Origin of the sequence: Rhizobium bangladeshense, from assembly GCF_001662075.1 — a bacterium.
GTDB lineage: Bacteria > Pseudomonadota > Alphaproteobacteria > Rhizobiales > Rhizobiaceae > Rhizobium > Rhizobium bangladeshense_B.
Genome location: NZ_LYPL01000001.1, coordinates 56,412 through 113,256 on the forward strand (window position 1 = coordinate 56,412; position 56,845 = coordinate 113,256).

The 56,845-nt window shown below is 62.0% G+C and carries 50 protein-coding genes and 1 tRNA gene (2 of these 51 only partly in view); 16 read left to right on the plus strand and 35 right to left on the minus strand.

Annotation, left to right across the window (positions count from 1 at the left end; all coding sequences use genetic code 11):
* The 3 genes in view from A7X77_RS00280 to rfbA are tightly spaced (at most 24 nt apart) and all read right to left on the minus strand, a layout consistent with a single transcriptional unit that may run on beyond the window.
* A protein-coding gene (locus tag A7X77_RS00280; RefSeq protein ID WP_064681059.1) for a DegT/DnrJ/EryC1/StrS family aminotransferase crosses the window boundary here: on the minus strand, positions 1-794 show its 5' portion. 313 nt of this gene lie to the left of the window's left edge; 794 of the gene's 1,107 nt are visible here — the first part of the coding sequence; it begins with the start codon at positions 792-794; its stop codon lies off the left edge, out of view.
* Position 795: 1 nt separating this feature from the next.
* Positions 796-1,170, minus strand: coding sequence for a sugar 3,4-ketoisomerase (locus tag A7X77_RS00285; protein WP_064681060.1), 375 nt, complete (start codon positions 1,168-1,170; stop codon positions 796-798).
* A gap of 24 nt (positions 1,171-1,194) precedes the next feature.
* A complete protein-coding gene (gene rfbA / locus A7X77_RS00290) occupies positions 1,195-2,106 on the minus strand; it encodes a glucose-1-phosphate thymidylyltransferase RfbA (protein WP_064681061.1) in 912 nt (303 codons plus the stop codon).
* 249 nt (positions 2,107-2,355) lie between these two features.
* Between rfbA and A7X77_RS00295 the strand changes: the two genes are divergently transcribed.
* Positions 2,356-3,144: a glycosyltransferase family 2 protein gene (locus A7X77_RS00295; RefSeq protein ID WP_064681062.1), complete on the plus strand. Its 789-nt coding sequence runs from the start codon at positions 2,356-2,358 to the stop codon at positions 3,142-3,144.
* 41 nt (positions 3,145-3,185) lie between these two features.
* Here A7X77_RS00295 and A7X77_RS00300 read toward each other — a convergent pair whose 3' ends face one another.
* From A7X77_RS00300 to A7X77_RS00310, 3 genes are read right to left on the minus strand one after another with little or no spacing between them, the layout of a single operon-like run.
* A complete protein-coding gene (locus A7X77_RS00300; RefSeq protein WP_064681063.1) occupies positions 3,186-3,986 on the minus strand; it encodes an anti-sigma factor family protein in 801 nt (266 codons plus the stop codon).
* Positions 3,983-4,588: an RNA polymerase sigma factor gene (locus tag A7X77_RS00305; protein ID WP_064681064.1), complete on the minus strand. Its 606-nt coding sequence runs from the start codon at positions 4,586-4,588 to the stop codon at positions 3,983-3,985. Before A7X77_RS00305 ends, A7X77_RS00300 begins: the two co-directional genes overlap by 4 nt.
* Before the next feature lie 44 nt (positions 4,589-4,632).
* Positions 4,633-5,169: a tetratricopeptide repeat protein gene (locus A7X77_RS00310; protein WP_064681659.1), complete on the minus strand. Its 537-nt coding sequence runs from the start codon at positions 5,167-5,169 to the stop codon at positions 4,633-4,635.
* A gap of 167 nt (positions 5,170-5,336) precedes the next feature.
* Here A7X77_RS00310 and A7X77_RS00315 point away from each other — a divergent pair, with 167 nt between their 5' ends.
* From A7X77_RS00315 to A7X77_RS00325, 3 genes are all read left to right on the plus strand, one after another.
* Positions 5,337-6,389 carry a type III polyketide synthase gene (locus A7X77_RS00315; RefSeq protein WP_064681065.1) on the plus strand — a complete coding sequence of 351 codons (1,053 nt, stop codon included), beginning with the start codon at positions 5,337-5,339 and terminating at the stop codon, positions 6,387-6,389.
* Positions 6,386-6,889, plus strand: a complete 504-nt coding sequence (locus tag A7X77_RS00320) for an isoprenylcysteine carboxyl methyltransferase family protein (RefSeq protein WP_064681066.1) — start codon at positions 6,386-6,388, stop codon at positions 6,887-6,889. The genes A7X77_RS00315 and A7X77_RS00320 overlap by 4 nt, the downstream gene beginning before the upstream one ends.
* A 72-nt stretch (positions 6,890-6,961) precedes the next feature.
* Positions 6,962-8,209 (plus strand): NAD(P)/FAD-dependent oxidoreductase, encoded by a 1,248-nt coding sequence (locus A7X77_RS00325; RefSeq protein WP_064681067.1) that lies wholly within the window; start codon positions 6,962-6,964, stop codon positions 8,207-8,209.
* On the opposite strand, the gene A7X77_RS00330 is transcribed toward A7X77_RS00325, so the two are convergent.
* From A7X77_RS00330 to A7X77_RS00375, 10 genes are all read right to left on the minus strand, one after another.
* Positions 8,199-8,738: a gluconokinase gene (locus A7X77_RS00330; RefSeq protein WP_064681068.1), complete on the minus strand. Its 540-nt coding sequence runs from the start codon at positions 8,736-8,738 to the stop codon at positions 8,199-8,201. The two genes, A7X77_RS00325 and A7X77_RS00330, sit on opposite strands and share 11 nt — an antisense overlap.
* Before the next feature lie 27 nt (positions 8,739-8,765).
* Entirely contained in the window at positions 8,766-9,719 is a 954-nt protein-coding gene (locus A7X77_RS00335) for a peptide ABC transporter ATP-binding protein (RefSeq protein ID WP_009996846.1), read from the minus strand.
* Entirely contained in the window at positions 9,716-10,732 is a 1,017-nt protein-coding gene (locus A7X77_RS00340) for an ABC transporter ATP-binding protein (protein ID WP_064681069.1), read from the minus strand. The genes A7X77_RS00335 and A7X77_RS00340 overlap by 4 nt, the downstream gene beginning before the upstream one ends.
* A complete protein-coding gene (locus A7X77_RS00345; RefSeq protein WP_064681070.1) occupies positions 10,732-11,622 on the minus strand; it encodes an ABC transporter permease subunit in 891 nt (296 codons plus the stop codon). Before A7X77_RS00345 ends, A7X77_RS00340 begins: the two co-directional genes overlap by 1 nt.
* Positions 11,623-11,631: 9 nt before the next feature.
* On the minus strand, positions 11,632-12,636 hold the full coding sequence (locus tag A7X77_RS00350; protein WP_064681071.1) for an ABC transporter permease subunit: 1,005 nt from the start codon (positions 12,634-12,636) through the stop codon (positions 11,632-11,634).
* Positions 12,637-12,723: 87 nt separating this feature from the next.
* A complete protein-coding gene (locus A7X77_RS00355) occupies positions 12,724-14,319 on the minus strand; it encodes an ABC transporter substrate-binding protein (protein WP_064681072.1) in 1,596 nt (531 codons plus the stop codon).
* Positions 14,320-14,654: 335 nt separating this feature from the next.
* On the minus strand, positions 14,655-15,137 hold the full coding sequence (gene rirA / locus A7X77_RS00360; protein ID WP_064681073.1) for an iron-responsive transcriptional regulator RirA: 483 nt from the start codon (positions 15,135-15,137) through the stop codon (positions 14,655-14,657).
* Positions 15,138-15,246: 109 nt separating this feature from the next.
* Entirely contained in the window at positions 15,247-16,296 is a 1,050-nt protein-coding gene (locus A7X77_RS00365; RefSeq protein ID WP_064681074.1) for a M48 family metallopeptidase, read from the minus strand.
* A complete protein-coding gene (locus A7X77_RS00370; RefSeq protein WP_064681075.1) occupies positions 16,286-17,368 on the minus strand; it encodes a YjgN family protein in 1,083 nt (360 codons plus the stop codon). Before A7X77_RS00370 ends, A7X77_RS00365 begins: the two co-directional genes overlap by 11 nt.
* A gap of 156 nt (positions 17,369-17,524) precedes the next feature.
* Entirely contained in the window at positions 17,525-19,021 is a 1,497-nt protein-coding gene (locus A7X77_RS00375) for a CoA-acylating methylmalonate-semialdehyde dehydrogenase (protein ID WP_064681076.1), read from the minus strand.
* Between the two features lie 174 nt (positions 19,022-19,195).
* Between A7X77_RS00375 and A7X77_RS00380 the strand changes: the two genes are divergently transcribed.
* Positions 19,196-19,510, plus strand: coding sequence for a putative quinol monooxygenase (locus tag A7X77_RS00380; protein ID WP_064681077.1), 315 nt, complete (start codon positions 19,196-19,198; stop codon positions 19,508-19,510).
* Entirely contained in the window at positions 19,507-20,388 is an 882-nt protein-coding gene (locus A7X77_RS00385) for a LysR family transcriptional regulator (RefSeq protein WP_064681078.1), read from the plus strand. The genes A7X77_RS00380 and A7X77_RS00385 overlap by 4 nt, the downstream gene beginning before the upstream one ends.
* On the opposite strand, the gene A7X77_RS33345 is transcribed toward A7X77_RS00385, so the two are convergent.
* From A7X77_RS33345 to A7X77_RS00400, 4 genes are all read right to left on the minus strand, one after another.
* Complete coding sequence (locus A7X77_RS33345; protein WP_197486769.1) at positions 20,385-20,552, minus strand: hypothetical protein; 168 nt, start codon at positions 20,550-20,552, stop codon at positions 20,385-20,387. The genes A7X77_RS00385 and A7X77_RS33345 overlap by 4 nt on opposite strands.
* 35 nt (positions 20,553-20,587) lie before the next feature.
* On the minus strand, positions 20,588-21,025 hold the full coding sequence (locus tag A7X77_RS00390) for a DUF4174 domain-containing protein (protein WP_064681079.1): 438 nt from the start codon (positions 21,023-21,025) through the stop codon (positions 20,588-20,590).
* A gap of 91 nt (positions 21,026-21,116) precedes the next feature.
* A tRNA-His gene (locus tag A7X77_RS00395) sits at positions 21,117-21,193 on the minus strand.
* Between the two features lie 131 nt (positions 21,194-21,324).
* A complete protein-coding gene (locus A7X77_RS00400; RefSeq protein WP_064681660.1) occupies positions 21,325-21,774 on the minus strand; it encodes a phasin in 450 nt (149 codons plus the stop codon).
* 211 nt (positions 21,775-21,985) lie between these two features.
* Here A7X77_RS00400 and A7X77_RS00405 point away from each other — a divergent pair, with 211 nt between their 5' ends.
* On the plus strand, positions 21,986-25,783 hold the full coding sequence (locus tag A7X77_RS00405; RefSeq protein ID WP_064681080.1) for an ATP-binding protein: 3,798 nt from the start codon (positions 21,986-21,988) through the stop codon (positions 25,781-25,783).
* Between the two features lie 229 nt (positions 25,784-26,012).
* On the opposite strand, the gene A7X77_RS00410 is transcribed toward A7X77_RS00405, so the two are convergent.
* Positions 26,013-27,965: an acetoacetate--CoA ligase gene (locus tag A7X77_RS00410; RefSeq protein ID WP_064681081.1), complete on the minus strand. Its 1,953-nt coding sequence runs from the start codon at positions 27,963-27,965 to the stop codon at positions 26,013-26,015.
* A gap of 232 nt (positions 27,966-28,197) precedes the next feature.
* Here A7X77_RS00410 and A7X77_RS00415 point away from each other — a divergent pair, with 232 nt between their 5' ends.
* Positions 28,198-30,090 carry an AsmA family protein gene (locus A7X77_RS00415; protein WP_064681082.1) on the plus strand — a complete coding sequence of 631 codons (1,893 nt, stop codon included), beginning with the start codon at positions 28,198-28,200 and terminating at the stop codon, positions 30,088-30,090.
* A gap of 1 nt (position 30,091) precedes the next feature.
* On the opposite strand, the gene A7X77_RS00420 is transcribed toward A7X77_RS00415, so the two are convergent.
* The 5 genes from A7X77_RS00420 to A7X77_RS00440 all read right to left on the minus strand — a co-directional run bounded on the left by A7X77_RS00420 (position 30,092) and on the right by A7X77_RS00440 (position 35,806).
* Positions 30,092-30,910 (minus strand): ABC transporter permease, encoded by an 819-nt coding sequence (locus tag A7X77_RS00420; RefSeq protein ID WP_064681083.1) that lies wholly within the window; start codon positions 30,908-30,910, stop codon positions 30,092-30,094.
* Positions 30,911-30,913: 3 nt separating this feature from the next.
* On the minus strand, positions 30,914-31,825 hold the full coding sequence (locus tag A7X77_RS00425) for an ABC transporter permease subunit (RefSeq protein WP_064681084.1): 912 nt from the start codon (positions 31,823-31,825) through the stop codon (positions 30,914-30,916).
* A 4-nt stretch (positions 31,826-31,829) separates the two neighbouring features.
* Entirely contained in the window at positions 31,830-32,972 is a 1,143-nt protein-coding gene (locus A7X77_RS00430) for an ABC transporter ATP-binding protein (RefSeq protein WP_064681085.1), read from the minus strand.
* A 205-nt stretch (positions 32,973-33,177) separates the two neighbouring features.
* On the minus strand, positions 33,178-34,272 hold the full coding sequence (locus A7X77_RS00435; protein WP_064681086.1) for a polyamine ABC transporter substrate-binding protein: 1,095 nt from the start codon (positions 34,270-34,272) through the stop codon (positions 33,178-33,180).
* A 124-nt stretch (positions 34,273-34,396) separates the two neighbouring features.
* Positions 34,397-35,806: a helix-turn-helix domain-containing protein gene (locus tag A7X77_RS00440; protein WP_064681087.1), complete on the minus strand. Its 1,410-nt coding sequence runs from the start codon at positions 35,804-35,806 to the stop codon at positions 34,397-34,399.
* A 191-nt stretch (positions 35,807-35,997) separates the two neighbouring features.
* Here A7X77_RS00440 and aceA point away from each other — a divergent pair, with 191 nt between their 5' ends.
* Both aceA and A7X77_RS00450 read left to right on the plus strand, forming a co-directional pair.
* Positions 35,998-37,287, plus strand: a complete 1,290-nt coding sequence (gene aceA, locus A7X77_RS00445) for an isocitrate lyase (RefSeq protein WP_064681088.1) — start codon at positions 35,998-36,000, stop codon at positions 37,285-37,287.
* Between the two features lie 21 nt (positions 37,288-37,308).
* The gene (locus tag A7X77_RS00450; protein WP_039617955.1) at positions 37,309-37,545 is read left to right on the plus strand and encodes an SMc00767 family acetate metabolism repressor; all 237 of its coding nucleotides are present in this window, start codon (positions 37,309-37,311) and stop codon (positions 37,543-37,545) included.
* Between the two features lie 68 nt (positions 37,546-37,613).
* On the opposite strand, the gene A7X77_RS00455 is transcribed toward A7X77_RS00450, so the two are convergent.
* Entirely contained in the window at positions 37,614-38,483 is an 870-nt protein-coding gene (locus tag A7X77_RS00455) for a LysR family transcriptional regulator (protein WP_064681089.1), read from the minus strand.
* A gap of 86 nt (positions 38,484-38,569) precedes the next feature.
* On the opposite strand from A7X77_RS00455, the gene A7X77_RS00460 reads away from it, so the two are divergent.
* Positions 38,570-38,824, plus strand: coding sequence for a hypothetical protein (locus tag A7X77_RS00460; RefSeq protein WP_064681090.1), 255 nt, complete (start codon positions 38,570-38,572; stop codon positions 38,822-38,824).
* Here A7X77_RS00460 and A7X77_RS00465 read toward each other — a convergent pair.
* The 4 genes from A7X77_RS00465 to A7X77_RS00475 all read right to left on the minus strand — a co-directional run bounded on the left by A7X77_RS00465 (position 38,797) and on the right by A7X77_RS00475 (position 45,239).
* Positions 38,797-40,644 (minus strand): methyl-accepting chemotaxis protein, encoded by a 1,848-nt coding sequence (locus A7X77_RS00465; protein ID WP_064681091.1) that lies wholly within the window; start codon positions 40,642-40,644, stop codon positions 38,797-38,799. The genes A7X77_RS00460 and A7X77_RS00465 overlap by 28 nt on opposite strands.
* A gap of 204 nt (positions 40,645-40,848) precedes the next feature.
* The gene (locus A7X77_RS00470; RefSeq protein WP_064681092.1) at positions 40,849-43,380 is read right to left on the minus strand and encodes a methyl-accepting chemotaxis protein; all 2,532 of its coding nucleotides are present in this window, start codon (positions 43,378-43,380) and stop codon (positions 40,849-40,851) included.
* Between the two features lie 312 nt (positions 43,381-43,692).
* Positions 43,693-43,836 (minus strand): hypothetical protein, encoded by a 144-nt coding sequence (locus A7X77_RS33350; RefSeq protein WP_167482299.1) that lies wholly within the window; start codon positions 43,834-43,836, stop codon positions 43,693-43,695.
* Positions 43,837-44,018: 182 nt separating this feature from the next.
* Complete coding sequence (locus tag A7X77_RS00475) at positions 44,019-45,239, minus strand: NAD(P)/FAD-dependent oxidoreductase (RefSeq protein WP_064681093.1); 1,221 nt, start codon at positions 45,237-45,239, stop codon at positions 44,019-44,021.
* 87 nt (positions 45,240-45,326) lie between these two features.
* On the opposite strand from A7X77_RS00475, the gene A7X77_RS00480 reads away from it, so the two are divergent.
* The 5 genes from A7X77_RS00480 (at position 45,327) to edd (ending at position 52,276) form a co-directional block, all read left to right on the plus strand.
* On the plus strand, positions 45,327-46,763 hold the full coding sequence (locus A7X77_RS00480; RefSeq protein WP_064681094.1) for a glutamine synthetase family protein: 1,437 nt from the start codon (positions 45,327-45,329) through the stop codon (positions 46,761-46,763).
* Positions 46,764-46,773: 10 nt separating this feature from the next.
* Positions 46,774-48,069, plus strand: coding sequence for an NAD(P)/FAD-dependent oxidoreductase (locus A7X77_RS00485; protein ID WP_064681095.1), 1,296 nt, complete (start codon positions 46,774-46,776; stop codon positions 48,067-48,069).
* Between the two features lie 134 nt (positions 48,070-48,203).
* Positions 48,204-49,679 (plus strand): glucose-6-phosphate dehydrogenase, encoded by a 1,476-nt coding sequence (gene zwf, locus A7X77_RS00490; protein WP_064681096.1) that lies wholly within the window; start codon positions 48,204-48,206, stop codon positions 49,677-49,679.
* A 10-nt stretch (positions 49,680-49,689) separates the two neighbouring features.
* Positions 49,690-50,388 carry a 6-phosphogluconolactonase gene (gene pgl, locus A7X77_RS00495; protein WP_064681097.1) on the plus strand — a complete coding sequence of 233 codons (699 nt, stop codon included), beginning with the start codon at positions 49,690-49,692 and terminating at the stop codon, positions 50,386-50,388.
* A gap of 67 nt (positions 50,389-50,455) precedes the next feature.
* On the plus strand, positions 50,456-52,276 hold the full coding sequence (gene edd / locus A7X77_RS00500; RefSeq protein WP_064681098.1) for a phosphogluconate dehydratase: 1,821 nt from the start codon (positions 50,456-50,458) through the stop codon (positions 52,274-52,276).
* 438 nt (positions 52,277-52,714) lie between these two features.
* Here edd and A7X77_RS00505 read toward each other — a convergent pair whose 3' ends face one another.
* From A7X77_RS00505 to A7X77_RS00520, 4 genes are all read right to left on the minus strand, one after another.
* Positions 52,715-53,068: a hypothetical protein gene (locus tag A7X77_RS00505; RefSeq protein ID WP_020920408.1), complete on the minus strand. Its 354-nt coding sequence runs from the start codon at positions 53,066-53,068 to the stop codon at positions 52,715-52,717.
* 176 nt (positions 53,069-53,244) lie between these two features.
* The gene (locus tag A7X77_RS00510; RefSeq protein ID WP_064681099.1) at positions 53,245-54,333 is read right to left on the minus strand and encodes an ABC transporter ATP-binding protein; all 1,089 of its coding nucleotides are present in this window, start codon (positions 54,331-54,333) and stop codon (positions 53,245-53,247) included.
* Positions 54,334-54,354: 21 nt separating this feature from the next.
* Positions 54,355-56,007: an alpha-glucosidase gene (locus A7X77_RS00515; protein WP_064681100.1), complete on the minus strand. Its 1,653-nt coding sequence runs from the start codon at positions 56,005-56,007 to the stop codon at positions 54,355-54,357.
* A gap of 34 nt (positions 56,008-56,041) precedes the next feature.
* On the minus strand, positions 56,042-56,845 hold the 3' portion of the coding sequence (locus A7X77_RS00520; RefSeq protein ID WP_064681101.1) for a carbohydrate ABC transporter permease. The gene runs 360 nt beyond the window's last position; the window shows 804 of its 1,164 coding nt (coding positions 361-1,164); its start codon lies off the right edge, out of view; the stop codon is at positions 56,042-56,044.

A 56,845-nucleotide genomic window follows, 5' to 3' on the forward strand; every position in this document is an offset into this window, starting at 1 on the left:
TTCGGCAGGTTGGCAAAATAGATATCGGCCAATGCCCGCTTATGTGCAGTTACCTGCTCGAGGTGCCGCAGTTTGACCCGCAGGAATGCCGCCTGCATTTCATCAAGCCTGGAATTCACGCCGACATAGACGTTTTCGTACTTTTTCTTCGAACCATAATTGCGCATATGCCTGAGGCGATCGGCGAACGCATCATCGTCCGTGACGATCGCGCCGGCATCTCCCAGAGCACCAAGGTTCTTGGTCGGATAGAAACTGAAGCAGCCGGCAATTCCAAAGGTCCCCGTCAGCTTGCCGTCATAGCGTGCGCCGTGAGACTGGGCGCAATCCTCGATCACCTGCAAGCCATGCTCGCGCGCAAATGCTGTAATCTCCGTCATCCGGCAGGCCTTGCCGAAAAGATGCGTCACACATATTGCCCGCGTGTTGCGTGTCAGCGCCGCGGGAAGGCGCTCCGGATCAATGTCGAACGTTTCGCGTTCCGGCTCTACCAGAACGGGTTTGTGGCCGGCGCGAAGAATTGCCAGTATGGTGGCTATATAGGTGTTGGAGGCAACCATTATTTCGCTGCCCTTCGCCAGGTCGAGCGCTTCGATCGACAGGATCAGCGCATCCAGGCCATTGGCCACGCTGATGCAATGTTTGCTTTCGGCAAAGGCAGCGAATTCAGCTTCGAATGAGGAGACCTCATTCCCAAGTATGTACCAACCGGAGCGAATGACGCGGGATGCAACCGCCTCCAACTCTTCCATCAGCGCGCGGTTGGCCTGCGCAAGGCTTTCATACTCAATCATCTCAGGGCCGTTCATAGGGGGTGTCGATGTAGTCGTCCTTATCGTACCCGTGAGAGGCAAAAACGAGCAGGATCGAACCGGGACCGAAGGTCATTTCGTGCCAGTCCCTTGGCTCTACCAGCAGGCACTGGTCCGGTGACGACAAGGTGATCTCTTCCCTGGCTTTTCCATCGTCCATCAAAACCATCACGCTTCCCGAAATCGCCACCAACGCCTGCCGGGTCCGGTGATGACGATGGCCGCCGCGTGTATATCCGTCGGCACCATAGATCCAGAAGCTCCGGACGACCGGAAATGGCAATATTCCGTCCATGACGGTCAGCACGCCTCGTGCGTCGGACATCGTCTTTAACGTAAGCAGGGTAAAAGCAGACAATATTGGTTTTCCAGTTTTGCGGGTTCAGCCGGGCGGGAAATGCGGAGCTGGTTCCCTCACCAGGCTGATGAGGTATCGACCGTAAGAGCTCTTTTCAAGTGGAGCGGCCAGCCTTAGCAACTGCTCGGCATCGATGTATTCCAAATGAAAGGCGATTTCTTCGGGGCAGGCAATCTTCAGTCCCTGGCGCCGCTCTATGGTGGCAATGAACTGGCTGGCTTCAAGGAGTGAATCGTGCGTCCCCGTATCAAGCCAGGCGTGCCCTCTTCCGAGGACGGCAACGTTCAGCCTGCCGGCCGACAAATAATGCCGATTGATATCGGTAATTTCGGTTTCACCGCGCGGCGATGGCTTCAAACCGGCAGCAATGTCAACCACGTCATTGTCGTAGAAATATAAACCCGTCACCGCATATGAAGAGCGGGGCCTGGATGGCTTTTCCTCCAGGCTGAGGACTTTGCCCTGACCGTCAAATTCCACCACCCCATACCGTTCGGGATCGTGGACTTTATATGCGAAGATCGTCGCTTCGTCCGATCTCGCGCAGGCCGCGGATAAATCGTGGGTCAGGAGGTTTCCGTAAAAGATATTGTCTCCCAGCACGAGGGCGGTTGCCTCTCGCCCGATGAATTCGCTGCCGATCGAGAATGCCTGGGGAATTCCGTCTGGCGCGGCCTGCACGGCATATTGAAGATTCAATCCCCATTGGGCGCCATCACCCAGCAGCTGTTCAAACCGTGGGGTGTCCTGAGGCGTCGAGATAATCAGGATATCCCGGATACCTGCAAGCATCAGCGTTGACAGCGGATAGTAGATCATCGGCTTGTCAAAAACCGGAAGGAGTTGCTTCGAAATGGCGAGGGTCGCGGGATGGAGCCGAGTGCCTGAGCCACCGGCGAGCAATATACCTTTGCGCAGCTTATTCTTCGAAGACAAGAGACCTCCTGCAACTGGTAAATCGCGCGCACCCACGAGCCATCGTGATGGTGATCGCTGTTTGACACTGCTCACTACAGATAGATCGATCGGCATGCAATGCACTTACCGAGACGGGAAACAGCCTAATCGCGCATCAATCCAGCATTGGTCGAAGATAATCTGCAGTACTGGATTGCGACGCCGCCATTCCGTCTGCTACGGGTTGGCGATTTCGCCCCTTAGAATGTGAGCAAGACACCCGTCAAAATGGCTGCAGACACTGCCGATCCACGCCCTCCCCGGATAAGCCTCATCACTGTTTGCTGGAACGCCGAGCGGACCATTGCCGATACGTTGCGATCCATCGACGCTCAGAGCTACCGCAATTTCGAGCACATCATCATCGACGGTGGCTCGAGCGATTCCACACTCGCGATCATCGCTTCGGCGCCGGCGGAGAACCGCCGCGTACTTTCGGGACGAGACGGTGGCATCTATGAGGCCATGAACAAGGGGATTGGTCTTGCGAGCGGCGACATTATCGGCTTCTTGAATGCGGATGACACCTTCGAGAGCAGCGTCTCTCTCGATACCGTGGCCGCCGCGCTGGAAGACGAGGCATATGACGGCTGCTACGGCGATCTCATCTATGTTTCCAACCAGAATACCGATCGCAAAGTCCGCTATTGGAAATCCTGTGCGTTCGAACCCGGTTCCTTTGGACGCGGTTGGTGCCCGCCGCATCCGACATTCTACGTCCGGCGTCGCATCTATGACCGGTTTGGGACGTTTGATCTGCGCTATCGATTGGCAGCCGACGTCGAGCTTATGATGCGATTCTTGGAAGTCGCGCGCATCAGAACCATTTATATCCCCCACGTGTTGGTCAGGATGCGCTTGGGGGGCGCCACAAACAAAAACGTCCAGAACATATCGCGTCAGAACAAGGAAGTGTTGCGCGCGCTTGCCGACCACGGCTTCAGGGTCTCAACCCCTCTATTCTGGGCATCGAAGCTTGTGAACCGCCTCGGCCAGTTCCTCACCCGAAATCGATAGCAGGCGCATCAAGTCAGGTTTGACGCAGGGCCAATCGCTGGTCAGGCAGCCACCCTGCCGCGCAGCCCATCAGCAATCGCTGCCATCCTGTCGGCCGCCGCATGGCCGATCAGCATGAAGGCGTGCCTCCCGTTCGACCAGTAGACGACGTTCATGCCTTTGCGGCTTTCGAGGTCCGGCGCTTTGGGGCCGGCATCGGACCGGACGATGCAAAGCGCCATGGGCCCGGTTTCAGGGTCGAGATAGCCGATCTGGGCGAGCGGTTTGCCGTCATATTGCAGCAGCAGAGCGCGTTTGAAATCGACGCCCGGAAGCGAAACGGCTTCGGGAGAGAGCGATAGGCCGAGTTTGTCGTCGAGGGGGGCGAGCTGGGCAGCCTGAGACTCCCTGGCCGGCGTCGGGCCGGCCAGCGTTTCCGCGGTATAGAGCGAGATATACTCGGCGACCACGGCGCGCCACTCGCTGCTTTCGTCCTTTGTCGAAAAGCCTCTGCCAAGACCGAGGACGGCGCGATCGATGGCGATGCCGGCGACGAGCGAAGCGGCGAGCGCGGCGAGGAAGCGGCGGCGGCTGGCAGCGGGCGCCGAGGCGGCTTTTGCATCCTCCCGCGCAGGGATGGCTTCGAGCATTCTTTCCAGTTTTTCGCGCGGCGCTTCCTGCAGCAGCGACGCAAAGGCCTGCTCGAACGGCAGGCTGGCGCGCGCCAGCAACTCCAGTCGTTCGGCAACGCGCTCGTCTTCCTTCACAATGGCCTCGATGCGGACGGCATCTTCGGCCGTCAGTTCGCCATCGATGAAGGCGGTCAGTTCCTCGTCGGAGGGAGTGGTGTATTTCGTATTCATTGCCGTCCCCCTTCCCGCTCTTCGCCGGAGAGCTTGGCGCGGGCTGCCGCCAGCCGGCTCATCACGGTGCCGATCGGGATATCCAGTATGCCTGCAACCTCGCGATAGGAAAGTCCTTCGACATAGGCGAGGAAAACCACCGTTCTCTGCGCCTCGGGCAGGGCATTCACCCGTTTCAGCACCTGCCCCGCCATCACATGCGTCTCGGTATCATGCGCGCCGTCGAAGATCAGCGCGTTCCCCGCATCGACGAAGCCCTGGCCCTGGCGCACCCGGCGCGAGCGGATTTCGTTCAGCCAGATCGAATGCAGGATCGAAAACAGCCAGCGGTCGAGCCGGGTGCCGGGGACGAATTGATCGGCGCGCTCCAGCGCGCGAAGGCAGGTTGCCTGCACCAGGTCGTCGGCGACATCGCGCTGATGCGAGAGAACAAGACCATAACGCCAGAGCCTTGCCAGATTTTCCGTCAGGCCGCTCCTGATATCCGCTGCGCTGGCGATGGCCGCCTCCGACGATCCTGTATTTTTCGGGACCGCCGGATGAACCGGCGATTCCGTTCTTGCGCGACTATAGGCAGGAAATGAGGCGCGCGCGACCGACATTCTCACATGCCTTTCTGGTTCCGTCTTCCCGCCCATGCCGGCAATCAGATCTTCGACGGATCGAGGATGGCCGCGTTCAGATCCTGATACTCCTCGCAGGCCGTGCCGCAGATCGCCTTGATGGCCCTCAACTGCTCCTTGGCGAGATCGAGCCGGCCCTTGATGACATAGGCTTCGCCGAGATATTCGCGCACCTTGGCATATTGCGGGTCCATCTTCACCGATTGAAGGTAATAGGAGATGCCTTCGTCGGTGCGGCCGAGCCTACGGGTGGCATAACCGCGATAATTCAGCACTTCGGCGCTGTTCTGGTCCTTGACCGTATCGAGCATGGCAAGCGCCTCCTCATAACGGCCGGCCTTGGCCAGCGAATAGGCATAATCGGTGCGGTTCTCATCCGAGACATTGGCGCCCTGCTGCTTGACGCATTTCCTGGTCTTCTGGTCGTAGATCTCGCCCTTCTTGCAGGTCGGCATCGTGCTGTTGTCATCGCCGACCGCAAAGACAGGGCCGGAGAAAAGGGAAGCGGCAAGGCAGCCGCTGAGAAGGATGGAAGCAAAACGGGCTGTCATGATCGTCATCGGAAACTCCTCGAAAGTGACGTTGCGAGGAGAAAACACCGCTGCCCCGGACTTTATTCGCCGGCCTCCTATTTTCTCCATAACGGCTTCGTGAAGCCACCGACGCCGAATAAATCACCGGGACCGGGTGTTCTCAGCGTTGCGCCGGGAACGACAAGGAGAATTCCGTGACCGATACTGTAAAACTCGTCAGCCTCGCCGTCGCCGCACCCGAACATGTCATTCTCCAGAAGCAAGCGCTCGAAGCCTCCGCCCGGCTGTTTGCCGACCGTTTCGAGGACTTTCGCCATCTTGCCCGTGTCTTCGACAGTGCTGGCATCCAAAAGCGCCATGCCGCGCGCCCGCTTGCCTGGTTCGACGAAGCCCATGGCTGGCAGGACCGGATGCAGGCCTATGCGGAGGTGGCAGGCGGGCTCTTCGTCGAGACCGCGAGCTCAGCCCTTCAGCAGGCCGGGCTTGAGGCCGGCGATGTCGATTGTGTGGTGACGGTCTCCTCGACCGGTTTTACGACCCCGAGCATCGATGCGCAGATGGCCCGCCGGATGGGTTTCAGGGCCGATATCGAGCGGGTGCCGGTCTTCGGGCTCGGCTGTGCGGCCGGCGTGTCGGGTTTTGCCATCGCCGCGCATCTGGCGCGGAGCCGGCCGGGCGCCGTCGTGCTGTTCGTCTCGATCGAGCTTTGCACGCTGGCCTTCCGCCTCGATGAGCTGACGCGGCCGAACATCATCGCGACGGCGCTGTTCGGCGACGGCGCCGCCGCCTGCGTGTTGCGATCGGGCGACGGCGGGCTGGCGGAAGTGGAATCGACCGGCGAGCATCTCTTTTCCGACACGCTCGATATCATGGGCTGGAAGATCGACGACGGCGGCTTCGGCATCGTGCTGGCGCAAGCCCTGCCGCCTTTTGCCGAGCAGGAGCTCGGCCCGGCGGTGACGGCCATTCTCGCGCGAAACGGGCTGGCACTAGACGATATCGACCGCTTCATCTGCCATCCCGGCGGCACGAAAGTGCTGGCGGCGATGGAAAGCGCGCTTTCGTTGACACCGGGTACGCTTGATCACGAGCGCGGCGTGCTTGCCGACTACGGCAATATGTCGTCGCCGACCGTTCTCTTCGTGCTGGAGCGGGCGATCCGCGCCGGATTGCCGGAGCGCGCCGCGATGATCGCCATGGGACCGGGCTTTTCGGCGAGCTGCGTGACGCTCAAGAGAACGGCATGATGTGGCCGTCGATCGCGCTGCTTGCCTTCGTAACGCTGCAGCGGCTGGGAGAGCTCGTCATCGCCCGGCGCAACACCGCCGCCCTTCTCGCCCGAGGCGGCCGGGAAGTTGCCCCGGAGCACTATCCCGTCATGGTGGCAATACATGCCGCCTGGATCATCGGCCTCTGGCTCCTGGCACCGGGCAGGCCCGTCCAGCTCTTCTGGTTCCTGGTTTTCATGGGACTGCAGGCGTTACGGCTCTGGGTGCTGGCGACGCTGAAGGACCGCTGGACGACACGCATCGTCATCCTGCGGGGAGCGCCGCTCGTCAGCTCCGGCCCCTATCGTTTCCTGCGGCATCCGAACTATGCGATCGTCATCGGCGAGATCGCCACCCTTCCCCTCGCCTTCGGTCTGCCGGTCTACGCGGTCGTCTTTTCGCTTTTCAACGCCGCAATCCTGCATGTGCGCATCAAGGCCGAAAATGCCGCACTGGAAAGCGCAATGATTTTGAAATGAATGCGATTTTTCGTTTGCGCCGTGGGATCGGCGGGGGCATTTTCAACCGATGACAAAGCGGAATGCAGGGGAATGACCAAGAACGCAATCGTGCTCGGCGCCGGTATCGTCGGGGTGTCAACGGCTATTCATCTTCAGCGGCGCGGCCGGCAGGTGACGCTGATCGATCGGAAGGATCCGGGCAGCGAAACCTCCTTCGGCAATGCCGGCCTGATCCAGCGCGAAGGCGTCGCGCCCTACGGCTTTCCCCAGCAACTCGGCCTGTTGCTGCGTTATGCACTCAACAACGAAATCGATGCCCATTATCATCTCAGTGCCTTGCCAAGCCAGCTCGCCTTTCTTGCCCGTTACTGGTGGAACTCGAATGCCCGGCGCCACGCGGTCATCACACGGGCCTATGCGCCGCTGATCGAAAACTCTGTTGCCGAGCACAAGGACCTGATCGAGGCCTCGCAGGCGCAGGCGCTGATCCGCAAGGACGGCTGGATTAAGATCTTCCGGACCGAGGCGACGCGCGACGAGGCGCTCGCCGAGGCCGCCCTTTGGCAGAGCGAATTCGGCGTGACCTATGACAGCCTCACGTCCGCCGATATCGCCCGCATCGAACCCGATATTACCGTCCGTTTCGCCGGCGGTATCCGCTGGCGCGATCCCTGGTCGGTGCTCGATCCGCATGCGCTGACAGCGGCCTATCGCCGCTATTTCGAGAGCCTCGGCGGCCGCTTCGTCACCGGTGACGCCGCCTCGCTCGGCCAGTTCGGCGCCGGCTGGAAGATCATGACCGGGGAAGGCCCGCTCGAAGCGGACGATGCAGTCCTCGCGCTCGGGCCGTGGGCGGCTGTCGCAACGCGCCGGCTCGGCTATTTCTTCCCACTCGGCGTCAAGCGCGGCTATCACATGCATTATGCCGCTAAAGGCAATGCCGTGCTTAACAACTGGATGCTCGATGCCGAACGCGGCTATCTCCTGGCGCCGATGCGCCGCGGTATCCGGCTGACGACGGGAGCGGAGTTCGCAACGCTCGACGCGCCGAAGACACCGGTCCAGCTCGACCGGGCCGAAGCCGTGGCCCGCACGATCTTCCCGCTCGGCGACAGGCTCGATCCCGAACCGTGGATGGGCGCGCGGCCGTGTACGCCCGACATGATGCCTGTCATCGGCAAGGCGCCGCGCCATCAGGGCCTGTGGTTCGCCTTCGGCCATGCCCATCACGGGCTGACGCTCGGGCCGGTGACCGGCCGCGTGCTGGCCGAGCTCATCACCGGCGAAAAACCGTTCATCGATATTGCGGCCTATTCGCCGCAGCGTTTCAACCCGTGACGCCGAGAGCGGCAAGCCCTTTCAGGGCCGTCGCCGCGATGCCTTCCACCGTGTCGTCAATATCGACGGTGACGACGCCCGCCTCGCCTGTCGGCACTTCCAGCGTCGCCAGCTGGCTTTCGAGCAGCGAGACCGGCATGAAATGACCCTTGCGCTCACCCATCCGTTTGGTCAGCAAGGCCTTGGAGCCTTCGAGGTAAACGAAGAACAGGTTGCCGCCGGCCGCAGCCCGCAGCCTGTCGCGATAGATGCGCTTCAGCGCCGAGCAGGAGACGATGATGCCCTCGCCTTTCTCCAACGAGGCCTTGATGTCTTCGCCGATGCGGTCGAGCCAGGGCATCCTGTCCTCATCGGTCAGCGGAATACCTTTCGACATCTTCTCGACATTGGCGGTCGGATGCAGCGCATCGCCTTCGACGAAGGCGAGGTGCAGGGCTTCCGCGAGCGTTTCGCCGACGGAGGATTTGCCACAGCCGCTGACCCCCATGACGATAATTGCATGGGGCTCGTTCAACCGCTCTTCCGGCATGATCCCTCCGAGACTCCGGCTTCCCGCTCAATCGAGTGGGAAGTGACAGGCATATTTTTGCGCACCTTCTCCACTTAGTTCGGGAGAAACCTGACGGCAATAGTCCTGCGCCTTCCAGCAGCGCGGATTGAAGTGACAGCCGGACGGGGGCTTCAGCGGCGACGGCAGCTCGCCTTGCAGCCGGATGCGGTTCTTGGCGCGCTCGGGGTCGGCGATCGGTGTCGCCGACAGCAAGGCTGCCGTATAGGGATGGCGCGGCCGGGCGAAGACCTCGGCGGCGGGACCGGTTTCGACGGGACGGCCGAGATACATCACCATCACCTCGTCGGCGATGTGGTGGACGACGGAGAGGCCGTGCGAGATGAAGAGATAGGCAAGGCCCATCTCCTTCTGCAGGTCCATCAACAGGTTCAGCACCTGCGCCTGGATCGACAGGTCGAGAGCCGAAACCGGTTCGTCGAGCACCAGCACCTTCGGCCGCAGCATCAGGGCGCGGGCGATGGCGATGCGCTGGCGCTGGCCGCCGGAAAACATATGGGGATAACGGCCATGGTGTTCCGGACGCAGGCCGACACGGGCCATCATCTCCTCCACCTTGCGGCGGCGGGCGGCGGCGTTGAGATCGGTGTTGATCTTCAGCGGCTCTTCGAGGATCGCGCCGACCTTCTGGCGCGGGTTGAGCGAGCCGTAAGGGTTCTGGAAAACGATCTGCACCTGGCTGCGCAGGCTGCGGTCACCGATGCGCGCAGGCTTGCCGTCGATCAGCAGTTCCCCGGCCGTCGGGTCCTCGATCATGGTGACGAGGCGGGCGAGTGTCGACTTGCCACAGCCGGATTCGCCGACGACGGCGAGCGTCTTGCCGGAATGGAGGCTGAAGCTGACGCCGTTCAGCGCCTTGACGGTGGCGTCGGCTTTGAAGAGACCGCGGTTGACGGTGTAGAAGCGGGCGAGATCCCTGCCCTCGAGAACAGCGCCGGTCATACCAGGTCTCCTGCAGTTTCATTGACCATGACGCCGGGATGCCCGAGCGGCTTGCCGTCTTTCAATGGATAGTTGCACAGCGCCAGCCCGAGCTCCGGCCCCTGGCGCACAACACCGCGATCGCATTCGACCGTGGCATAGCCGCAGCGCGGCGCGAACAGACAGCCTGCCGGGCGGCCATGCTGGCCGGGAACGACACCCGCGATCGAGGGAAGACGCTGGCCGACTTTGGCGCGCTCCGGAAGCGCGGCGAGCAGGGCAGCGGTATAGGGATGGTGCGGATCGCGGAACAGCGCCTTCACCGGCTGCTCCTCGACCTTCTGGCCGGCATATTGCACCTGCACGCGTTCGGCGGTTTCGGCAACGACACCCATATCGTGGGTGATCAGCACCAGCGCCATGCCGTGCTCCTTCTGCAGACGCACAAGCAGATCGAGGATTTGCGCCTGGATCGTCACGTCGAGCGCGGTCGTCGGCTCGTCGGCGATCAAGAGCTTCGGATTGCAGGCGAGCGCCATGGCGATCATCACGCGCTGGCTCATGCCGCCCGACATCTGGTGCGGGAAGTTCGACAGCCGATCCTCCGGTGCCGGAATTCCGACCAGGTTCAAGAGCTCGATCGAGCGTTGGCGACGCTCCTTCCTATTGAGGCCCATGTGGAAGCGCAGGGTCTCGCCCAGCTGGAAGCCGACCGTGAAGCACGGGTTAAGGCTCGACATCGGCTCCTGGAAGATCATCGCCATGTCCTTGCCGACGATCCTGCGACGCTGGCGGCCGGAAATGCCGCGCAGATCCTGGCCATCGAACTGCATACGGTCGGCGGTGATCTTCGCCGTCCAGGGCAAAAGCCCCATCAGGGCCAGCATGGCAACGGATTTGCCCGAGCCGGATTCGCCAACGACGGAGAGGATTTCACCCTTGTCGCAGGCGAGCGAGACGCGGTCGACGGCGCGGAAGAGACCGGAAGAGGTCTGGAATTCGACAGTCAGGTTTTCGATTTCGAGAAGTGGCATCACGACCTCTTCAGCTTGGGGTCAAGCGCATCGCGCAGGCCGTCACCCATCAGGTTGATGGCAAGAACGGTGATGAGGATTGCAAGACCCGGGAATGTTACGACCCACCAGGCGCGCGAGATGAACTCACGGGATTCGGCGAGCATGGTTCCCCATTCGGGTGTCGGCGGCTGGGCGCCCATGCCGAGAAAGCCGAGGGCGGCGGCATCAAGGATCGCCGCCGAGAAGGCGAGCGTCGCCTGGACAATCAGCGGCCCAAGACAGTTCGGCAGGATCGTCTTGAACATCAGGCGCAGGGTGCCGGCACCGGCGACACGCGAGGCAATGACATATTCCTTCTCGCGCTCTGAAATAACAGAGGCGCGCGTCAACCGCACGAAATGCGGCTGGTTGACCAACGAAATCGCAATCATCGCGTTGGTCAGGCCCGGCCCCAGCACGGCCACCAGCACGAGAGCAAGCAGCAACGACGGGAAGGCCAAGATGATATCCATCAGGCGCATGATCGCCGTATCGATCTTGCCGCGGAAATAGCCGGCCACCAGGCCGATCAGAACGCCGCAGATGACCGAAAGCGTAACGACGACGACGCCGATGAAGAGCGAGAAGCGTGCGCCGTAGATCAGGCGCGACAGGATATCGCGGCCGACAGCGTCGGTTCCGAGCGGGAAGGAGATGGTGCCGGCTTCCATCCAGGCCGGCACGGCGAGCAGCGCCTCGCGGTTCTGCTCGTTCGGCGCATGCGGCGCAAAGATCGGCGCGAAGATTGCGACGACCAGGATAATGATGAAAATGACGAGGCCGATGACGGCGCCCTTGTTGCGGGAGAAATAGTGCCAGAACTCCGCAGCGGCGGATGGCTGGCCGGTTTTGACGGTGACCGTGCTCATGGACCGCTCCTAGTAACGAATGCGCGGATTGATGAAGCCGTAAAGGACATCAACAATCAGATTGACCAGCATGATGACGCCGGCGATCAGCAGAAGGCCGCCCTGGACCACGGCGTAATCGCGCTTAAACACCGAATCGACCATCCATTTGCCGATGCCCGGCCAGGAGAAGATCGTCTCGGTGAGGATGGCGCCAGCAAGAAGAACGCCGATCTGCAGGCCGATCGTGGTGATGACGGGGATCATCGCGTTGCGCAGCGCATGCACGCCGACGACGCGCAACGGCTTTAAACCTTTCGAGCGAGCCGTGCGGACGTAGTCCTCGCCCAGAACCTCGAGCATCGCCGAGCGCGTCTGGCGGGCGATGACGGCAAGCGGGATGGTGGCCAGCACGATTGTCGGAAGGATGAGATAGCTGACAGCCGAGGAAAACGCCCCCTTCTGGCCCGACAGCAGGCTGTCGATCAGCATGAAGCCGGTGACCGGTTTGAAGAAATACATTAGCGAGATGCGGCCGGATACAGGCGTCCAGCCGAGGTAGCCGGAGAAGAAAATGATCAGCAGCAGGCCCCACCAGAAAATCGGCATGGAATAGCCGATCAGGGCGATACCCATCACGCTCTGATCGAACCAGGTGCCTCGCTTGACGGCGGCAAAGATGCCGGCGGGCACGCCAAGACAGACGGCGAGCAAGATGGCACAGAAGGAAAGTTCGAGTGTCGCCGGAAACAGCGTCAGGAATTCGCCGAGAACGGGCCGCTTGGTGACGATCGAGGTTCCGAGATCGCCCTGCAACACCTTACCGAGATAATCGAAATACTGCACATACATGGGCCGGTCGAAACCGAGATCGTGCATGATCTGGGCGTGCCGTTCCGGCGCCATGACACGTTCACCGGACAGAAGCATGACGGGATCGCCGGGGAGCAGGCGGATGAACGAGAAGGCAATGAGGGAAACGCCGAGGAATGTCGGGATCAGCACCGCAAGGCGGCCGATGAAAAAACGCAACATGGCAGATGTCCAATAGTTTCCGGCGGTCAGGGGGTGCCTGACCGCCGGCTGCGCCCAGCTCTGCCGGGCATTCTTACATTATTCTTGTTATTCGGATACGTCGACGCCGTCGAAGCGGTGAATGCCGAGCGGGTCCATATGGAAGCCGGAGACCTTCTTGCTCATCGGAACGAAGACGAGCGAGTGATCGAGGGTCGCCCACGGGGCTTCCTTCTTGAAGATCAGCTGCGCCTGCTCATAGGCCTTGGTGCGCTCGCCGACATCGGCGGTCAGTTTGGCCTTGGTCATCAGGTCGTCATATTCCTTGTTGCACCACTGGGCGCGATTGTTGCCGCCGACGGCATCGCAACCGAGCAGCGTATCCATGAAGTTGTCAGGGTCGCCGTTGTCGCCGGTCCAGCCGAGGATGACGGCGCCGTCGCGCTTCACGTCGGAAGAGAGCTTCAAATATTCGGCCCATTCATGGGTAACGATCTCGACCTTGACCCCGACCTTGGCGAAGTCGGCCTGGATCAGTTCGGCGGCACGGCGCGCGTTCAGCATGTAGGGACGCGACACCGGCATCGCCCAGACCTTCATGCTGAGATCCTTGACCCCGGCATCGGCGAGCGCCTTCTTGGCGGCGTCCGGATCGTACTTGTCGTCCTCGACAGCATCGTTATAGGACCACATCGTCGGCGGGATCGGGTTCTTGGCAACGGTGGCCGCACCCTGGAAAACGGCGTCGACGATCGCCTGCTTGTTGATCGCCATGTTGAGCGCGCGGCGAACCTCCGGCTTATCGAAGGGAGCCATCTGCGTGTTGTAGGCGAGATAGCTGACGTTGAGACCGGGCTGCTCGAGGACCGTCAGGTTCTCATCCTTCTTCAGTTCGGCAACGTCGGCGGCATTCGGATAGGGGATCAGGTGGCATTCGCCGGCCTTCAGCTTCTGAGCACGGACGGCGGCGTCAGAGGTGATGGCGAAAACCAGATCGTCGATCTTTTCCTTGCCCTTGAAATAGGTTTCGTTCGCCTTGTAGCGGATGACGGCATCCGGCTGATAGGCGACGAAGGTGAAGGGGCCGGTGCCGAGCGGCTGCTGGTTGAGCTGCGACATCTTGCCGTCGGCCGCGAGCTTGTCGGCATATTCCTTGGAGACGATCGAGGCGAAATCCATGGCGAGGTCGGCCAGGAACGGCGCTTCCGGGTGGTTGAGCGTGAACTTGACCGTGAGGTCGTCGACCTTCTCGACCGACTTGATCAGCTCCGGGAAGCCCATGCCGGCGGCGTATTCATAGGAACCGCCTTCGACATACTTATTCCACGGATTGTCGGACTTCAGCTGGCGCTCCAAGGAGAACACGACGTCATCGGCGTTGAAATCGCGCGTCGGCGTAAAGAAGTCGGTGGTCTGGAACTTGACGCCGGGATGAAGCTTGAAGGTGTATTCCTTGCCATCGTCCGAAACGCTCCAGCTATCGGCCAGACCGGGTTCGATCTCGGTGCCGCCATGCTTGAATTCGACGAGGCGGCTGTAGACGGTGCGCGACGACGCGTCGAAGGTCGTCCCTGCCGTGTAGAGGCTCGGGTCAAAGCCTTCCGGCGAGCCCTCGGAGCAATAGACAAGGGTCTTGGACCAGGCCGACGTCGCCATGACCGAAATCAGGGCCGTCGCTGCCAGCATGACAGAGATCTTTTTCATAGTATTGTTTCCCGGTTGTTCTTTTTTGATGTCTGGAGACCGCAGATAGGCATCCCGATCGACGGTCGATGGAACGACATTTATCTACTGAAAGCAACGGGCTACGGAGAAAATTTTTCCAGATGGACAATTTTAGAAATTTTCGGTCAAAAATCAGCCTCAATTAGAAATATTCGGATAAAAACCAGCGGAATTTCGTCGCATTTTGGATATTGTGCCCCCTCAGCTGCGCATTATGACAATTTCACGCATCCCCGAGCCCGGCGAAAACGCCGCAAACAAAAACCGCGGCTGCCCGGGCAACCGCGGTTTTAAAAGTCTGTTCTGCTGTGAATTCAGGCGGCCGGGACGACGATCGCGGGCTTGCGGTATTCCTGCTCGCCGGTCAGTCCAAGAAGGAAATTGATCTGCGGACGCGCCTTGACGAGATCGTCGATGGTATATTCCGATAGCACGGCAAAGAAGGCGTTGAGCGCCTTGCGCAGCGCCGAATTCAGGCCGCAGCTGTCGACCAGCGGGCACTCGACCATGCCGTCATCCTCGAAGCATTCGGCCATGGCGAAACTGTCTTCCGTTACCCGCACCACGTCGAAGAGGGTGATGTCGGCCGCCGGCTTGCCCAAGCGCACGCCGCCGTTGCGGCCGCGCACGGTTTCGACCAGACCTGCCTTGTTCAGCGGCTGAAGGATCTTGAAAAGAAAGAGTTCGGAAACGCCGTAAGCCTTGGCAATTTCCGGAATCCGGCTCAGCTGCCCTTCATTGGCAGCACAATACATCAACATGCGAACCGCATAGTTGGTCTGCTTCGTCAACCGCATGCCGATCTCCTGACTCGTGCTGTTCAGACCTATATAGGCGGTTTGCTAGTTTTGAACAATTCCAAAATATGAAATTCGCAATCAGCTTATGAGGCCATTTGCCGCGACGTCAATCCGGTTGCAGGATCTCATTATAGTCGAGGATGGCCTGCTTGCGCTCAGGCGTGCCTGGATGGGTTGAGAGCATGCTGGTGCGGGAATGATCACCGAGCTTGGTTTCCAGAAGATCGAAAAAACGGGCGATCGCAACAGGATCCATGCCGGCCTTGCGCATCAGTTCCACCGAGCGCCGGTCGGCCTCGGCCTCGGCACTGCGTGAATAGGACAATGCAAGCAGACCGCCGCCCTGTGTCAGGATATCCTCGACGCCAGAGCCGACATCGCCGGCAATCAGCATGACGAGGCCGGCCACACCTGCGGCGCGGTAAAGCTGCCGGAGGCTGTGCTTGTATTCGACATGACCGACCTCGTGGGCGAGAACGCCAGTTATCATCTCATCGTCGCCGCCCGCCAGCTCCACCAGCTCGTCGGTGATGACGATATTGCCGTCGGGAAGCGCGAAAGCATTAGGCCCAATCAGACCGCCATCGCGGAAATTCAGCACATAACGGTTGGCACCGCCTTCGGCATTGCCAGCCACCTGATTAAAGCGGCCGACGATTTCGCCCTGCCGGGAGGGCGTCAGCTGGCTGGGTGACAGCGCCGTCGTATCCAGCGTATTGAGCGCGCCACGGGACATCGCTTCGGAGACCACAGGCGGCGTCACGAAGATGGCGACTTCGACGAGCGCCGGCAGCGCGTAACGATAGATTGCCACGGCGAGCAGAACGACCGCGACCGCGAAGACGAAGATGCGGGGATGAAATTCCTCCAGCCGATGCACCCAGCCGCTTCTTCCGCCGCCGCCAAGAAAGGCGTCGATGGCATCATTCTCGCCACTCTCGAAGATCGAGCCGTCGGCAAAGACGGCCCGTCGGGGGATCGAGCCGACGCGCGGTGTGAAGGAGACCTCTTCGACCGCGCTATCCGAAAGAGCGACGTCCTCTTCGGTTACGGCGAGCAGGCGCCCCCTGCGCGACAGCAGGCGGGCGGAAACGGAGCCGCTCGAGTGCGGCGGATACCATTCCCCTCTCGCGATGATGTCTGCGTCAGAAACCAAAGTCGATCCCTTCCATGCTCATATATTCCGCACCGACTGCGGCGCCAGCCGTTTGAAACTGCGTAAAAACCTCGCCGATTTCGCCATCGATGCGAATCGCCGTATGCTCGGCGACATAACGCGCCAGACGAACCGCCGCCCAGGGACGCATCAGGCCGAGGGTAAGCATCGTCACCACGACGTTCGATATCGCGATCCAGGCATAGCGTGCACGGGAGAGATCGCTGCTCAGCAGATGCCGGCCGTCGATCCGCGTCGAGGACCAGACGACGTTGTGGACGGCCGCCCTATAGATCAGGCCTGCAAGGCCATAGACGATGAGGAGGCCGAAAACGACAAGATACATTCCCGACACTATCATTAACATAGCGGCATCATGCTCGACTGCGCCGGAGTCATTCGCCTGCATCCCGGCGACCGCGATCGCAACCAAGCCGGCGAGAACGACCAGGCCCAGCACGACCATCAGGGCCGGGATGAGAAGCGCGCGGTAGAGCGCGCCGATCTTGGGATCGGTCTCGAAAGGCCGATTGCCGTAGCGGAGATTGTTGAAGATATAGCGGTTGAGCCACCGGCTGGCGAAGGGCGCAAGCAGTCCCAGCGACAGGAAAGCGACGAGGCTTCCGAGCATCACGCAGACGAAGGCGCCGCCGGCGGTGCCGGTGAAATCAAATCGAACGTTGCGGTAGCTGGTCACGCGGGCATTGAAGCGAAGACCTCTGACGATCAGCCAGGGGAGCGCGATGAGCACCAGGATCGTCGTCACCACCGAGAACAGCGGATGGATTGCCGCCAGAATGTTGGCCACCACGATGAAGGCGAACACGATCAGCCGGCCGATGAATATCTGCATGCCGCTCGCGTGATATTCGAAAGCGCGGCCGAGCACGACGGTGTTGCCGTAGAAGTAGCGATTGCGCCGCACCTTCGCCCAGGCTGAATAGATGCCGAGCGTTACGATCGTCAAAAGGACATTGACGATCCAGATGCCGAAATATTCCGATGCCGTGCCGGTAAACCGGGCACGCTCAAACGCATTTGCCGCGGCGCCCGCGGACACTCTGTTATCCATGATCTTTGCTTCCCCCAGCACATTGCCCCACAGACCATAATCGGAATCAGGTGTCGGGCGCAGCAAGAGAAAAGCAAAGAGCGAAGAAATCAACAACCTGAAATCGAAAACGGGGGCCGAAAGGCCCCCGAATTGCAGTTCGATTGTTCGCGCGGATCACTTCATCGTCGGCATGACGAATTCGGCGCCGCTCTTGATGCCGGAGGGCCAGCGGGCGGTGACGGTCTTGGTCTTGGTCCAGAACTTGATCGAGTCGGTGCCGTGCTGGTTGAGGTCGCCGAAGCTTGAGGCCTTCCAGCCGCCGAAAGAGTGGTAGGCGAGCGGAACCGGGATCGGGACGTTGATGCCGATCATGCCGATATTGACGCGCGAGGCGAAATCGCGGGCCGCATCTCCGTCACGCGTGTAGATGGCGACTCCGTTTCCGTATTCGTGCTTCATCGGCAGTGACAGGGCTTCCTCGTAGTTCTGGGCGCGAACGACGGAGAGAACAGGCCCGAAGATTTCGGTCTTGTAGATTTCCATCTCGGGTGTGACGTGATCGAACAGGCAGCCGCCGACGAAATAGCCGTCTTCATAGCCCTGAAGCTTGAAATCGCGGCCGTCGACGACGAGCTTGGCGCCTTCCTCGACACCGCGGTCGATCAGGCCGCGAACACGGGTATAGGCGTCCTTGGTGACGAGCGGGCCCATGTCGGCCTTGTCATCGGTATAGGGGCCGATGCGCAGCGATTCGATCTTCGGCGTCAGCTTTTCGACGAGGCGGTTGGCGGTTTCTTCGCCGACCGGGACGGCCACCGAGATCGCCATGCAGCGTTCGCCGGCCGAACCGTAGCCTGCGCCCATCAGCGCGTTAACGGCCTGATCCATGTCGGCGTCCGGCATGATGATCATGTGGTTCTTGGCGCCGCCGAAGCACTGGGCGCGCTTGCCGTTCATCGCTGCCGTGCCGTAAACGTAGCGGGCAATCGGCGTCGAGCCGACGAAGGAAACGGCGCCGATATCGGGATCGGTAAGGATCGCATCGACCGCACCCTTGTCGCCGTTGACGACGTTGAGGATGCCGGCCGGCAGCCCAGCTTCGATCATCAGTTCGGCGAGGCGGATCGGCAGGGAGGGATCACGCTCGGACGGCTTCAGGATGAAAGCGTTGCCGCAGGCGATCGCCGGCGCGAACATCCACATCGGGATCATGCCGGGGAAGTTGAAGGGGGTGATGCCGGCGCCGATGCCGACCGGCTGGCGGATCGAATACATGTCGATCGAAGGACCGGCACCCTCGGTGAACTCGCCCTTGGCGAGATGAGGAATGCCGCAGACGAACTCGCAGACTTCGAGGCCGCGAATGACGTCGCCCTTGGCGTCCTCGATCGTCTTGCCGTGCTCCTTGGAGAGCATTTCGGCCAGCTCATCCATGTGCTTGTTCAGCAGTTCGACGAACTTGAAGAAGACGCGGGCGCGGCGCTGCGGGTTGGTGGCAGCCCATTTCGGCTGAGCGGCCTTGGCGTTTTCGACGGCGGCGCGCAATTCCTCGACACTTGCAAGCGCGACGGTCGCCTGCACTTCGCCGGTTGCCGGATTGTAGACGTTGCTGACACGGCCGCTGGAGCCGGCGACCTGCTGGCCGCCGATGAAATGTCCGATCTCACGCATGGATGTTCCTCCTGTTTGGATGGCCTACGATCGCACTTCAATTTGCACAAATCAATGCGCTGATATAAGCAACCGTTGTGCGCATATTATAGCTCGATTGTTGCATCGGGTGCTGATATTTTTCAAACTTGGCACCCGGTTTTGACAAGTCAAACCCAAGGAGAGGTCGAAGCGATGAGCCGGGAACCTGTCGTCAGAATGGCGGAGCTGGAGATCGATCCGGCCAAGCTTGAAGCCTACCGCGCATTGCTTACAGAAGAAATCGAGGCGTCGCTTGCTCTGGAAGACGGCGTTCTCTCGCTCAGCGCCATGTCCCTCCGGAGCAATCCAAACCTGATCCGTATCCTCGAGGTCTACGCCGACCAAGAAGCCTATGAGGCCCATCTCGGGACACCGCATTTCCTCAAATATAAGCGGGAAACGGCGGGCATGGTGACATCGTTGACGCTCATCGACGTCGATCCGATAGTCATGCGTGCCAAGCCATGAACTGGGACGATGTCCGCATTTTCCTCGCCGTCGCCCGCACCGGGCAGATCCTTGCCGCTTCGAAGCGGCTAGGGCTCAACCACGCCACGCTTTCACGGCGGCTGACGTCGCTCGAAGAGGCGTTGAAGACGCGGCTCTTCGTCCGCCGCACGAATGGCTGCGAGCTGACGGCCGAAGGCGGGGTCTTCCTGCACGCCGCCGAGCGCATGGAAACCGAAATGCTGGCAGTGCAGGCCAATCTCGGCCACACCGACACGGCAATCGCCGGCACGGTGCGCGTCGGCGCGCCCGACGGCTTCGGCGTATCGTTCCTGGCGCCGCGCATGGGCAGGCTGATCGAGCGCCATCCGGCGTTAAAAATCCAGCTGGTGCCCGTGCCGCGCTCCTTCTCGCTGTCGCAGCGCGAGGCGGATATCGCGATCACGCTGGAGCGTCCCGAACAGGGCCGCCTCGTTTCCTCCAAGCTCACCGACTATACGCTCGGCCTCTATGCCTCGCGCGACTATCTCGCCCGCCACGGCAGGCCTGGCGATGTCGAGGCGCTGAAGGCGCATCCGCGCATCGGCTATGTCGAGGACCTGCTCTTCACCGCTTCGCTGAACTTCTCCGGCGAGGTGATGCGCAGCTGGGACGCCGGTTTCGAAATCTCGACGGCGACCGGCCAGACGGAGGCGGTGCGATCCGGCGCCGGCATCGGCATCCTGCACGATTATATCGCCCGGCAATATCCGGAACTTCAGCGCATTCTGCCCGAAGTTTCGATCCGCCGCGCCTATTGGACGACCTATCACGAAACGGCGCGCGACCTCGTGCGCGTCCGCAGTGTCGTCGACTTCCTGCAGGAACTCGTCAGCGCCGAACGGCAGATTTTCCTTTAACGCCCGGAAACGTGTTTGGCCGGCTCGTCATTCTCATCCGGATTGGGAACAGGCGCTTCATCGGGAAGCCGGTCCGGCTCCGGTTCGCTGATCGGCGGCACCGGCTTCCAGCCGGGGGCTGGCATCGGCGGCTGATCGGGAATGGGTTCGTTGGGCACGGACATGACCGCCTCCCTTCATGTTTGCGATGTTCGTCGGGCTATTTGTCCGGCTTCAGCGTCTCGGCAGCGCGCATCGGCATGCTGTCGATAATGGCGAAGAGCTCGCCGTTGGTGATCGGCTCACTGACCTTGAGCTTCACCGTGCCGTCCTTCCCAAGAAGAAAAGCGGCGAATTCTCCCGCCTCCGGCCCCTCGAGATCGTGACGGATCGCTTCGCCGTCGAGGCCATCGGCAGCGCCGAAAAGCGCCCGCACCTTGCCGGCCGAGACCTTCAGCACCACTATATCGCGCTCATCGAGCGCCGCGCGCTCAGAAAGCAGCTGGTTTTCCTGGCGCGCCGCCCGGGCATTGTCCTTGTCGGCGAAAAGAATGAAGACACGGTTCTTCCACTGGAAGGCAGCCAAGCTCTGGACCGGCGCATAGGCGCTGTTCTTCTCATCGATTTTCGTCGCGCCGTAGAGAAGGGTTTTCGACATGCACATTCTCCCGTTAACTGGAGAACGGTGCGGGTATGGCATGGGTTCCATTGAAACGGTAGGAACCGGATTTTCACTGTGAAGGGGGAGATGGTACGGTTGGGGGGTCTCGAACCTCCGACCTCAGGTGCCACAAACCTGCGCTCTAACCAACTGAGCTACAACCGCATAAACCGCGCCGGGCGCGATGGGGGTCACATACGAGGACTTGGCGATGAATTCAAGCCCCATTCCTCGCCAATATACAAAAAGGCTGGACGCGAGGTCCAGCCTTTTTGTTTCTGATAGGCAAAGACCGATCAGGCAACCTTGAAGGAGGCCATGGCCTTTTCGGCGGCTTCCTTGGAGGGCTTTGCGAGCTTTTCGGCAACCTGCTTGGTGGTTTCCTGCATCGACTTGGCCTGGTCGACAGCGAGTTCGGCCTGCTTGCGCAGGAACGAGGTCTGCAGCTCGACGAATTCGGCGACCGACTTAACGCCGAGCAGGGCTTCCATGTGCGAGAGCGAGCTCTCGGCATTGACGCGCAGGACGTCGATTGCCTTGAGTCCGATCTCGACGGTGCCGGCCTGGGCCGTCTGGACGGTGGCTTCGAGCGTCTTGCCGGCTTCTTCGCCGGCGGTCTTCAGCTTGGCATAGGCGTCTTTCGACTGCTGTGCGCCCTTTTCAGCGAATTCGCGGAAGGATTCCGCGACCTTGGACGGGTCGAAAGAAGCGATTGAAAAAACGTCATCGGTCTTTATGGTAGCCATGTCGCATTCCTTTAGGTTGAGGCGGTCGCTGCCTGTGATCATCGAATGACGTCTATATAGGGCATCTCATTGTGCATTGCAACAATTATTGTGCAGCGCACAAGTCGTTAACCCTGTAGGCCGAAACTACCCTGCTGTTCTGGACCGGCATGCGACCTGCAGTTATTAATAAGCCGTTAATTTAGAAGGCCGACAGCGACAAGGTTCGATCATGCCCGCAGTCCAATATCCGTTCATCGATATCGCCGTGCATGCGCGGGTGCGGGAACGCTTTTCACGCGGCGAAGCCATGGTGCTGTTTTCGGCCGATCTTGGCCGCCTGCTCTGGGCTAACGGTGCGGGTGCGGAGCTTTTCGGCCATTCGGCGGTCTATGATCTGCTCGATCAGGGCGTCGACCGTACCGACATCACCTTCCGCCAGTTGGAGACGGCAGCGCGCCAGCTCGCCGATATCGGCGACCAGCGCAGCCTGATGATCCGCGTCGCCAAAGGCTTCCAACGCGCGCAGGTGCAGGCGGCGGCAGAACTGATCCGGCTTTCCCAGGGTGAAAAGGCCATTTTGTTTTCGGTGCCGGTCTCGGCAAGGCCGCTTGCATCGGACGCCTCGGCCGCCCAGATGCTGCAGGGGCTCGACGATCCCGACACGCATATGGCCGTCATCGGCGCAAATGGCGAGGTCATCGCCGCCTCGCCGGGCTTTGCCTCGCTTGCCATCTCCGGCGAGACCGCCAAGACCCTGATCAATCTTGCCGGCGCCCATCCCGACCGATTGGTGAAACGCCCGGTTGCCACCGGCCGGGGTTATCTCCCGGCCGCGGTCGGCAAGCTTAGCGACGAACCGCCGCTCAATCTGCTGTTTGCCGTGGAGACCGCGATCGGTCATCTCGACGCGGTCGATGCGACCGGGCTCGATCCAGTTGATGCACCCGTGCTTGACGCTGTTGATGCACCGCCGCAGGCGGCTAACGCGCCCGCAGGGGAAGCAAGCGCGCCGCCGGCCGAACTCCCCCCGGAAGAGCCGGTCGCAGCAACCGGCTTTACCGAGATCGTCGACGCGGTGTCGGATATCGAAGAGGTCGAGGAGACCCTCGAAGAGATCGCCGTCGAAAGCGAACAGCCGGCAGAGGCGGCCGCCGCATCCGCCGACGAAACGACCGCGCAGATGCACCGGGGTGAAGACGCGGCGCCTGATAACAACGACGGCGTAATCGACAGCAGTGCGGATGAGGCGGACGCGCCTGCCGCGCTCGTCGACGACGGTTCGGTCCATTCGGCTGACGCGACCGCGGAAACGAACGGGACGGCAGAACCGGCCGAAGCCGGCCAGACGCCCCTCGAAGAGACGCCGGCCATGGCCAATGAAGCGCCGGCCGCTGCCGCGCCCGCGATTTCCGACACGTCCCCTGCCCCGGCGCTTGCACCGGAGCCCGGCTTCGTCTTCCGGCCGAACAGCCGCGCCACGCGCTTCGTCTGGAAGATCGATGCGGAAGGCCGGTTCAGCGAGGTCAGCCACGAATTTGCCGAGGCCGTCGGTCCGCATGCATCCGCCATCATCGGCTCCGCCTTCAGTGACATCGCCGCGCTTTTCAACTTGGATCCGGACGGCAAGCTATCCGAGGCGCTCGCGCGCCGCGACACATGGTCGGGCAAGACGATCCTCTGGCCGGTCGAAGGCACCAGCCTCGTCGTTCCGGTCGATCTCGCGGCACTGCCGACCTATACCCGCAACCGCGACTTCGACGGTTTCCGCGGCTTCGGCGTCGTCAGGCTCTCCGACGCACAGGAGGATCCGCTGGCGCTTGGCCTGACGCTCGGCCCGGATGGCGTCGGCCATGATGCGGCAAGCCTCGGCCCGATCACCGAGCCTGTCGCCGAACCGGCGCCTGACAAGGAAGTCACGTCCGAGGAGGCCATGGCGGAACCGCCCGTGGCGGACGAGAACCGGCTTGAGACGAGGGCAGCAGTCGTGCCGCAGGCCGAAGAGACGGTCCCGGAAGCGGTGACCGGCGAAGGGACGAGCGTCGAGACACCCGTCCGGGAGGATGCTGCAGACGAACCGCCGGCGCTTCGCATCGTCGAAACACCCAATCGCCGTTTCACCGACAAGGTCGTTCAGCTTCACAGCACGGGCGCCGCGCTGACAGCCGCCGAACAGGCGAATTTCCGCGAGATCGCCAAGCGCCTGGAAGCATTCGGCGCCCGCAACGAAGATCCGGCCGCTCCAGCGCCGAGCGATGCCGGCACCACGGAAACGGCGGCTTTCGAAGAGAGCTTGGAACCGGAAACTTTCAAGGACGAAACGCCGCTCGCCGATACGGCCGACACCGCTTCGGCCGAGGAGCCGGCGCCGCAGGAAGCGATCTTCGAGAACGCGGCAGAGGCGCTGCAAGAAGAGACTGAAGAGCCCGCCGCCATAGAAGAGGACGAGGTGACGGAAGGGCTCGAGGAGACAGTGAGCCAGATCGAGGTTCTCACGAGCTTTATTCCGCCGCGGGTCAAGATGACCGACGGGCTTTCGGCCGGAACGGTCGACCAGCTGCCTGTCGCGGTGCTCATCCATGTCGGCGACGCGCTGATGCATGCCAACCCCGAATTCATGCGGCTGACGGGCTATTCGTCCCTCGATGCGCTACGCGACGTGGGTGGCATCGAAGCGCTGCTGCAGCGCCGCGAACTCGAGGAGTATGCCACGGGCTCCGGCACCATGATGCTGGTCAAGGCCGACGACACGCTGACGCCGGTCACCGCGCGGCTGCAATCGGTGCGCTGGGAAGATGCCAACGCCCTGATGCTGGCGCTGATGCCGGTGGAAGGCAAGGAAGACGCCCGCGCTGACGCCGGCCGGTCCGAAGCCCGCCCGGAGCGGATGGTCGAGAAGGTGGCCAAGCTTCAGGTCGAAGTAGAGGAATTGCGCTCGATCCTGGAAACGGCGACCGACGGCGTCGTCGTCATCGGCACGGAGGGCGATATCCGCTCGATGAACCGGTCGGCCAGCGCGCTTTTCAATTATGACGAACAGGAGACGCGCGGCAAACCCTTCGTCATGCTGTTTGCCCATGAGAGCCAGAAAGCGGTTCTCGACTATCTGAACGGCCTCTCCGGCCATGGCGTCGCCAGCGTCTTGAACGACGGGCGCGAGGTGATCGGCCGCGAGGCCGCCGGCGGCTTCGTGCCGCTGTTCATGACGATGGGCCGGCTCACCTCCTCGAATGGCTATTGTGCCGTCATCCGCGATATCACCCAATGGAAGCGCACCGAGGAGGAGCTGCGCAACGCCAAGGGGGCGGCCGAAACCGCAAACGCCCACAAGACCGATTTCCTTGCCCGCGTCAGCCACGAAATCCGCACGCCGCTCAACGCCATTATCGGCTTTTCCGATATGATGGCCGGCGAGCGCTTCGGTCCGATCGGCCATCCCCGTTATATCGAATATGCCAACGATATCGGCCGCTCCGGCCGGCACGTCCTCGACATCGTCAACGACCTGCTCGACATTTCGAAGATCGAGGCCGGCGAGATGGATCTCGATTTTGCCGCCGTCGGCCTCAACGAGGCGGTCTCGGAGGCGGTGGCGCTGGTCCAGCCGCAGGCGAATGGCCAGCGTGTCATCATACGCACGGCGCTGTCGCATGCGGTGCCCGATGTCGTGGCCGATCTGCGCTCGATCAAGCAGATCGCGCTCAACATCCTGTCGAACGCCATCCGCTTTACCCCGTCGGGCGGGCAGATCGTCGTCTCCACCTCCTACGAGGCGAATGGCAGCGTGGTGTTGCGGGTCCGCGATACCGGCATAGGCATGACGCGCGCCGAACTCGACCATGCGATGAAACCGTTCCGGCAGGTCTCCTCGACCCAGTCGCGCCATCGCGGCGACGGCACCGGGCTCGGCCTGCCGCTGACCAAGGCGATGGTCGATGCCAACCGGGCGACATTCTCGATCAATTCGGCGCCGAACGAAGGCACACTGGTTGAGATCACCTTCCCGTCGCAACGCGTGCTGGCCGGCTGATCCTTAATCTCTGGCGTAAAAAAAGGCAGCCAGAGGCTGCCTTGAATTTGGTGCTGTTCAACAAGAGCTCAGTCGATCAACGTCATGTTTCGTAAGCCGGAAGGCTCAAGGCCGCCTCGTTCATGTGCGGCCCCCAAGTTGCTCCAACCTTTGCCTAACCTTTCTTAACGAAAGGTTTCCATGACAGCGGATTGCTGAATGGTGAAAGCTTGTGGTTTACGATTCCTTATCAGCCCTTCAGTTCGCTCAAATTAGCAAAGAGCTGCAGCGCCTCGGGATTAGCGAGCGCCTCCTGGTTCTTCACCGGCCTGTTGTGAACAACTTCGCGCACCGCAAGCTCCACGATCTTGCCTGACTTGGTGCGGGGAATATCGGCAACCGCGATGACCTTGGCCGGCACGTGGCGCGGCGAGGCGCCGGTGCGTATTCGTGTCTTGATCGCCTTGACCAGATCCTCGGACAGCGTCACGCCCGCTGCCAGGCGAACGAAAAGGATGACGCGCACGTCGTCCTCCCATTCCTGGCCGATGCACAGCGCCTCGGCCACCTCTTCCATCTGCTCGACCTGATTATAGATTTCGGCCGTGCCGATGCGCACGCCGCCGGGATTGAGCGTCGCATCCGAGCGGCCGTGGATGATCAGGCCGCCATGCTCGGTCCATTCGGCGAAATCGCCGTGGCACCAGACATTGTCGAACCGGTCGAAATAGGCGGCGCGATATTTGGCGCCGTCGGGATCGTTCCAGAACATCACCGGCATCGACGGGAAAGCCTTGGTGCAGACGAGTTCGCCCTTCTCGCCGCGCACCGGCTTGCCGTCATCGTTCCAGACGTCGACGGCAAGGCCGAGGCCCGGCCCCTGGATCTCGCCGCGCCAGACCGGCTGCAGCGGATTGCCGAGCACGAAACAGGAGACGATATCGGTGCCGCCGGAGATCGAGGCGAGCTGCACATCTGCCTTGATCCCCTTATAGACGAAGGTGAATCCTTCGGGCGACAGCGGCGAGCCGGTCGAGGTTATCAGCCGTAGGCTGGAGAGATCGTGGCTTTGGCGCGGCGTCAGCCCGCTTTTGCGCACCGCATCGATATATTTCGCCGAGGTGCCGAAGATTGCGAATTTCTCGGCCTCGGCATAGTCGAACAGCACATTGCCGTCGGGCGCAAACGGCGATCCGTCGAACAGGCAGAGCGTGGCGCGGCTGGCAAGACCGCTGACCAGCCAGTTCCACATCATCCAGCCGCAGGTGGTGAAGTAGAAGAGCTTCTCGCCGGCCTCGAGGCCGCAATGCAGCCGCTGCTCCTTCAGGTGCTGCAACAGCGTGCCGCCGGCCGAATGGACGATGCATTTCGGCACGCCCGTCGTGCCTGACGAAAAGAGGATGTAGAGCGGATGGGCGAAGGCGAGTTGGGTGAATTCGATCTCGCTCGCCTCATAGGGCGCAATGAAGGCTTCCAGCGTCGAAGCGGCTGGCGCCTTGCTCGCCACCGCCTCGGCATCGCCGGCATAGTGGACGACGATCGTCGGGACGCCCAGGCTTTTCGCCACCGCGGCGACCTTGGCGCCGACATCCTGCAGCTTACCGGAATACCAATAGGCGTCGCAGGCGATGAACAGCTTCGGGCCGATCTGGCCGAAACGGTCGAGCACGCCCTGTTCGCCGAAATCGGGGGAGCAGGACGACCATATGGCGCCGATCGAGGCGGCGGCCAGCATGGCGGCGACGGTCTCCGGCATGTTCGGCATCATGGCGGCGATCCGGTCGCCTTCGCCGATACCCTGCGCCTTGAAGGCCTGCTGCAGCCTCGAGACCAGCGCCCGCAGCCGATCCCACGACCAGCGATCCTCGACCTTATCCTCGCCGCGGAAGAGGATGGCGTCGCCCTCGCCGCGGCCGGGCAGCAGGTTTTCGGCGAAGTTCAGCGTCGCGTCGGGAAAGAAGCGGGCGCCCAGCATGCTGTCGCCGTCGGTCAGCACTTCGGCGCCACGTTTTCCCTTCACGCCGCAGAAATCCCAGACGGTCGACCAGAATTTCTCCCGCTCGGCGACTGACCATGCATGCAGGTCCTCAAAGCCTGAAAGCGACAACCCGAAGTCGGCATTGCAGCGCGCCATGAAGGCATGGATCGGGCTTTTTGCGACGGCGTCGTCCGATGGCACCCAAAGTGGTCTGTTATCCTGCATTCAATCCTCCTCCCCAATCTCGCCTTTATATCATGCTGCATTGCATTATAAAGGGTGGAACCCGAGAGCATCCGACGTCCGGGAACAGGGCGGAAAGCGCAACCGATCTCAGCGTCGATTCAAAATACCCACGCACACGCGGCGCTGGAGGGATTTGCATCTGCCCGATATTTCCTATATCCGGCGAAATCAGCGCTTAACGGCTTAACCGGCTGAATGACCGGCGGAGATCATGGGTACGTCAAGACATCGCAGGTGGCGCAGGAAGATCGGACCCGTTTCGCGCTGGCTGCCGGCCTTCGCGCGTGTTTCGACCGTGCTGCTGCTGATCGCGCTTGGGCTTTTCGTGGCGCTGAGGGTCGCCGCGCCCTATCTCATCACGACCGGTTTCGTGCGCTCCGGCATCGAGGACGCGCTGTCGAAATGGACGGGCTATCAGGCCGAGATCGAAGGCAATCCGGTTCTCGAATTCTGGCCGACGCCACGCATCACGCTGAACGAGGTTACGATCCGCCAGCCGCGAGAAAGCGGCGACAAGCTGCTCGGCAGCATCGAAAGCCTGTCGGCCGATTTCAGCCTCATCGATGCGCTGAGAGGCCGGACGAGTTTCCACGAATTCCATCTGCTGCGCCCCAACCTCGCGCTGACGCGTGACGAAAAAGGCCTGATCGACTGGAGTTATGCCGGCCTGCTCGCCCGTGCGATCAGCGGCGTACGCTACGAAAACGGAGCCGAGGTGCTCGATCCGACTCTCGATGCCGAGATCGGCGCGGTGACCGTCGAGGACGGCACGCTTGCCGTCACCGACATCGGGAGCGCCAAGACCTACAATTTCGACAGCGTCACGGCCGACATCGCCTGGCCGCGGCTCTCAGGCGCGATCTCGGCCGTCGTCATCGCCCGCATCAACGGCGAGGACCTGAAGGTCGATTTCGCCTCGCGCCAGCCGCTGCTCGTTTTTGCCGGTAAGAGCGCCGAGACGCGGACATCGCTGACGTCAAACCTGCTGACGGCACGTTTCCAGGGAATCGCCAGCATCGCTCGCCTTTCGGCCGTTTCCGGCAATATCGCCGCCAGCATTCCCGATGTGCCGGCGCTTCTCACATGGTCGGGCAAATCGATCCCCGGCATCGGGACGCTGAAGAGCGCATCGCTGGAATCCGACATTATGTCGTCGGGCAGCGGGCTGCGCTTCAACGATCTCAGCCTGTCGCTGAACGAAGCAACCGCGACCGGCGTGATGGATCTTTCGACCGTGCCCGGCAGACGGCCGAAGATCGGCGGCACGCTTGCCTTCGACCAAATGAACCTCAAACCTTTCCTCGATGCCTTCGCGCTCAGGCTCGCCGCCGGCGAGGCAGAGGAAATCTCGAAAGGCATGCGGGAACCGCTGCAACTGCTTGACATCGACGTTAGGCTTTCGGCGCGCCGCGCGCAGATGGGCCTCTTCGAGCTTTCCGATGTCGGCGCCAGCATGATCGTGACCGGCGGCGAGGCGAAATTCGATATCGGCGACAGCGCCTACGAAGGCGGCGAGCTGACCGCGCATCTGGAGGCGACGCAGCGTGATTTCGACGGCGGCGGCAAACTGCAGCTGTCGATCCGCGACGCCGACTTCGCCGCTCTTGCCGAGCGCCTGCAGCTCAAAGGGCCGCTGCCGCTTGCGACGGGATCGCTCGATCTCGACCTGCAGTCGCCAAAAGCGATCTGGACGACCGGCCTTGCCGACGTCACCGGCAGGCTGCACTTCTGGACGAAGGAGGGCATAATCCCCGGCATCGACGCCACAGCCCTGCGGAGCCAGGCCGCCGAAAAGCCGTTCTTTCCGCTCAGCGCGGCGGCGAACGGCGCCTTCGCCTTCAGTCGGCTGGATCTTCAGGCCGATTTCGCCAATGGTTCGGCCGAGATCCACGACGCCCATATCGCCGGACCTGCACAGACGCTGACACTTTCCGGCGTCATCACCTACCAGTCGAACGGGCTGGCGCTTTCCGGCTCACTGGAGGCAACCGATCCGGCCAAGGCGGCCGAACTGCCGCTTCTGCCGTTCTTCATCGGCGGCTCATGGCCAAATCCTGTCATTTCGCCGGTGCCGCTTTTCGGCAATACACCTCACGCGCAGTAAATCAGGCCCCGGCGGTGGCGGCGCGCTCGTCCCGATCACGCTGGATTTCGCGGCGCTTGGTGATGATCGAGGCGCAGATGACGCCGATCGCGACGATGCCGATCAGGATGGTGCAGACCGCATTGATCTCCGGCGTCACGCCGAGGCGCACCTGGCTGTAGATCTTCATCGGCAGCGTCGTTGCGCCCGGGCCTGAGGTGAAGCTTGCGATCACCAGGTCATCCAGCGACAGAGTGAACGCCAGGATCCACCCCGAAAACACGGCCGGCGAGATGATCGGCAGGGTAATTTCGAAGAAGGTGCGCACCGGCGGCGCCCCCAGATCCTGCGCCGCTTCCTCAATTGACTGGTCGAAGCTTAGAAGCCGTGATTGCACGACGACGGCGACGAAGCACATGGTCAGCGTCGTATGCGCCAGCGTGATCGTCCAGAAGCCGCGGTCGAAGCCGATCGCCACGAAAAGCAGCAGCAGCGACAGGCCGGTGATGACCTCGGGCATGACGAGCGGCGCATAGACCATGCCCGAGAAAAGCATGCGGCCGCGAAAGCGGGTGTAACGCACCAGCGTCAGCGCCGCCATCGTGCCGAGCACGGTGGCGAAGGTGGCCGACAGCAGACCGACGCGGATCGTCACCCAGGCGGCATCGAGCAGGGCCTGGTTCGACAGCAGCGAGACGTACCATTTGGTGGAGAAGCCGCCCCAGACGGTAACGAGCTTCGACTCGTTGAAGGAAAAGATCACCAGCAGCACGATCGGCAGATAGAGGAAGGCAAAGCCGAGCACGACGGAGATGACGTTGAAACGGGTCCACCGCAGCATGGTCTATCTCCCCCGCTCTTCGGCTTTAGCCTGTGCATTCTGAAAGAAGACGATCGGGATCACCAGGATCATGAGCAGGATGGTTGCGACCGCCGAGGAGACCGGCCAGTCGCGATTGGCATTGAACTCGTTCCACAGCGTCTTGCCGATCATCAGCGTCTGCGATCCGCCGAGAAGATCGGGGATGACGAATTCGCCGACGGCGGGGATGAAGACCAGCATGCAGCCGGCCACCACGCCTGGGATCGACAGCGGGAAAGTGACGCGCCAGAACGCTCGGATCGGCGTGCAGCCGAGATCCTGGGCCGCCTCGATCAGCGTACCGTCCATCTTTTCGAGCGACGAATAGAGCGGCAGCACCATGAAGGGCAGGTAGGAATAGACGATACCGATATAGACCGCCGTCGGGGTGTTGAGAATGATCAGCGGCGTGTCGATGATATGCAGCGACATTAGGAGCTGGTTCAGCAATCCCTCGGGCTTCAGGATGGCAATCCAGGAGTAAACGCGGATCAGGAAGCTCGTCCAGAATGGCAGGATGACGAGCATCAGCAGCGTCGGGCGGATGGTGCGCGGCGCCTGCGCCATGCCATAGGCGATCGGATAGGCGATCAGCAACATCAGCAGGGTCGAGATACCGGCGATGGTGACGCTCGACAGATAAGCATTGAAGTAGAGAGGATCGTCGGTGAGATAGCCGTAGTTGTCGAAGGAGAAGGTCGCGATCTTGCTCCAGAAACCGCTCCAGCCATCGGCAAAAGAGAAGACCGGCTCATAGGGCGGTATGGCGATCGCCGTCGTCGACAGCGAGATGCGGAAGACGATGAAGAATGGCGCCAGAAAGAAGAGCAGCAGCCAGGCATAGGGAATGGCGATGACGAGGCGGTTATAGAAGCGTGATGCCAGCGTTCCCATGATCTCAATCCTTCAGCAACACGCCGCCGTCTTCATCGAAAGAGACCCAGACGTCCTGATCATAGGTGAAGGGGTCTTCGACGGAGCGCTGCGCGTTGAGGGAAGAGGCTCTGACGAATTTGCCGCTCGGCAGCTTGATGTGGAAGACCGTCATGTCGCCGAGATAGCCGATATCCCAGATCTCGCCCTTGGCCGCATTGACCGCGGCGTTCGCGGGTGCCGCGCGGCTGACGCGGATCTTCTCAGGGCGGATGGCAAAACCGGCCGTGCTGCCGATCGCCGGGGCACCTGCGGCGGCGATGCGGATGGTGAAACCGCTGTCGACGGCGATCTCGGTTGCGCCGCTCCCCGATGTCGTCACCTTGCCGTCGAAGATGTTCACGTCGCCGATGAAATCCGCCACGAAGCGGGAATTCGGCGCCTCGTAGATTTCGGCCGGTGTCGCCACCTGCACGACCTTGCCGTGGCTCATGACGGCGATGCGGTCGGCCATAGTCATCGCCTCTTCCTGGTCGTGGGTGACGACGACGAAGGTGAGGCCGAGGCTTTGCTGCAGGTCCATCAGCTCGAACTGGGTTTCCTCGCGCAGCTTCTTGTCGAGCGCGCCGAGCGGTTCGTCGAGCAGCAGCACTTTCGGGCGCTTGGCGAGCGAACGGGCGAGCGCCACGCGCTGACGCTGGCCGCCGGAGAGCTGGTTCGGCTTGCGGGAGGCAAATTGCTCGAGCTTGACGAGCTTCAGCATCTGCGCGACGCGCTCGGCCATTTCGTCCTTCGGCATGCCGTCCTGCTTCAGGCCGAAGGCGATGTTCTTCTCGACGGTCATGTGCGGGAAAAGCGCGTAGGACTGGAACATCATGTTGACCGGCCGCCTATAGGGTGGCGTGCCGGCGAGGTCGGTGCCATCGAGAACGATTTCGCCGGATGTCGGCTGCTCGAAGCCGGCGAGCATGCGCAGGAGCGTCGACTTGCCGCAGCCGGACGCGCCGAGCAGCGCGAAGAACTCGCGGTGATAGATGTTCAGCGACAGGTCGTTGACGGCGGTAAAATCGCCGAAGCGCTTGGTGACATTCTTGAAGGCAATGAAAGGTTTTGCGGACGGATCGGTCCAGGGCGCGAAAGCGCGGCGGATATTGCCTAAGGATTTCATATTATTCCCCGAAAAATATGCGTATTCGGCCGGCCTCCGCCTAGAGCATGATGCCGAAAAGTGTGAGCGGTTTTCGGACGACATCATGCTCTAACTCTTCAATTTAGAACAGGATTCAGATTTTGGGCCGACCGGCCCAAAAATCATCCTGTTCTAGGCCGCCAATTGAAAGGCCCGGACGTTTCCGTCCGGGCCTGGCATTGACTTACTGGCCGGTAACGACCTTCGTCCAGATCCGCGTCGCGGTCCGCTGGGTCTTTGGGTCCCACGGCTTTACCGTGAACAGGTTCTTCATCACCTCTTCGGTCGGATAGATAGCCGGATCTTCCAGAACTTCCTTGCTGACGAACTGCTGCGAGGCCTTGTTGCCGTTCGCATAGAAGGTGTGGTCGCTCGCCTTGGCGATGACCTCGGGCCTCATCATGTAGTTCAGGAACTCATGGGCTTCGGCTACATGCTTGGCATCGGCGGGGATCGCCATCATGTCGAACCACATCTGGGCGCCCTGCGCGGGGATCGAGTAGTTGACCTCGACGCCGTTCTTGGCTTCGGCGGCGCGATCGCGGGCCTGCAGCATGTCGCCGGAATAGCCGAAGGCGATGCAGATATCGCCGTTGGCAAGGGCGTTGATATATTCGGACGAATGGAACTTGCGGATATAGGGGCGGACCGCCGTCAGCAGTTCCTCGACCTTCTTGAAATCCTCCGCCTTGGTGGAGTTCGGATCGAGGCCGAGATAGCGCAGCGCCGTGGTCATGACGTCCTTCGGCGTGTCGAGCACGTAGATGCCGCAGTCCTTGAACTTTTCGGCGACCTTCGGATCGAAGATCACTTCAAGGCCGGGCTTGGCATCGGGACCCAGGATTTCAGCGACCTTCTTGACGTTGTAGCCGATACCGTCGGTCCCCCACATGTAATCGACGGCATATTCATTGCCCGGATCGTATGCAGCGGTGCGCTGCTGGATCACGTCCCACATGTTGGACAGGTTCGGCAGCTTCGACTTGTCGAGCTTCTGGAAGACGCCGGCCTGGATCTGGCGCTGCAGGAAGTCGGCGGTGGGAACGACGACGTCATAACCGGTGCCGCCGGCAAGCAGCTTGGTTTCGACGGTCTCGTTCGAATCGAAGGTGTCGTAGACGACCTTGATGCCTGTTTCCTTGGTGAAGTCGGTCAGGATGCTGTCGTCGATATAATCCGACCAGTTGTAGACATTGACCACGCGCTCCTGGGCAAAGGCCGGAGCGGCGGCAAAGAGCGCGGCGATGGCGGCGGCCGTCACACTTGCGATGGTTGACATGACTTCTCCTGTTTGTTCAAAGCGTCCGCATCCCCGGACGTCTTTTCCCTCTGGTTTGCCCGCAGACTAAAAAGGAATTTCTAAGCCCACAAGCGCAAAAACTGCGCTCTCAACGATTTCACAATCACTGGAAGTCGAAGGCGCTGAGCCCCGCCACCATCTCGTCGAGCCCGAGCGGCCTCGTGACCGGCGGCTCGGCGCGGGAAAGGCAGCCGCGCCGCTCGCAGAGGCGACAGGCCGGGCCGATGGCGACCGGATCGACCGCCGTCATCTGCCCGTAGGCCAGGCCGTCGGCAAGGGCGGCGTCACAGCCGATCAGGATCGCCGTGCGCCTCACCCTTTCGCCAAATTCGACGCTCGGCCCCTCGAGCGTGCGGGCAACCGTCAGGAAGGATGCGCCGTCCGGCATGATGACCGTCTCGGCAAGAATCTGGCCCGGCTGCAGGAAGGCGGCGTGGATATTGAGCTTCGGACAGCCGCCGCCGAAACGGGCCTGCGGAAAGCCCTGGGCGCCGCCTCGCCGCAGCCGGTGGCCGGCGGCATCGATCTCCATCATGAAGAAGGGAACGGCCGCCGCCCCCGGCCGCTGCAGCATGGTCAGACGCGTCGCGGCATGGCCGAAAGAGACGCCGAAGCGGGCGCGCAGAATGTCGATATCGTAGCGCGTCGTTTTCGCCGCCGCCAGGAAGGCCTCATAGGGCATGGCGAGCGCCAGGGCCGCGATGCGGGCCAGTTCGAACCGGGCGATGCGGCGCGCCTCGGCGGAGGAGAGCGAGAGCTCGTCGAGCTCGGCATCGATCGCCGGCAGCAAAGCGAGGTTGGCCGCCTCGATAGCGATCTCATGCGCACGGTCGGCCGGCGACAGCCGCTCGGAAATGAACAGCCGCATCGAATGCCGATCGAAACGGCGACGCAGATCCGGCATGACGTGCACCGGCAGGACGCGCACCGCAATGCCGCGCTCGGCGCGCAGCCAGTCCTTCAGCCCGGCGGCAAGATCGGTGCCGCCGGGAAGCGTCGCGGCAAAGGCTTCCGCCGCCGTCTCGATCCGGCCGAAATAGGCCGATCTGCGCTCCAGCGCCTCGCGTAGCTCGTCGAGCGGCAACCGGCCGGCGGCGACGGGTGCATGCCCTTCGGCCGCCATCAGCGCCGTCAGGTCCGACAGCCGGGCGGCCTGTTCGCGATAGGCGCGATAGAGCTTGATCATCCCGGCCGCGGCATTGGGGGCGGCCTCGGCCACTTCCACCAGTTCCTGGTCGCCAGGCAATTCGCCTGCAAGCAGCGGATCGGCGAAGACCTCCTTGAGCTGGCCGAGGCTGCCGCCGGTCTGGCCGCGCAACTCCTCCAGATCGACCCTGTAGACGGCCGCAAGCTTCAAGAGCAGCTGCACCGTCAACGGCCGCTGGTTGCGCTCGATCAGATTGAGGTAAGAGGGTGATATTTCGAGCGCCTCGGCCATGGCGGTCTGCGTCAGCGCCAGCGCATTGCGGATGCGCCGCAATTTCGGGCCAGCGAATATCTTCCGTTCCGCCATTGTCACACCCCTTGACAGAGAAGCGGCGCCAACGTTTACAAATTTTACAAATTCACAGCGCCACTCTGTCAATCCTCGTCATCTTAACCTCTTTTCGGCCAGGAAATCAAAGGTTCTTCTGGCCATTCCGCGCGATATTGTCAATCCTGTCATCAACACCCCTGATATCGGTTTTTAGTGAGGAGATTAGCATGACCGATTTTTACAAACTCGTTCCCAATGCACCGGCGAGCCGCTTCGACGGCATCGAAAGGCCCTATTCGGCCGCCGACGTGCAGCGGCTCAGAGGCTCGGTGGCGCTGACCCACACGCTGGCCGAAATGGGGGCGGACCGGTTGTGGCGGATGCTGCGCCAGGAAGATTTCGTCAATGCGCTCGGCGCGCTTTCCGGCAACCAGGCCATGCAGATGGTGCGCGCCGGATTGAAGGCGATCTATCTCTCCGGCTGGCAGGTGGCGGCCGACGCCAATACGGCATCGGCGATGTATCCCGATCAGTCGCTCTACCCCGCCAATGCCGGGCCGGAGCTAGCCAAGCGCATCAACCGCACGCTGCAGCGCGCCGATCAGATCGAGACATCAGAAGGCAACGGGCTTTCCGTCGAGACCTGGTTCGCGCCGATCGTCGCCGATGCGGAAGCCGGTTTCGGCGGACCGCTCAACGCCTTCGAGGTCATGAAGGCCTATATAGAGGCGGGTGCTGCCGGCGTCCATTTCGAGGACCAGCTCGCCTCGGAAAAGAAATGCGGCCATCTCGGCGGCAAGGTGCTGATCCCGACGGCCGCCCATATCCGCAATCTCGACGCCGCACGGCTTGCCGCCGACGTCATGGGCGTGGCGACGCTGGTGATTGCCCGCACCGACGCGGAAGCGGCAAAGCTGCTGACCTCCGACATCGACGAGCGCGACCGGCCTTTCGTCGATTACGATGCCGGGCGAACGGTCGAGGGCTTCTACCAGGTCAGGAACGGCATCGAGCCGTGCATCGCCCGGGCCGTCGCCTATGCGCCGCATTGCGATCTGATCTGGTGCGAAACGTCCAAGCCGGACCTCGAGCAGGCGCGCCGTTTTGCCGAGGGCGTGCACAAGGTCCATCCCGGCAAGCTGCTTGCCTATAATTGCTCGCCTTCGTTCAACTGGAAGAAGAACCTCGACGAGGCGACGATCGCCAAGTTCCAGCGCGAACTCGGGGCGATGGGCTACAAGTTCCAGTTCATCACGCTCGCCGGCTTCCACCAGCTGAACTACGGCATGTACGAACTGGCGCGCGGCTACCGCCAGCGGCAGATGTCGGCCTATTCCGAACTGCAGGAGGCGGAATTCGCCGCCGAGGACTACGGCTATACCGCCACCAAACATCAGCGGGAGGTCGGCACCGGCTATTTCGACGCCGTGTCGCTCGCCATCACCGGCGGCCGGTCATCGACCACCGCGATGCACGATTCAACCGAACATGCGCAGTTCAAACCGGCTGCCGAATAACCCGAACAGGAGGACAGAACCATGGCATCCATTTCACGCGTCCGGGAACGGGCCGAAGAGCAGACGTCCAGCATGAGCGAGGATCAGCAGACGACGATCCGCATGCTCGCCAATGACCTGCACCGGCTGAACCAGTCGGTCATGAAAGCGGTCGAGGCCGGCGTCTCGGTCGAGCTGGTGCGCTCGGCCCGTCATCACGGCGGCGACGGCAATTGGGGCGACCTGCTCATTCCGGTCGTCGTCACCAACCGGCATTGACCGGGACGGCCGATGCGGCCCCGACGATCGACCAGAGCGCCCGCGCATTCGACGAATGTGCGGGCGCCTCAGCCGCGGCTCGGCCGTTTTCCGGCGAAGAGATCGGCATAACTTCGGATGAGCTTGGTCATGCGGTCGGCGACCATGCGGATTTCGGGGCGATGACGGTCCTCGGCATTCATGACGATCCATTGGCGGTGGCGCAATTCCGGCAATTCGCCGCCCTGGCGCTGCAATTCCGGGTGGAGATCGCCGACGAAGCAAGGAAGCACGGTCTTGCCGGCGCCGGCGCGCACCAGATCCGGCAGCGAACGCGGCCGGTTTACGGTGGCGACGATCCCGGATGCGGCATGGGCGTGCGGCCAGCGGAGATAGGCTGATATCGCCTCCTCCTCGCCGACGGCGATCCAGCGCTCGTCGGTCTCGGCGGCGTTGCGTCTGCTATAGACGGCGTAGGCCACCTCCCCGAGCTGGCGGGCGGCAAGATTGCCCTCTTCCGGCTCAAAGGCGCGAATGCCGATATCGCTCTCGCGATAGGCTAGGCTCGCCCGCGCCTCGCCGATGGAGAGCGCAATGGCGAATGCATCGCCCGGCATGCGGATTGCGGCGAAATTCTCCGTCAGCAGCCAGGCGAGCCAGGTGCCGGCGGTGATCCTGACGGTCGTGCCGCCCTCACCGGATTGGCGCCAGGCTTCCACCTTGCGGGCGGCGGCTTCCATTTCCTGAAGATGATCGAGCAGCGCCTGGCCATCCTGCGTCAGGCGATAACCGGTCTGGCTGCGCGAAAACAAGGCGCGGCCGACCTCCTGCTCGAGATCGAGCATGCGCCGACCGACCGTGGCGGGGCTGAGCCCGCTGGCAGCGCTTGCTCCCGTCAGGCCGCCGAGCCGGGCGACTTGCAGGAAAAGCTGATAGGAATCCCAATTCGCGTTTTTCATTAATGAAAAACATAGCGGGATTTTCCCTGTTTATGAAGAGGATTTTGACGCCTAGATAAAGTGATGTCTAACGGAAGGACATCGCCATGTTCGACATGATCACCATCGCCGGCGTCCACGGATACCGGCATTCCTGCAAGCCAAGCGGCTCAAAGGCGGATGAAGAGCGGTTCTATGCCGAGTTCGGAGACAGCAGCATCATTCGCTTCGCCGCCTGGCTGACTTCGATCGACCTCATTTTAAGGCGGATCGCAGCAAACGGAAAACGCCGCAGCGTTGCGGCGCAGTCCTGCGGCCGTCAGGGCCGTGCTCCTCAGGCAACTTTCCTTGCGCCGAGGTGAGCGGCCGCCGGTTCTGCGCCGATGCGGAAACGCTCGATCAGTGCCATCAGCGTATCGGCTTCGCCGGCAAGCAGGCGGCTTGCCTGCGTCGTCTCGGCAACCATCGAAGCGTTCTTCTGGGTCATCTGGTCCATGGCGTTGACCGAGCCGTTGACCTCCTGCAGCGCCGCCGACTGATCGCGGCTGGCGGTGGCGATGGTCTCGACATGGCCGCTGATCGCAATGATTTCCTGGCTGATCGAGGCAAGAACGCTGCCGGTCTTCTGGACCAGTTCGGAGCCGGCCGTCACTTCCCGGCTCGACGTCTCGATCAGCGCCTTGATCTCGCGCGCCGCATCAGCCGAACGCTGGGCGAGTTCGCGGACCTCCTGGGCGACGACGGCAAAACCCTTGCCCGCCTCGCCGGCGCGCGCCGCCTCGATGCCGGCATTGAGCGCCAGAAGATTGGTCTGGAAGGCGATATCGTCGATCACCTCGGTGATCTGTTCGATCCGCTGCGAGGCCTCTTCGATGCGTTCCATGGCAGCGACGGCATCGCCGACGACGGTGCCGGAATTGTCGGCGGTCTTCTTGGTGGCGGCGACGACGCTGTTGGCTTCACGGGCACGCTCGGCGGAAGAGCGAACCGTGACGGTGATCTCTTCGACTGCGGCGGCGGTCTCCTCGAGATTTGCCGCCTGCGCTTCGGTGCGTTTCGAAAGTTCGTCGGCGGAAGCCGAGACGGCACCGCTGTTGCGCTGGATTGTCGAGGCGCTGTCGCGGATGCCGGAGAGCGTGTCCTGCAGCCGCAGCAGCGAGGCATTGAAATCGACGCGCAGTTGCTCCAGCCGGCCGACGAAAGGTGTGCCGATCGTTTGGGACACATCACCTTGGGACAGGCGGCCGAGGCCGGCCGCAAGCTGATTGACGGCAAAGTCGATCTGGCTGTCGAGCGAGCGCTTGTCGGCATCGTTCCTGGCGCGTTCGGCATCGCTCAAGGCGCGCTGTTCGGCCGCCTCGGTTTCCAGGTCGCGGCGGGCGCGGGCGCTGTCGCGGAAGAGCGAGAGGGCGCGGCCGATCTCGCCGAACTCGTTTTTCTTCTCAAGACAGGGGATTGCCTCGTCGAGATCGCCCGATGAGATCGAGTGGACGCTGGCGGTCAGCGCCTGCAAAGGCTTCACCGACTGGCGGATCGCATAGAAGGCGAGAACGCCGACGAGCAGCATGACGACGGCGCCGATGCCGAGAACCAGGATCAGCAGCTCATTCATGCGCTGATAATAGAGCTCCATCGGAATGCCGATGAAGAGAATGCCGACATTGGCGTTCGATGCGTTCTTGATCGGGAAGTAGCCGGTCATAAATTCGCGGCCGAACAGTTGGGCCGGGCCGAAATAGGCTTCGCCCCGCGCCAGGACCGACTGGGCCGGGTGCTCGGCTGCAAGCTTGGTGCCGACGGCGCGGTCGCCATTTTCCTTCTTGACGTTGGTGGATATGCGGACGTAGTCGCTGCCCTGCTTCTGGAAGATGGTCGCAACACCGCCAATCGACTGTGCGGTGCGGTCGACCAGCGAATGATCGGCAAGGGCCGGAATGGCCTCTTCGGTGACGGCAGAGAGCTTGTTGTCCTTCACCTCGACCTTGGCCGCCTGATCGGCCGCGCCGTAGAGGACAGCCATGGCGCGGGCGGCGTCCCTGGCGTCGGAGACGGCGCCATCCATCACGTGGCGGCTGAGATTGTAATAGGTCACGCCGACAATGGCCGCTGTGCTGATCGCCAGCAGAAACAGCGTAATGGCAACGATCTGGCGGACGATGGATGTAGAGAAAAGGCGCGGCATCAAAACCCCCGGCGACACAACAAGGGCTAAATTAGAGGAAAAGCGTTAAGGGAAATTTTCCGTAAATCTGAATTGGCCGGGATAAATCAATCGCCCTGTTTTCGGACATTTCGATCGGCCTGCCAAGGCGGCCGATCGCGTCTATCAATACACAAACGGCCCCGGAAAACCGGAGCCGTCGAAACAATGGAAATCAAGCGCAGATCAGGCGGCGCGGTAGACCGGCGCTTCGCCCACCCCGCCGTCAATCTTGAACTGCTGAATGAGGCGGCGCAGCGCATCGGCCTCGTCGGCCAGTTCGCGGCTGGCGGCGGTCGTCTCCTCGACCATGGCGGCATTCTTCTGCGTCATCTGGTCCATCTGGTTGACGGTCGAGTTGACGCTCTGCAGCGCGTTGGACTGGTCGTGGCTGGCGCGGGCGATCATCTCGACATGCTGGCTGATCGTGACGATCTGGGCGCTGATCTTGGCGAGCACCGTGCCGGTCTCCTGCACGAATTGCGAGCCGGAGCTGACCTCGTTGGTCGACTTGTTGATCAGTCCCTTGATCTCCTGCGCCGCGGCGGCGGAGCGCTGGGCGAGTTCGCGGACTTCCATGGCAACGACGGCGAAACCCTTGCCGGCTTCACCGGCGCGCGCCGCCTCGATGCCGGCGTTGAGCGCCAGCAAATTGGTCTGGAAGGCGATCTCGTCGATGACGCCGATGATCTGCTCGATCTGGCGCGCGGCACCCTCGATGCGGCCCATTGCGTCGATCGCGTTGTTGACGACGACGGCGGAATCGTCTGCGCTGCGCTTAGCCTGACGAACGATCTGGTCGGCATCCTTGGCGCGTTCGGCCGACGAGCGGACCGTGACGGTGATCTGGTCGACGGCAGCCGCCGTCTCTTCGAGCGAGGCGGCCTGCTGTTCGGTGCGCTTCGACAGATCCTCGGCCGACTGGGCCATCTGGTTGCCGTTGCCCTGGATCAGTTCGACATTGTCGCGGATCTGGCTCATCGTCGCCTGCAGGCGCAGCATCGAGCCGTTGAAATCCTGACGCAGCTGTTCGAGACGGCCGATGAAGGGCGTTTCGATCGTCGTTGAAATATCGCCCTGCGACATGCGCTCAAGTCCGGCGGCGAGCGCATTGACCGCAAATTCGATCTGCCGGTCCATCTCGCGCTTTTCGGCGTCGTTGCGCTGGCGCTCGTGTTCGGCGGCGGCCCTTTCCTCGTCGCTCTGCTCCTCGATGCGGATCTTCGAGATGGCATTTTCCTTGAAGATGCCGAGGGCGCGGGCCATGTCGCCGATTTCGTCGTAGCGCTGCTCGCCTGAAATGCTGGTATCCAGCGACCCTTCGGCGATGCGGCGCATGGCGGCCGTGATCTGGCTGATCGGACGCTGCAGCGTCAGCACCAGGGCGATGCCGCCGAGGATCGACAGCAGGATGCCGAGACCGGTGGTGAGCACCGAGATGCTGTTTGCCTGGGTGCGCTCGGTGCCGGCCGTCTGTTTCTGCAGCTCGGCGAAATCGGTCAGCTTCGTCCAGATCTGGTCGAGTTCCTGGCGGGCGGCGGCATAGGCCGTGACGCGTTCACCGATCGTATCGACGATCTTCGAGCCACCGCCGGAAATGGCGTCGAGGGCCGGCTGGATCGCGCCGGAAATGCCTTCGGCAAAGCCCATGCCCTTGGCGCTCGTGGTCAGCACCTGCATGTCCTTGCCGAGCGTGCCGGCCTGCTGCTGCAGGCGCACGAGGTTGTCCTTGCTCGAATTGGAGAGGAAGTCGGACAGCACGATCTGCAGCGCATAGACGGAATTTTCCAGACGACGCGTATCCTGCAGGACGGAGTTGGTCTGGGCGATGCGGCCTTCGAGCTCGGCGAACCGCTGGGTCGCCTCGCGCATTTTCTGCGTCGCGGTCAGCTGCGTATAGGTCGAGGTCTGGCGGAAGCGGGACACGAGACGGCCGAGTTCGGCGACGTTCTCGTCGGTCGGCGCGGGCATCTGGGCGATCGCCTTGATGCTGTCGATGGTCGCCGCCAGGGCGTCGATGACGTTTTTCTGATTGGTCGGAACCGAAATGGCGATCAGGCGCTGGGCCTTGACGATCTCCGGCATCTGTTCGTTGATGAAGGCGATCTTGTCCTGCGGCGTCTGCGGCTTGCTAAAGCCGCTGGCGACGGTACCGAGGAAATCGCCGCCCTTCAGCAGGCGGTCGGCGGTGCGAAGGGTGACGGTTGCTGCACTCTCGTCGCGCTGCAGCGCGGTCTGCAATTCCTCGGCCTGGTAGGAGACGGTGAAGCGGGTGCTGATCAGGCTCTTCTGCGCCGCGTCGATCTGCTCTTGCAGCGCGAGCTCCTGCTCATGCAGCGCCCAGAGCTTGTCGACGACGCCTGAAATGTCCTTGGTGCGGCTCGAGGCTTCGGCAAGGCTGTCGCGGCCGGCAGCCTGTTCGCCCACCTGGTTCAACGTCTGGTCGAGCACGCCCTGCTGGGTCTTCAGATCGGTGAGCAGCTTGTCGCGCGCCTGCTGACTGGTGATGCGCAGGAAGTCGTCCATCGAACCGTAGAGATCCTTGAACCCGCTCAGCGACTGCAGCACGCTGTTGGAGATTTCCATGCGGCCCTGCAGAAGTCCGGAAGCATAAAGGCCCGTCAGGCCCACCGCCGAAATGGTCACAACGAAGGGCAGAACGAAGATCAGGACTTTCGTCTTGATCCTGAAGCGGGAAAGAATCTTGTCAATCAACATGGCGTTCCGGGCCTTTCATACACTACTCCTCCCGCGGGCAGCCATCAGGCGCGCCAGCCGAGTGCACATCAACTATTCTCTTTACATCGGGGAACCCGGAAGCCAGGCGGCAGTCATTGCCGGTTCATGTCCAAGCAAGTTGGAGATGCCCAAATAATCGCGGGCAATTGTGTCAGATTAGATATTAATTTTCAGATAAGCGGTGATGGCGGTTAAAAGCCAAGGCGGTGAAATAGTTGCAATTTATGCCCCACAGGACCGCGATGTCGCGATCGGAAGGCCGCAAGGTTTACTTTCGGATGCAAGGACAGGTCAGAGGACGTGCGCGAGCAGCAGCGCCAGGCTGGCCGCTGTGGCGCCGGCTGCGAGCATCAAATATCGCAGGACGGCCATCCTGATGTCAGGCTTTGCCTGGGTGATTGCGATGGCGCGGGCGCGTCGTGCGTGTCTGGTCATGCTCGAAACCTCACTCTTCTGACACAACAATCCAACAAAACGGCTTGCCGGTAAAGCTTAATCTAGGAAGAGCTTTGCAAACCGCCAATTGAGACAGGATGGCGCACCTCTCTTAAGAAGTCTTGAATCGTATTGCTAATATACGCGGCAGCAGTTCCGCCGATATGCAGGAAAGGAAAGCATCAGGCGCATTCGCCCGCGGCAAATCCCGAGGCCCAGGCCCATTGGAAATTATAGCCGCCGAGCCAGCCGGTGACGTCGACGCATTCGCCGATGAAATAGAGGCCGGGCACGGCCTTGGCCTCCATGCTGCGTGAATCGAGCGCGGCCGTGTCGATGCCGCCGAGCGTCACTTCGGCGGTGCGATAGCCTTCAGAGCCGGAAGGCTTGATTGCGAAGTTCTGGGCGCTCGCGGCAAGGCTGAGCAGGACCTTGTCGGGTAGGTCGGCCATATTGCCGGAGATTTTTTCGCGCTCGACGAGAAACTGCGCCAGCCGCTTCGGCAGGATTTCGCCAAGCGCGGTCTGGGCCGACTGGCGGCCGTTCAGCTGCTTTGCCGCCTTCAGCTGCGCGGCGATGTCGATATCCGGTTCGATGGCAAGGACGATTTCGTGGCCTTCGCGCCAATAGGAGGAGATCTGCAGGATGGCAGGTCCGCTGAGGCCCCGATGGGTAAACAGCAGCGCTTCGCGAAAGGCGGTCTTGCCATGGCGGATTTCGGCCCGAGCGGAAATGCCGGCAAGCGGCGCAATACTTGCGAGCAGGCCGGGATCGAGCGTCAACGGCACCAGGGCCGGGCGGGTTTCGAGCACGGCCAGGCCGAACTGCTCGGCGAGGCGATAGGCAAAGCCGGTGGCGCCCATCTTCGGGATCGATTTGCCGCCGGTCGCAACGATCAGCGATGAGGCTTCATAGGCGCCCTGCCCGGTCGAGACGCGGAAGCCCGCATCGATCCTTTCGACGCCTGTTATCTCGGTAGCGAGATCGAGTGCCGCGCCGGCGGCGCGCATCTCGTCCAGGAGCATGCGGATGATGTCCTTGGCGCTGTCGTCGCAGAAGAGCTGGCCGAGCGTCTTTTCATGCCAGGCGATGCCGTGCCGCTCGACCATGGCGATGAAATCGGCGGGCGTGAAACGGGCAAGCGCCGACTTGCAGAAATGCGGATTGGCGGACAGAAAATTCTTCGGCCCGGCATGGATATTGGTGAAATTGCAGCGGCCGCCGCCGGAGATGCGGATCTTCTCGCCAGGGGCCTGGGCATGGTCGAGAACGACGACCGAGCGACGGCGTTTTCCCGCGCGGATGGCCGCCATCATGCCCGCCGCCCCGGCGCCGATGACGATGACGTCGCTTTTGCGCTGCAAACCCGTTTCCCCAATCAAATCGGCGTCTTCTTTTTCCATCGAAGGGCGAAAGTCAACGTTCTCGACCCCTCGCCAATTGACAAAGTCCGGCTATGATGGCGCCAAGATCAACCAAACCGGTGTGTCATGTCCCCAAAAAAGACGACGCTGAAGCCTGCCAGAACCGTACCCGCCTCGACGAAAACTCCTCCGGACCCCGGATCCCTGCGCGGCGTTGCGAACTGGAAGGAAGCAGCGCAGTGGCTGAGAGCCAGGGGCATCGAAGACATCGAATGCATCACGCCCGACCTTGCCGGCGTGCCGCGCGGCAAGATGATGCCGAGCTCGAAATTCACCTCCAACACCTCGCTGGCGCTGCCTTCGGCGATCTACCGGCACACGATTTCCGGCGAATATCCCGAGGAGACGGATAGCTTCCGCTACGAGCCGCGCGACAGCGACCTGAAGCTGATGCCGGATCTTTCGACACTGTCGGTCGTGCCCTGGGAGAGCGATCCGACGGCGCAGGTGATCTGCGACATCGTCGATTCGGACGGCGGCGAAGTGCCTTATACGCCGCGCAACGTGCTGAAGCGGATCATGAGCCTTTATCACGACCGTGGCTGGAAACCGATCGTCGCGCCCGAGATCGAATTCTACCTGGTCGCCAAGAATGACGATCCCGACTATCCGCTGCACCCGCCGAAAGGCCGCTCCGGCCGCTCCATCCTCGGCGGCCAGGGCTATTCGATCGCCGGCATCAACGAATTCGACGAGCTGATTGACGACATCTACCATTTCTCGGAGAAGCAGGGGCTGGAGATCGACACGCTGATCCATGAAGAGGGGCCGGCCCAGCTTGAGATCAACCTACGCCACGGCAATCCGATCGAGCTTGCCGACCAGGTGTTCCTGTTCAAGCGCACGATCCGCGAAGCGGCGCTGAAGCACGACATCTATGCGACCTTCATGGCCAAGCCGATGCAGGGCCAGCCGGGTTCGGCAATGCATATCCACCAGTCGGTGGTCAATATCGAGACCGGGAGGAACGTCTTTTCCAATGCGGACGGGTCGGCCTCGAAGGAATTCTTCCATTTCATCGGCGGCATGCAGAAATTCGTGCCGAGCGCGATGGCGATGCTTGCCCCTTACGTGAATTCCTACCGCCGCCTGCAGCCGGACATGTCCTGCCCTGTCAACAATGCCTGGGGCTACGACAACAGGACCACCGCCTTCCGCGTGCCGGTGTCCGATCCGCAGGCGCGGCGAGTGGAAAACCGGCTGCCGAGTTCGGACGCCAATCCGTATCTCGCGCTTGCCGCCTCGCTCGCTTCCGGCCTGCTCGGCATCATGAAAGAGATCGAGCCGACGGCGCCGACGGAGGATTCGGCCAATGAGGGCTCGATCGACCTGCCGCGCGGCCTCTTGGAAGCCGTGGCGCTGATGGAGGATGAGCCCGCCTTCGAAGAGGTGTTCGGCACGCAGTTCATCGGCCTTTATGCCGGCGTCAAGCGCGGCGAGTTCGAGACCTTCATGCAGGTGATCAGCCCCTGGGAGCGGGAATTCCTTCTGCTCAACGTGTGAGGGGATCGTCATGGCAGCACAAGAGATGTGGCAGAGCCCGATCTCCCCGGGCCTATCCTGGTATCAGGCAACCGTCGGCGAGCGGCCCACCTATGCCGCTCTCGACGGCTCGAGAGCATGCGACGTCGCCATCATCGGCGGCGGCTATACCGGCCTCCAGGCCGCCTATCACCTCGCCAAGTCAGGCGTTTCGGTCGTCCTGATCGAGGCCTGCCGCTTCGGCGACGGAGCGTCCGGGCGCAATGGCGGCCAGCTCGGCACCGGCCAACGATGGTGGCCGGAAGAGCTCGAGGAAAAAATCGGCTATCAACGCTCGAAGGCGCTGTTCGACGTTGCGGAGGCGGCCAAGCGCCATCTCCTCGATTTTGCAAGCAAGCACCAGATCGAGATCGACTTCGTGCCCGGCCAGCTCAATGTCGCCCACAAGGCGAGCTACGAACGCGACTATCGCGAGAACGCCGAGATCGCCGCGCAGCGCTATGACTATCCGCATATCAGCTTCATGGACAAGAAAGAGACGCAGGAAAGGCTCGGCTCGAAGCGCTTCCACTGCGGCGTGCGCGATGTCGGCACAGGCCATATCCATCCGCTGAAGCTGCTTATCGGGCTCGCCCGTGTCGCCGCTAACGCGGGTGCTGATATCTTCGAGATGACCAAGGCGACGGCGATCCGCCAGGGCGGCGGCAAGGTGACGATCGAAACAGAACGGGGCACGATCACCGCCGACCGGGCGCTGATCGCCTGCGACGGGCATATCGACGGTCTCGAACCGGTGACGGCAAGCCATGTCATGCCGATCCGCTCCTTCATCGGCGCTACTGCTCCCCTCGATAAGCATCCCGAAGTGCTTCCGGGCGGCGAGGCCGTCGCCGATTCGCGATTCGTCGTGCGTTATTTCCGCAGATTCGAAGGCCGTCTGCTGTTCGGCGGACGCGAGGCCTATACGGCCGACAATCCGCGAGACATTTCGCAACATATCCGCCGGCAGATCGGCGAAATTTATCCCGCCCTGAAAGACATCGAAATCACCCATGCCTGGGGCGGCAGCGTCGGCATCACCATGCCGCGCCAGCTCTTCGTACGCGAGGTGATGCCCGGCGTCACCTCGATCGGCGGTTATTCCGGCCATGGCGTCATGCTGTCAAACTACTGTGGCAAGCTCTATGCGGAAACGGTGATTGGAAAATCCAGCGATCTGGATCTGTTCAAATCGCTCGATATTCCCGCCTTTCCCGGCGGGGCCTGGATGCGGGCGCCGCTGCTTTTCCTCGCCTTGTCGTGGTTTGCGCTTCGCGACAAGTTTTAGTCCGATTTCGGATTTCCTCTCATGCAAATTCGCTCTAAAACCGGTGCCTGACAGATTCATTGCACTGCACACTGGCTTTTTTAAATCGATTAGATTAAAAGGGCCGCCAACCAGCCTGATTGAGAGATAAGCTCATGAGCAGCCAGATCATTCCCGTTGAGCCTTTTGATTACGTCGTCTTCGGCGGCAGCGGCGACCTTGCCGAGCGCAAGTTGCTGCCCGCCCTCTATCATCGCCAGATCGAAGGCCAGTTCGGCGAACCGACCCGGATAATCGGCGCTTCGCGCAGCCCGCTGACGAATGAGGAATATCGCAAATTCGCCCGCGATGCGCTGAAAGAACACCTGAAGAAGGGCGAATATGACGAGACGCAAGTGGAGAAGTTCTGCGCCCGCCTCTATTACGTTTCCGTCGATGCCCGCGCCGACAGCGGCTGGGAACAGCTGAAAAAACTACTCGACGAGGGCAAGGAGCGGGTGCGTGCTTTCTATCTGGCAGTCGCGCCCGGCATCTTCGGCGACATTTCGCAGAAGATCCACGACCACAAGCTGATCACCAAATCGACCCGCATCGTCGTCGAAAAGCCGATCGGCCGCGACCTCGCCTCGGCGCTGCAGCTCAACGACATGATCGGCCGCGCCTTCAAGGAAGAGCAAATCTTCCGCATCGACCACTATCTCGGCAAGGAGACGGTGCAGAACTTGATGGCGCTGCGCTTTGCCAATGCGCTCTACGAACCGCTGTGGAACGCCAACTATATCGATCACGTGCAGATCACGGTGGCGGAATCGGTCGGCCTCGAAGGCCGCGCCGGCTATTACGATACGGCCGGCGCGCTGCGCGACATGGTGCAGAACCACATTCTGCAGCTGCTCTGCCTGACGGCGATGGAAGTGCCTTCGTCGATGGATTCGGAAGCCGTTCGCGACGAGAAGCTGAAGGTGCTGCGGGCGCTGAAGCCGCTCGATGCTTCGAATGTCGAGCAGGCGACGGTCCGCGGCCAGTATCGCGCCGGGGCCTCGGGCAGCGGCCCGGTCAAGGGCTATCTCGAAGAGCTCGAAGGCGGCGTCTCCAACACCGAGACCTTCGTCGCCATCAAGGCGGAGATCAACAACTGGCGCTGGGCCGGCGTTCCCTTCTATATCAGAACCGGCAAGCGCCTGACCGGACGCATGTCCGAGATCGTCATCACGTTCAAGCCGATCCCGCACGCGATCTTCGACCAGGCGGCCGGACGCATCGTCGCCAATCAGCTGATCATCCGCCTGCAGCCGGATGAAGGCGTCAAGCAGTCGCTGATGATCAAGGATCCGGGCCCGGGCGGCATGCGCCTGCGCAACGTATCGCTCGACATGAGCTTCGCCCAGGCCTTCAACGTCCGCAATCCCGACGCCTACGAACGCCTGCTGATGGACGTGATCCGCTCCAACCAGACGCTCTTCATGCGCCGCGACGAAGTGGAAGCCGCATGGAAATGGGTCGACCCGATCCTGAAGGGTTGGGAAACGACAGGCCAGCAGGTGCAGGGCTATACGGCCGGTACCTGGGGCCCGAGCCAGGCCATCGCGCTGATCGAGCGCGACGGCCGCACCTGGCATGACGATATCTAGGACGACATCGATGGCATCGACCCTGCATTCCTTCGCCAGCCCTGCAGATCTCGCCGGCAGCCTCGCTGACAAGGTTGCCGATACGCTTTCGGTGGCCATCGCCGCCCGCGGCGCCGCCTCCATCGCCGTTTCCGGCGGCTCGACGCCGAAGGCCTTCTTCCAGGCGCTGTCGACACGCGACATCGCCTGGGACAAGGTGACGATCACGCTGGTTGACGAACGCTTCGTGCCGGCCGACAATACCCGCTCGAACCATCTGCTGGTCGATGCCAATCTCTTGCAGGATAAGGCAAAGGCGGCGCGGTTCGTGCCGCTTTACCAGCCGGCAGCCTCGGTCGAGGAGGCGGCAAGGCTGGCGACGGAAAAAAGCGCCGAGATCGGCATCCCCTTCGATGTGGTCATCCTCGGCATGGGCGGCGACGGCCACACCGCCTCGTTCTTTCCCGGCGGCAGCAATCTTGCCGAGGCGCTCGATGCCTCGACGCCGCGCGGCGTCATCACCATGGAGGCAGAAGGAGCCGGCGAGCCGCGCCTGACTTTCACCTTCTCCAGTCTTCAGGATGCGGCACTGCTGGTTCTCCATATCGAGGGCGAAGGCAAAAAAGACGTTCTCGCCAAGGCGGAAGGCAGCGGTGACGAGGCAGACATGCCGATCCGCGCTGTTCTGCGCCGGGCCACTTCCCCGGTCGAGATCTACTGGGCTCCCTGATATGGCCTGACGGCCGCCGGAGCCGGCGAACACATTGAGACGAACCAGAACAAGGCAGGGATCTTCCATGTCCGCTCACGCACGCATTGCTGCGATCACCAACCGCATCGTCGAACGCTCGAAACCGACCCGCGAGCGCTATCTGGAACGGCTGCGCGCCGCCGCTTCCCAGGGCGTGCACCGCTCGGTGCTCGGCTGCGCCAACCTCGCCCACGGCTTTGCGGTCTGTTCCCCCGCCGAGAAGGACGCGCTGGCCGGCGACCGCATTCCCAATCTCGGCATCATCACTGCCTATAACGACATGCTCTCGGCCCACCAGCCGTTCGAGACCTATCCCGCAATCATCCGTGAGGCGGCTGCCGAAGCAGGTGGCGTCGCCCAGGTGGCCGGCGGCGTGCCTGCCATGTGCGACGGCGTCACCCAGGGGCAGCCGGGCATGGAGCTATCGCTCTTTTCGCGCGACCTGATCGCCATGGCCGCGGGCGTCGGCCTGTCGCACAATATGTTCGATGCCGCCCTCTTCCTCGGCGTCTGCGACAAGATCGTTCCCGGCCTCGTCATCGCCGCCCTCTCCTTCGGGCACCTGCCGTCGATCTTCGTTCCGGCCGGTCCGATGACGACGGGCCTACCCAACGACGAGAAGTCGCGGGTGCGTCAGCTCTTTGCCGAGGGCAAGGTCGGGCGCGCCGAGCTCCTGGAGGCGGAATCGAAATCCTATCACGGCCCAGGCACCTGCACCTTCTACGGCACGGCCAACTCCAACCAGATGCTGATGGAGATCATGGGCTTCCATATGCCCGGCTCCTCCTTCATCAATCCCGGCACGCCGCTGCGCGAAGCGCTGACGCGCGAGGCCGCCAAGCGGGCGCTGGCGATCACCGCGCTCGGCAACGAATTCACGCCGGCCGGCGAGATGATCGACGAACGTTCGGTCGTCAACGGCGTCGTCGGCCTGCATGCGACCGGCGGCTCGACCAACCACACGCTGCACCTCGTCGCCATGGCGCGGGCAGCCGGAATCCAGCTCACCTGGCAGGACATTGCCGAGCTTTCGGAAATCGTGCCGCTGCTTGCCCGCGTCTATCCGAACGGACTTGCAGACGTGAACCATTTCCAGGCGGCCGGCGGCATGGGCTTCCTGATCAAGGAACTCCTGAAGCACGGCCTGGTGCATGACGACGTGCGCACCGTCTTCGGCCAGGGCCTCCAGGCCTATACGGTCGATGCCCGCCTCGGCGAAAACCGCGGCGTGTTGCGCGAGCCGTCGCCGGAGAAGAGCCATGATCCGAAGGTGCTCTCCAGCATCGAGACGCCATTCCAGGCGAATGGCGGGCTGAAGATGCTGCGCGGCAATCTCGGCAAAGCGGTCATCAAGATCTCCGCCGTCAAGCCGGAGCGTCACGTCATCGAGGCGCCGGCGATCGTCTTCCACAGCCAGCAGGAACTGCAGGACGCCTTCAAGGAAGGCAAGCTCAACCGCGATTTCGTCGCCGTCGTGCGCTTCCAGGGGCCGAAGGCGAACGGTATGCCGGAACTGCACAAGCTGACGCCGCCGCTCGGCGTGCTGCAGGATCGCGGCTTCCACGTGGCGCTTCTGACCGACGGACGCATGTCCGGCGCATCCGGCAAGGTGCCGGCGGCGATCCACGTCACGCCGGAAGCGGTCGACGGCGGCCCGATCGCCCGCATCAAGAACGGCGACATCATTCGCCTGGACGCGATCAAGGGCACGCTCGAAGTGCTCGTCGATGCGGCCGACATGGCCGAGCGCGAGCCGGTGACCGTCGATCTCTCCGACAATGAATTCGGCATGGGCCGCGAGCTCTTCGCGCCGTTCCGCCGCGCCGTCGGCGCTTCGGACCAGGGGGCGAGCGTTCTCTTCCACTGAACGCGACCATCACTAGAGCTTTTCCGGGTTAGATTGAAGCGTTCTGATCGGAGCAGGTTTTCGTCAGGGCAAAGGCGATTGGCGACGGGCATACCCCTAGGTACGTCCGAGCCGATCGCCTTTGATCCTGGCTAGAGATGCCCGGCCCACCGGCCGCACCGCTTCGCCATGGCGAAGCGATCAGTGCGTCCGGCGATTTTCAAGTCTTGCAGATTTGCCGGGCAAATCTGCGGCAGGGTTGGCTGAAACGGGCCGGCTGATCGGCCGGCCGGCTTGGCCGTAGAGCCAGGCTACGACGCGCGCCGGCCGGTCGACCATCCGACTCCGTTTGAGCCAACAGAATGCTTCAATCTAACCCGGAAAAGCTCTAATAAGCAAAACCCGCGGGGCGTGCGAAGCGCCCCGCGGGTTTTTTATATTACCAGTCCGATCTATCCGTCAGGCGCGGATATCGAGGACGTAATCCTTGTGCGCCGGGTGCGTGCTGTAGACGAAGATCTTGTTCAGTTCTTTCTGCGTCAGCAGGCGCAGGAAGCGGACTTCGATCGTGTTGTTGGCGTTGACCTTCATCAGCAGGCAGCCGACCTTGGTGATGCGGGCATCCGGAATGTCCAGATAGAACTGCTTCGGCAGGCTGAACTGGGTCAGAATGGCGAGCGTCGCGCTGCTCATCGAGATCCGGACGATGTCACACCGGCGCGACGCCGCGTGCATGACGCCCTTTTCCGTATATTCGATGCGCGCGGCATTCATCGTGTCCTCCATTTTGAACCGCGCCTCGCGGTCGTACATGAAGGATTCTTCCTTGCTCAGGAAATGAGATCTTGGCTGTGACGGATTGGAAGCGGCCACTTGCTTATCCCCCTCATAAATTGACGAGGAAAAAGTAGCAGCCGATCTTTAACAGAAAGTGAGAATTCGGTCCGCCAAGTATAATTCTCGGGATTATTACCCCAAAAATGGCGACCTCATTTCCGGTAGGTGTGGCCGCTCGCATCGAAGAGATGCAGCTTCTGCCGGTCGGCGGCAAAGCGCATCCTCTGGCCCTTATGGACATCGTAAATACCGGGCAGTTTGACGACGATCGGCTCGCCGGGGACCAGGCCTTCGATGTAAAGCAGCGTCACTTCGCCGAGCGCTTCGACGATCGAGACCTCGCCCTCGAAAACATAGTCGGCACCGTCTGCGATCCTCAGATCTTCTGGGCGAACACCGAAGCTCGCCTGCTTGCCCTTCTCGGACGAGTCGGTCGCCACATCGAGCGTGACCGACATGCCGCCGGTCAGCGTCACGGTCGTCTGGCTGCCGGTGCCTGATATCGTCGCCGGGATGATGTTCATGGCCGGCGAGCCGATGAATTTCGCCACAAAGAGGTTGGCCGGGCGCTCATAGAGTTCCAGCGGCGCGCCGACCTGCTCGATATTGCCGGCGGAAAGCACGACGATGCGGTCGGCAAGCGTCATCGCCTCGACCTGGTCGTGGGTGACGTAGATCATTGTCGTATCGGCCATCTGCTCGTTGAGGCGGGCGATCTCGATGCGGGTCGCGACGCGCAACGCAGCATCGAGGTTCGACAGCGGCTCGTCGAACAGGAAGACCTTGGGGTCGCGGCAGATGGCCCGGCCGATCGCCACGCGCTGACGCTGGCCGCCCGAAAGCGCCTTCGGCAGGCGGTCGAGATATTTGCTCAGCTGCAGGCTGTCGGCCGCCGCCCGCACGCGCCGATCGATCTCCTGCTTGCTTTCGCCGGCGATCTTCATGCCGAAGGCCATGTTGTCGTAGACGGTCATGTGGGGATAGAGCGCGTAGGACTGGAAGACCATGGCAATGCCGCGCTTCGACGGCGGCACGTCATTGACCAGTTGGCCGTCGATATACATCTCGCCGCCGGTGATCGCCTCGAGACCGGCGATCATGCGCAGAAGCGTGGATTTGCCGCAGCCGGACGGACCGACAAAGACGATGAATTCGCCCTGCTTGATATCGAGGTCGATGCCGTGGAGAACGTCCACGGAACCGTAGGATTTGCGAATATCCTTCAGCGTCAGTCCAGTCATGTCTCTCTCCCCTCCTGATCCTTAAGCGAGACGGGCGAAATACGCCCCCCAGGCCGGAATATCGATCTTGTCGCCATAGTTGTTGCTGGTAAAGCCATGGCCCGTCAATGCCTGCCATTCACCGGCAGGCAGGGTGACGCCGGTTTCGGCCGGGCTCATGTTGAAGATGCAGAGCAGCTTCTCATCACTGTATTCGCGGGTGAAGACCAGGATATCGCCCTCCGTCTCCTCGAATTCGATCTCGCCCTTGGCAAAGGCCGGGTGCAGCTTGCGGAAGGCGATGAAGCGTCGATAGTGCTCGAGCACGGAAGCCTCGTCGCCCTGCTGTACGTTGACGGCGCGCAAAATATGTTCGACCGGCACCGGCAGCCAGGGCGTGACTGTCGAAAAGCCGCCCTGGGCGACGTGGCTGTCCCAGACCATCGGCGTGCGGCAGCCGTCACGGCCTTTGAACTCAGGCCAGAACTGGATGCCATAGGGATCCTGCAGGTCCTGATAGGCGAGATCGGCTTCGGTCAGCGCCAGTTCCTCGCCCTGATAGAGGCAAACCGAACCGCGCAGCGTCATCAGCAGCGAGGCATAGAGCTTGGCGAAGGCGTCGTGATCGGCGACCAGCCCGCCCCAGCGGCTGACATGGCGCATGACGTCGTGATTGGAGAAAGCCCAGCAGGCCCAACCATCGGGGGCTGCGGCTTCGAAATCCTCCATCACCTCCTCGACGCGCTCCGGCGTCAGCGGATCGGGCGCCAGGAACTCGAAGGCGTAGCACATGTGCATCTTGTCGTTGCCGGAGGTGTATTCGCCGACGATTTCGAGGCCGCGCTGGCTGTCACCCACCTCGCCGACGGCGGCGATTGCCGGATATTCCTCGAGAACGGCGCGGAACCGCTTCAGGAAGGCGAGGTTCTCCGGCCGGTTCTTGTCGTAGACATGCTCCTGGAAGTTATAGGGATTGACCGCCGGCGCCGTCGAGGCGTTGCGGCGCTCAGGCGCCAATGCCGGATTGTCGCGCAACAGCGGGTCGTGGAAATAGAAGTTGATGGTGTCGAGGCGGAAGCCGTCGACGCCGCGATTGAGCCAGAAGCGCACCACATCGAGCAGACGGTCCTGCACTTCCGGGTTATGCAGGTTCATGTCCGGCTGCGAGGTCAGGAAGTTGTGCAGGTAATATTGCATGCGCGTCGGATCCCACGCCCATGCCGAGCCGCCGAAAATCGACAGCCAGTTGTTCGGCGGCGTGCCGTCCGGCTTGGCGTCGGCCCAGACATACCAGTCGGCCTTGGCGTTGGTCTTGCTGGAGCGGCTCTGCACGAACCAGGGATGCTGATCGGAGCTGTGCGAGATGACCAGGTCGATCATCACGCGGATGCCGAGGCGATGTGCCTCGGCGATCATCGTGTCGAAGTCCACCAGCGTGCCGAAGATCGAATCGACATTTTCATAATCGGAAACGTCATAGCCGAAATCGCGCATCGGCGAGGTGAAGAAGGGCGAGATCCAGATCGCATCGACGCCGAGGCTTGCCACATGCGGCAGCCGGGCGGTGATGCCCTTAAGGTCGCCGATACCGTCGCCGTTGGAATCCTGGTAGGAGCGCGGGTAGATCTGATAGATCACCGCGCCGCGCCACCAGTCCTTATCGGCGGTCAAGATCGATTGGGGAGCCACGTTCATGGAATATCCTGTCTGAAGTCACGTTCGAAAATGGTCAGCCGCCCTTGACCGAGCCCGCCAGCAGACCACGCACCAGATAGCGCTGCAGCCCGAAGAAGACGAGCAGCGGCACGATAATGGTGACGAAGGCCGACGCCGTCAAAATCTCCCAATTGCCGCCGCGCGAGCCGAGCAGCGCGTTCAGGCTGCCGGTCAGCACGAGGTGGTCCTTGTCGGTGCCGAGGAAGACCATGGCGACGAGCAGGTCGTTCCACACCCACAGGAACTGGAAGATGGCGAAAGAGGCGAGTGCCGGGAAGGACAGAGGCAAAACGATGCGGGTAAAGATCTCGAAGTCGCTCGCACCGTCGACACGGGCGGATTCGATAATCTCCTTCGGCAGGCCGGCAATATAGGCCCGCAGCAGAAAGATGGCGAGCGGCATGCCAAAGGCGGTATGGGCAAGCCAGATGCCGGGATAGGTCTTCGACGGCTGGCCCAGCATGTTGCCCACTTCATTATAGAGGCGCAGCAGCGGGATCAGCGACATCTGCAGCGGCACGACGATGAGGCCGACGACGAGCGCAATCAGCAGCGCGCGGCCAGGAAAGTCCATCCAGCTCAGGGCATAGGCGGCGAAAGCGGCAATCAGGATCGGGATGATCGTCGCCGGGATCGTCACGGTCAGCGAATTGATGAAGGACTGGCCGATGCCCTCGCCGGTCAGAACCGTGTTGTAGTTCTGCAGCGTGAATTCCGGCGGCGCCGAGACGGAGACATAGATACGCCGCGGCCTTTCGTCGGGCGAGAAGGCGGCGTTCTTCATGTAGCGGTAGCTGCCGTCGCTGTTGATCAGCAG

What these genes read in the sequence shown, in the direction of transcription:
- A7X77_RS00295 (WP_064681062.1), top strand. Translation starts at nt 2,356, where the DNA reads ATGGCTGCAGACACTGCCGATCCACGCCCTCCCCGGATAAGCCTCATC.
- A7X77_RS00300 (WP_064681063.1), bottom strand. Translation starts at nt 3,986, where the DNA reads ATGAATACGAAATACACCACTCCCTCCGACGAGGAACTGACCGCCTTC.
- A7X77_RS00305 (WP_064681064.1), bottom strand. Translation starts at nt 4,588, where the DNA reads ATGTCGGTCGCGCGCGCCTCATTTCCTGCCTATAGTCGCGCAAGAACG.
- A7X77_RS00310 (WP_064681659.1), bottom strand. Translation starts at nt 5,169, where the DNA reads ATGACGATCATGACAGCCCGTTTTGCTTCCATCCTTCTCAGCGGCTGC.
- A7X77_RS00320 (WP_064681066.1), top strand. Translation starts at nt 6,386, where the DNA reads ATGATGTGGCCGTCGATCGCGCTGCTTGCCTTCGTAACGCTGCAGCGG.
- A7X77_RS00325 (WP_064681067.1), top strand. Translation starts at nt 6,962, where the DNA reads ATGACCAAGAACGCAATCGTGCTCGGCGCCGGTATCGTCGGGGTGTCA.
- A7X77_RS00330 (WP_064681068.1), bottom strand. Translation starts at nt 8,738, where the DNA reads ATGCCGGAAGAGCGGTTGAACGAGCCCCATGCAATTATCGTCATGGGG.
- A7X77_RS00335 (WP_009996846.1), bottom strand. Translation starts at nt 9,719, where the DNA reads ATGACCGGCGCTGTTCTCGAGGGCAGGGATCTCGCCCGCTTCTACACC.
- A7X77_RS00340 (WP_064681069.1), bottom strand. Translation starts at nt 10,732, where the DNA reads ATGCCACTTCTCGAAATCGAAAACCTGACTGTCGAATTCCAGACCTCT.
- A7X77_RS00345 (WP_064681070.1), bottom strand. Translation starts at nt 11,622, where the DNA reads ATGAGCACGGTCACCGTCAAAACCGGCCAGCCATCCGCCGCTGCGGAG.
- A7X77_RS00350 (WP_064681071.1), bottom strand. Translation starts at nt 12,636, where the DNA reads ATGTTGCGTTTTTTCATCGGCCGCCTTGCGGTGCTGATCCCGACATTC.
- A7X77_RS00355 (WP_064681072.1), bottom strand. Translation starts at nt 14,319, where the DNA reads ATGAAAAAGATCTCTGTCATGCTGGCAGCGACGGCCCTGATTTCGGTC.
- rirA (WP_064681073.1), bottom strand. Translation starts at nt 15,137, where the DNA reads ATGCGGTTGACGAAGCAGACCAACTATGCGGTTCGCATGTTGATGTAT.
- A7X77_RS00370 (WP_064681075.1), bottom strand. Translation starts at nt 17,368, where the DNA reads ATGGATAACAGAGTGTCCGCGGGCGCCGCGGCAAATGCGTTTGAGCGT.
- A7X77_RS00375 (WP_064681076.1), bottom strand. Translation starts at nt 19,021, where the DNA reads ATGCGTGAGATCGGACATTTCATCGGCGGCCAGCAGGTCGCCGGCTCC.
- A7X77_RS00380 (WP_064681077.1), top strand. Translation starts at nt 19,196, where the DNA reads ATGAGCCGGGAACCTGTCGTCAGAATGGCGGAGCTGGAGATCGATCCG.
- A7X77_RS00385 (WP_064681078.1), top strand. Translation starts at nt 19,507, where the DNA reads ATGAACTGGGACGATGTCCGCATTTTCCTCGCCGTCGCCCGCACCGGG.
- A7X77_RS33345 (WP_197486769.1), bottom strand. Translation starts at nt 20,552, where the DNA reads ATGTCCGTGCCCAACGAACCCATTCCCGATCAGCCGCCGATGCCAGCC.
- A7X77_RS00390 (WP_064681079.1), bottom strand. Translation starts at nt 21,025, where the DNA reads ATGTCGAAAACCCTTCTCTACGGCGCGACGAAAATCGATGAGAAGAAC.
- A7X77_RS00400 (WP_064681660.1), bottom strand. Translation starts at nt 21,774, where the DNA reads ATGGCTACCATAAAGACCGATGACGTTTTTTCAATCGCTTCTTTCGAC.
- A7X77_RS00405 (WP_064681080.1), top strand. Translation starts at nt 21,986, where the DNA reads ATGCCCGCAGTCCAATATCCGTTCATCGATATCGCCGTGCATGCGCGG.
- A7X77_RS00410 (WP_064681081.1), bottom strand. Translation starts at nt 27,965, where the DNA reads ATGCAGGATAACAGACCACTTTGGGTGCCATCGGACGACGCCGTCGCA.
- A7X77_RS00415 (WP_064681082.1), top strand. Translation starts at nt 28,198, where the DNA reads ATGGGTACGTCAAGACATCGCAGGTGGCGCAGGAAGATCGGACCCGTT.
- A7X77_RS00420 (WP_064681083.1), bottom strand. Translation starts at nt 30,910, where the DNA reads ATGCTGCGGTGGACCCGTTTCAACGTCATCTCCGTCGTGCTCGGCTTT.
- A7X77_RS00425 (WP_064681084.1), bottom strand. Translation starts at nt 31,825, where the DNA reads ATGGGAACGCTGGCATCACGCTTCTATAACCGCCTCGTCATCGCCATT.
- A7X77_RS00430 (WP_064681085.1), bottom strand. Translation starts at nt 32,972, where the DNA reads ATGAAATCCTTAGGCAATATCCGCCGCGCTTTCGCGCCCTGGACCGAT.
- A7X77_RS00435 (WP_064681086.1), bottom strand. Translation starts at nt 34,272, where the DNA reads ATGTCAACCATCGCAAGTGTGACGGCCGCCGCCATCGCCGCGCTCTTT.
- A7X77_RS00440 (WP_064681087.1), bottom strand. Translation starts at nt 35,806, where the DNA reads ATGGCGGAACGGAAGATATTCGCTGGCCCGAAATTGCGGCGCATCCGC.
- aceA (WP_064681088.1), top strand. Translation starts at nt 35,998, where the DNA reads ATGACCGATTTTTACAAACTCGTTCCCAATGCACCGGCGAGCCGCTTC.
- A7X77_RS00450 (WP_039617955.1), top strand. Translation starts at nt 37,309, where the DNA reads ATGGCATCCATTTCACGCGTCCGGGAACGGGCCGAAGAGCAGACGTCC.
- A7X77_RS00455 (WP_064681089.1), bottom strand. Translation starts at nt 38,483, where the DNA reads ATGAAAAACGCGAATTGGGATTCCTATCAGCTTTTCCTGCAAGTCGCC.
- A7X77_RS00460 (WP_064681090.1), top strand. Translation starts at nt 38,570, where the DNA reads ATGTTCGACATGATCACCATCGCCGGCGTCCACGGATACCGGCATTCC.
- A7X77_RS00465 (WP_064681091.1), bottom strand. Translation starts at nt 40,644, where the DNA reads ATGCCGCGCCTTTTCTCTACATCCATCGTCCGCCAGATCGTTGCCATT.
- A7X77_RS00470 (WP_064681092.1), bottom strand. Translation starts at nt 43,380, where the DNA reads ATGTTGATTGACAAGATTCTTTCCCGCTTCAGGATCAAGACGAAAGTC.
- A7X77_RS33350 (WP_167482299.1), bottom strand. Translation starts at nt 43,836, where the DNA reads ATGACCAGACACGCACGACGCGCCCGCGCCATCGCAATCACCCAGGCA.
- A7X77_RS00475 (WP_064681093.1), bottom strand. Translation starts at nt 45,239, where the DNA reads ATGGAAAAAGAAGACGCCGATTTGATTGGGGAAACGGGTTTGCAGCGC.
- A7X77_RS00480 (WP_064681094.1), top strand. Translation starts at nt 45,327, where the DNA reads ATGTCCCCAAAAAAGACGACGCTGAAGCCTGCCAGAACCGTACCCGCC.
- A7X77_RS00485 (WP_064681095.1), top strand. Translation starts at nt 46,774, where the DNA reads ATGGCAGCACAAGAGATGTGGCAGAGCCCGATCTCCCCGGGCCTATCC.
- zwf (WP_064681096.1), top strand. Translation starts at nt 48,204, where the DNA reads ATGAGCAGCCAGATCATTCCCGTTGAGCCTTTTGATTACGTCGTCTTC.
- pgl (WP_064681097.1), top strand. Translation starts at nt 49,690, where the DNA reads ATGGCATCGACCCTGCATTCCTTCGCCAGCCCTGCAGATCTCGCCGGC.
- edd (WP_064681098.1), top strand. Translation starts at nt 50,456, where the DNA reads ATGTCCGCTCACGCACGCATTGCTGCGATCACCAACCGCATCGTCGAA.
- A7X77_RS00505 (WP_020920408.1), bottom strand. Translation starts at nt 53,068, where the DNA reads ATGTACGACCGCGAGGCGCGGTTCAAAATGGAGGACACGATGAATGCC.
- A7X77_RS00510 (WP_064681099.1), bottom strand. Translation starts at nt 54,333, where the DNA reads ATGACTGGACTGACGCTGAAGGATATTCGCAAATCCTACGGTTCCGTG.
- A7X77_RS00515 (WP_064681100.1), bottom strand. Translation starts at nt 56,007, where the DNA reads ATGAACGTGGCTCCCCAATCGATCTTGACCGCCGATAAGGACTGGTGG.